The 56,549-nt window shown below is 72.4% G+C and carries 52 protein-coding genes (2 of these 52 running past the window's edge); 29 read left to right on the top strand and 23 right to left on the bottom strand.

What is annotated here, in order from left to right; genetic code table 11:
* Together HHX35_RS30525 and HHX35_RS30520 are read right to left on the bottom strand one after the other, a co-directional pair.
* Window positions 1–489 carry the 5' portion of a response regulator transcription factor gene (locus HHX35_RS30525; RefSeq protein WP_182902105.1) on the bottom strand. Its footprint begins 153 nt before the window's first position, so the window shows 489 of its 642 coding nt (coding positions 1–489); it begins with the start codon at window positions 487–489; the stop codon falls past the left edge of the window.
* Window positions 486–2,426, bottom strand: a complete 1,941-nt coding sequence (locus HHX35_RS30520) for a histidine kinase (protein WP_182902104.1) — start codon at window positions 2,424–2,426, stop codon at window positions 486–488. The genes HHX35_RS30525 and HHX35_RS30520 overlap by 4 nt, the downstream gene beginning before the upstream one ends.
* A 167-nt stretch (window positions 2,427–2,593) precedes the next feature.
* On the opposite strand from HHX35_RS30520, the gene HHX35_RS30515 reads away from it, so the two are divergent.
* Entirely contained in the window at window positions 2,594–3,196 is a 603-nt protein-coding gene (locus HHX35_RS30515) for a hypothetical protein (protein WP_182902103.1), read from the top strand.
* Between the two features lie 13 nt (window positions 3,197–3,209).
* Here the strand turns inward: HHX35_RS30515 and HHX35_RS30510 are convergent, their stop codons facing one another.
* Together HHX35_RS30510 and HHX35_RS30505 are read right to left on the bottom strand one after the other, a co-directional pair.
* Window positions 3,210–4,814, bottom strand: coding sequence for an amidohydrolase (locus HHX35_RS30510; protein WP_182902102.1), 1,605 nt, complete (start codon window positions 4,812–4,814; stop codon window positions 3,210–3,212).
* Between the two features lie 10 nt (window positions 4,815–4,824).
* A complete protein-coding gene (locus HHX35_RS30505; protein ID WP_182902101.1) occupies window positions 4,825–6,240 on the bottom strand; it encodes an FAD-binding oxidoreductase in 1,416 nt (471 codons plus the stop codon).
* 196 nt (window positions 6,241–6,436) lie between these two features.
* Between HHX35_RS30505 and HHX35_RS30500 the strand changes: the two genes are divergently transcribed.
* Window positions 6,437–7,513 carry a GNAT family N-acetyltransferase gene (locus HHX35_RS30500; RefSeq protein ID WP_182902100.1) on the top strand — a complete coding sequence of 359 codons (1,077 nt, stop codon included), beginning with the start codon at window positions 6,437–6,439 and terminating at the stop codon, window positions 7,511–7,513.
* Window positions 7,514–7,584: 71 nt separating this feature from the next.
* Here the strand turns inward: HHX35_RS30500 and HHX35_RS30495 are convergent, their stop codons facing one another.
* A complete protein-coding gene (locus HHX35_RS30495; protein WP_259405523.1) occupies window positions 7,585–8,151 on the bottom strand; it encodes a YciI family protein in 567 nt (188 codons plus the stop codon).
* Here HHX35_RS30495 and HHX35_RS30490 point away from each other — a divergent pair.
* The gene (locus tag HHX35_RS30490; protein ID WP_182902099.1) at window positions 8,150–9,115 is read left to right on the top strand and encodes a hypothetical protein; all 966 of its coding nucleotides are present in this window, start codon (window positions 8,150–8,152) and stop codon (window positions 9,113–9,115) included. The two genes, HHX35_RS30495 and HHX35_RS30490, sit on opposite strands and share 2 nt — an antisense overlap.
* A gap of 180 nt (window positions 9,116–9,295) precedes the next feature.
* Here the strand turns inward: HHX35_RS30490 and pgl are convergent, their stop codons facing one another.
* From pgl to tkt, 6 genes are all read right to left on the bottom strand, one after another.
* Window positions 9,296–10,075 carry a 6-phosphogluconolactonase gene (pgl, locus tag HHX35_RS30485; RefSeq protein ID WP_182902098.1) on the bottom strand — a complete coding sequence of 260 codons (780 nt, stop codon included), beginning with the start codon at window positions 10,073–10,075 and terminating at the stop codon, window positions 9,296–9,298.
* Window positions 10,072–10,995: a glucose-6-phosphate dehydrogenase assembly protein OpcA gene (locus HHX35_RS30480; protein ID WP_139573139.1), complete on the bottom strand. Its 924-nt coding sequence runs from the start codon at window positions 10,993–10,995 to the stop codon at window positions 10,072–10,074. Before HHX35_RS30480 ends, pgl begins: the two co-directional genes overlap by 4 nt.
* A 49-nt stretch (window positions 10,996–11,044) precedes the next feature.
* On the bottom strand, window positions 11,045–12,565 hold the full coding sequence (gene zwf / locus HHX35_RS30475; protein ID WP_182902166.1) for a glucose-6-phosphate dehydrogenase: 1,521 nt from the start codon (window positions 12,563–12,565) through the stop codon (window positions 11,045–11,047).
* A 205-nt stretch (window positions 12,566–12,770) separates the two neighbouring features.
* Window positions 12,771–14,396, bottom strand: coding sequence for a glucose-6-phosphate isomerase (locus HHX35_RS30470; RefSeq protein ID WP_182902097.1), 1,626 nt, complete (start codon window positions 14,394–14,396; stop codon window positions 12,771–12,773).
* Window positions 14,397–14,403: 7 nt separating this feature from the next.
* The gene (gene tal, locus HHX35_RS30465; protein ID WP_182902096.1) at window positions 14,404–15,507 is read right to left on the bottom strand and encodes a transaldolase; all 1,104 of its coding nucleotides are present in this window, start codon (window positions 15,505–15,507) and stop codon (window positions 14,404–14,406) included.
* Between the two features lie 10 nt (window positions 15,508–15,517).
* Window positions 15,518–17,659 carry a transketolase gene (gene tkt, locus HHX35_RS30460; protein ID WP_182902095.1) on the bottom strand — a complete coding sequence of 714 codons (2,142 nt, stop codon included), beginning with the start codon at window positions 17,657–17,659 and terminating at the stop codon, window positions 15,518–15,520.
* Between the two features lie 213 nt (window positions 17,660–17,872).
* Here tkt and HHX35_RS30455 point away from each other — a divergent pair, with 213 nt between their 5' ends.
* From HHX35_RS30455 to HHX35_RS30445, 3 genes are all read left to right on the top strand, one after another.
* Entirely contained in the window at window positions 17,873–18,826 is a 954-nt protein-coding gene (locus HHX35_RS30455; RefSeq protein WP_182902094.1) for a heme o synthase, read from the top strand.
* 93 nt (window positions 18,827–18,919) lie between these two features.
* Entirely contained in the window at window positions 18,920–20,131 is a 1,212-nt protein-coding gene (locus tag HHX35_RS30450) for a sensor histidine kinase (protein WP_220506046.1), read from the top strand.
* Between the two features lie 8 nt (window positions 20,132–20,139).
* Entirely contained in the window at window positions 20,140–20,814 is a 675-nt protein-coding gene (locus HHX35_RS30445; RefSeq protein WP_310739404.1) for a response regulator transcription factor, read from the top strand.
* Here the strand turns inward: HHX35_RS30445 and HHX35_RS30440 are convergent.
* The 4 genes from HHX35_RS30440 to HHX35_RS30425 all read right to left on the bottom strand — a co-directional run bounded on the left by HHX35_RS30440 (window position 20,781) and on the right by HHX35_RS30425 (window position 26,149).
* Window positions 20,781–22,883, bottom strand: coding sequence for an MMPL family transporter (locus HHX35_RS30440; RefSeq protein WP_182902092.1), 2,103 nt, complete (start codon window positions 22,881–22,883; stop codon window positions 20,781–20,783). The two genes, HHX35_RS30445 and HHX35_RS30440, sit on opposite strands and share 34 nt — an antisense overlap.
* A gap of 203 nt (window positions 22,884–23,086) precedes the next feature.
* Window positions 23,087–24,088 (bottom strand): NAD(P)-dependent alcohol dehydrogenase, encoded by a 1,002-nt coding sequence (locus tag HHX35_RS30435; RefSeq protein ID WP_182902091.1) that lies wholly within the window; start codon window positions 24,086–24,088, stop codon window positions 23,087–23,089.
* Window positions 24,089–24,090: 2 nt separating this feature from the next.
* The gene (locus HHX35_RS30430) at window positions 24,091–24,489 is read right to left on the bottom strand and encodes a nuclear transport factor 2 family protein (RefSeq protein ID WP_182902090.1); all 399 of its coding nucleotides are present in this window, start codon (window positions 24,487–24,489) and stop codon (window positions 24,091–24,093) included.
* Between the two features lie 106 nt (window positions 24,490–24,595).
* Entirely contained in the window at window positions 24,596–26,149 is a 1,554-nt protein-coding gene (locus HHX35_RS30425; RefSeq protein ID WP_182902089.1) for a N,N-dimethylformamidase beta subunit family domain-containing protein, read from the bottom strand.
* 140 nt (window positions 26,150–26,289) lie between these two features.
* Between HHX35_RS30425 and HHX35_RS30420 the strand changes: the two genes are divergently transcribed.
* Together HHX35_RS30420 and HHX35_RS30415 are read left to right on the top strand one after the other, a co-directional pair.
* A complete protein-coding gene (locus tag HHX35_RS30420; RefSeq protein WP_182902088.1) occupies window positions 26,290–27,681 on the top strand; it encodes a PrsW family intramembrane metalloprotease in 1,392 nt (463 codons plus the stop codon).
* Between the two features lie 201 nt (window positions 27,682–27,882).
* A complete protein-coding gene (locus HHX35_RS30415) occupies window positions 27,883–28,962 on the top strand; it encodes a lytic polysaccharide monooxygenase (RefSeq protein ID WP_182902087.1) in 1,080 nt (359 codons plus the stop codon).
* Between the two features lie 367 nt (window positions 28,963–29,329).
* Here the strand turns inward: HHX35_RS30415 and HHX35_RS30410 are convergent, their stop codons facing one another.
* Window positions 29,330–30,070, bottom strand: coding sequence for an ElyC/SanA/YdcF family protein (locus HHX35_RS30410; protein ID WP_310739403.1), 741 nt, complete (start codon window positions 30,068–30,070; stop codon window positions 29,330–29,332).
* 6 nt (window positions 30,071–30,076) lie between these two features.
* Window positions 30,077–31,084, bottom strand: coding sequence for a heme A synthase (locus HHX35_RS30405; protein WP_182902086.1), 1,008 nt, complete (start codon window positions 31,082–31,084; stop codon window positions 30,077–30,079).
* A gap of 163 nt (window positions 31,085–31,247) precedes the next feature.
* Here HHX35_RS30405 and HHX35_RS30400 point away from each other — a divergent pair, with 163 nt between their 5' ends.
* Together HHX35_RS30400 and HHX35_RS30395 are read left to right on the top strand one after the other, a co-directional pair.
* Entirely contained in the window at window positions 31,248–31,973 is a 726-nt protein-coding gene (locus HHX35_RS30400) for a GntR family transcriptional regulator (RefSeq protein ID WP_182902085.1), read from the top strand.
* A gap of 71 nt (window positions 31,974–32,044) precedes the next feature.
* Window positions 32,045–32,992 carry a GNAT family N-acetyltransferase gene (locus tag HHX35_RS30395; RefSeq protein WP_182902084.1) on the top strand — a complete coding sequence of 316 codons (948 nt, stop codon included), beginning with the start codon at window positions 32,045–32,047 and terminating at the stop codon, window positions 32,990–32,992.
* A gap of 23 nt (window positions 32,993–33,015) precedes the next feature.
* Here HHX35_RS30395 and HHX35_RS30390 read toward each other — a convergent pair whose 3' ends face one another.
* The 3 genes from HHX35_RS30390 to HHX35_RS30380 all read right to left on the bottom strand — a co-directional run bounded on the left by HHX35_RS30390 (window position 33,016) and on the right by HHX35_RS30380 (window position 35,748).
* On the bottom strand, window positions 33,016–33,927 hold the full coding sequence (locus tag HHX35_RS30390; protein WP_182902083.1) for a DMT family transporter: 912 nt from the start codon (window positions 33,925–33,927) through the stop codon (window positions 33,016–33,018).
* Window positions 33,928–34,018: 91 nt separating this feature from the next.
* Complete coding sequence (locus HHX35_RS30385) at window positions 34,019–34,735, bottom strand: ABC transporter permease (RefSeq protein ID WP_182902163.1); 717 nt, start codon at window positions 34,733–34,735, stop codon at window positions 34,019–34,021.
* Between the two features lie 56 nt (window positions 34,736–34,791).
* Complete coding sequence (locus HHX35_RS30380) at window positions 34,792–35,748, bottom strand: ABC transporter ATP-binding protein (RefSeq protein WP_182902082.1); 957 nt, start codon at window positions 35,746–35,748, stop codon at window positions 34,792–34,794.
* Between the two features lie 337 nt (window positions 35,749–36,085).
* Here HHX35_RS30380 and HHX35_RS30375 point away from each other — a divergent pair, with 337 nt between their 5' ends.
* The 11 genes from HHX35_RS30375 (at window position 36,086) to HHX35_RS30325 (ending at window position 47,037) form a co-directional block, all read left to right on the top strand.
* Window positions 36,086–36,838 carry a metalloregulator ArsR/SmtB family transcription factor gene (locus tag HHX35_RS30375; RefSeq protein ID WP_139573246.1) on the top strand — a complete coding sequence of 251 codons (753 nt, stop codon included), beginning with the start codon at window positions 36,086–36,088 and terminating at the stop codon, window positions 36,836–36,838.
* Window positions 36,835–38,247: a Fe-S cluster assembly protein SufB gene (gene sufB, locus HHX35_RS30370; protein ID WP_030507291.1), complete on the top strand. Its 1,413-nt coding sequence runs from the start codon at window positions 36,835–36,837 to the stop codon at window positions 38,245–38,247. The genes HHX35_RS30375 and sufB overlap by 4 nt, the downstream gene beginning before the upstream one ends.
* Complete coding sequence (gene sufD / locus HHX35_RS30365) at window positions 38,247–39,371, top strand: Fe-S cluster assembly protein SufD (RefSeq protein ID WP_139573123.1); 1,125 nt, start codon at window positions 38,247–38,249, stop codon at window positions 39,369–39,371. Before sufB ends, sufD begins: the two co-directional genes overlap by 1 nt.
* Window positions 39,368–39,697 (top strand): non-heme iron oxygenase ferredoxin subunit, encoded by a 330-nt coding sequence (locus HHX35_RS30360; protein WP_182902081.1) that lies wholly within the window; start codon window positions 39,368–39,370, stop codon window positions 39,695–39,697. Before sufD ends, HHX35_RS30360 begins: the two co-directional genes overlap by 4 nt.
* A gap of 6 nt (window positions 39,698–39,703) precedes the next feature.
* Window positions 39,704–40,480, top strand: coding sequence for a Fe-S cluster assembly ATPase SufC (gene sufC / locus HHX35_RS30355; RefSeq protein ID WP_182902080.1), 777 nt, complete (start codon window positions 39,704–39,706; stop codon window positions 40,478–40,480).
* On the top strand, window positions 40,480–41,742 hold the full coding sequence (locus HHX35_RS30350; RefSeq protein ID WP_182902079.1) for a cysteine desulfurase: 1,263 nt from the start codon (window positions 40,480–40,482) through the stop codon (window positions 41,740–41,742). The genes sufC and HHX35_RS30350 overlap by 1 nt, the downstream gene beginning before the upstream one ends.
* Before the next feature lie 3 nt (window positions 41,743–41,745).
* Window positions 41,746–42,183 (top strand): Fe-S cluster assembly sulfur transfer protein SufU, encoded by a 438-nt coding sequence (gene sufU, locus HHX35_RS30345; RefSeq protein WP_139573119.1) that lies wholly within the window; start codon window positions 41,746–41,748, stop codon window positions 42,181–42,183.
* 67 nt (window positions 42,184–42,250) lie between these two features.
* Window positions 42,251–42,640 carry a metal-sulfur cluster assembly factor gene (locus HHX35_RS30340; RefSeq protein ID WP_139573118.1) on the top strand — a complete coding sequence of 130 codons (390 nt, stop codon included), beginning with the start codon at window positions 42,251–42,253 and terminating at the stop codon, window positions 42,638–42,640.
* A gap of 433 nt (window positions 42,641–43,073) precedes the next feature.
* Window positions 43,074–44,642 (top strand): DEAD/DEAH box helicase, encoded by a 1,569-nt coding sequence (locus HHX35_RS30335; RefSeq protein ID WP_182902162.1) that lies wholly within the window; start codon window positions 43,074–43,076, stop codon window positions 44,640–44,642.
* Window positions 44,643–44,971: 329 nt separating this feature from the next.
* Window positions 44,972–45,187 (top strand): hypothetical protein, encoded by a 216-nt coding sequence (locus HHX35_RS30330; protein WP_182902078.1) that lies wholly within the window; start codon window positions 44,972–44,974, stop codon window positions 45,185–45,187.
* A complete protein-coding gene (locus HHX35_RS30325; protein WP_182902077.1) occupies window positions 45,184–47,037 on the top strand; it encodes an alpha/beta fold hydrolase in 1,854 nt (617 codons plus the stop codon). The genes HHX35_RS30330 and HHX35_RS30325 overlap by 4 nt, the downstream gene beginning before the upstream one ends.
* Here HHX35_RS30325 and HHX35_RS30320 read toward each other — a convergent pair.
* The 3 genes from HHX35_RS30320 to HHX35_RS30310 all read right to left on the bottom strand — a co-directional run bounded on the left by HHX35_RS30320 (window position 47,000) and on the right by HHX35_RS30310 (window position 50,271).
* On the bottom strand, window positions 47,000–47,959 hold the full coding sequence (locus tag HHX35_RS30320; RefSeq protein WP_182902076.1) for a carbohydrate ABC transporter permease: 960 nt from the start codon (window positions 47,957–47,959) through the stop codon (window positions 47,000–47,002). The genes HHX35_RS30325 and HHX35_RS30320 overlap by 38 nt on opposite strands.
* On the bottom strand, window positions 47,959–48,873 hold the full coding sequence (locus tag HHX35_RS30315) for a carbohydrate ABC transporter permease (protein WP_182902075.1): 915 nt from the start codon (window positions 48,871–48,873) through the stop codon (window positions 47,959–47,961). The genes HHX35_RS30320 and HHX35_RS30315 overlap by 1 nt, the downstream gene beginning before the upstream one ends.
* A 141-nt stretch (window positions 48,874–49,014) precedes the next feature.
* Window positions 49,015–50,271, bottom strand: coding sequence for an extracellular solute-binding protein (locus tag HHX35_RS30310; protein ID WP_182902074.1), 1,257 nt, complete (start codon window positions 50,269–50,271; stop codon window positions 49,015–49,017).
* A gap of 331 nt (window positions 50,272–50,602) precedes the next feature.
* On the opposite strand from HHX35_RS30310, the gene HHX35_RS30305 reads away from it, so the two are divergent.
* The 8 genes from HHX35_RS30305 to HHX35_RS30270 all read left to right on the top strand — a co-directional run.
* Window positions 50,603–51,568 (top strand): acetylxylan esterase, encoded by a 966-nt coding sequence (locus tag HHX35_RS30305; protein ID WP_182902073.1) that lies wholly within the window; start codon window positions 50,603–50,605, stop codon window positions 51,566–51,568.
* A gap of 127 nt (window positions 51,569–51,695) precedes the next feature.
* A complete protein-coding gene (locus tag HHX35_RS30300) occupies window positions 51,696–51,959 on the top strand; it encodes a phosphoribosyl-ATP diphosphatase (protein ID WP_030507281.1) in 264 nt (87 codons plus the stop codon).
* Between the two features lie 61 nt (window positions 51,960–52,020).
* Complete coding sequence (gene hisG / locus HHX35_RS30295) at window positions 52,021–52,866, top strand: ATP phosphoribosyltransferase (RefSeq protein ID WP_182902072.1); 846 nt, start codon at window positions 52,021–52,023, stop codon at window positions 52,864–52,866.
* A 55-nt stretch (window positions 52,867–52,921) separates the two neighbouring features.
* Window positions 52,922–53,488: a hypothetical protein gene (locus tag HHX35_RS30290; RefSeq protein ID WP_182902071.1), complete on the top strand. Its 567-nt coding sequence runs from the start codon at window positions 52,922–52,924 to the stop codon at window positions 53,486–53,488.
* Window positions 53,489–53,608: 120 nt separating this feature from the next.
* Complete coding sequence (locus HHX35_RS30285) at window positions 53,609–54,493, top strand: ABC transporter ATP-binding protein (RefSeq protein ID WP_182902070.1); 885 nt, start codon at window positions 53,609–53,611, stop codon at window positions 54,491–54,493.
* A 2-nt stretch (window positions 54,494–54,495) separates the two neighbouring features.
* A complete protein-coding gene (locus HHX35_RS30280; RefSeq protein WP_182902069.1) occupies window positions 54,496–55,233 on the top strand; it encodes an ABC transporter permease in 738 nt (245 codons plus the stop codon).
* 113 nt (window positions 55,234–55,346) lie between these two features.
* Entirely contained in the window at window positions 55,347–56,519 is a 1,173-nt protein-coding gene (locus HHX35_RS30275) for a sensor histidine kinase (protein WP_182902068.1), read from the top strand.
* Window positions 56,516–56,549, top strand: partial view of a response regulator transcription factor gene (locus HHX35_RS30270; protein ID WP_182902067.1) — the 5' end (the start) only. 572 nt of this gene lie beyond the right edge of the window; 34 of the gene's 606 nt are visible here — the first part of the coding sequence; it begins with the start codon at window positions 56,516–56,518; the stop codon falls past the right edge of the window. The genes HHX35_RS30275 and HHX35_RS30270 overlap by 4 nt, the downstream gene beginning before the upstream one ends.

Raw genomic sequence — 56,549 nt, 5'->3', positions numbered from 1 at the left:
CCTCCAGACCTCGGCCTCTCGCGGTGTCAGCCTGTCGGCGCCCGGAGGCAGGGCGGCCTGAGCCGGAGGACGCCGCGTGTACGCCTCGATCAACCGGCGCGTGACCGACGGAGCGAGCAGGGTGTCCCCGCGGACCACCGTGCGCACGCCCGCCACGAGTTGCTCGTCCGGAAGGTCTTTGACGAGGAAGCCGCCGGCTCCCGCGCGCAGCGCCTCGTAGACGTACTCGTCCAGGTCGAACGTGGTCAGCATGATCACGTGGACGTTCGGCATGGTGGCGAGGATCTGGCGTGCGGCGGCGAGCCCGTCGAGCCCCGGCATGCGGATGTCCATCAGCACGACGTCCGGTCGCAGGTCGCGGGCGAGCGCGACGGCCTCGTGACCGTCCCGCGCCTGGCCGGCGACGTCGATGTCAGGTTCTGCCGACAGAATGGTGCGCAGCCCGGTCAGCACCAAGGGCTGGTCGTCGGCGAGCAGGACGCGGATCACGCTACTTCCTCCAGGGGGAACACGGCACGAACGCCGAAGCCGCCGCCGGGCCGGAGGCCGGCCGCGAACGTGCCGCCGCAGGCGGCGCTCCGTTCGGCCATGCCGCTGAGGCCGTGCCCGGCGGAGGTGGACAGCGCCGGCCGGTCGGCGGGCGGGGTGTTGCTCACGTCGATCGCCAGGGTCTGCTTCGTGCGCGTGATCCTGACGCGCACGAACGCGCCGGGAGCGTGCCGGGCCGCGTTGGTCAGCGCTTCCTGGACGATCCGGTAGGCGGCCGTGTCCACCGCACGCGGCAGCGGCGCTCGACCGAGGTCCGCGAAGGTCTCCACCCCCGCGCTCGCGCCCGGGTTCACATCCAGGGCCACCCGCAGGCCGCAGGCGCGCGCTCTGTCCGCGAGCGTGGACAGGCCGGCGAGCCCGATCGCGGCGGGGACGTCGGCGAGTGAGAGTGAGAGCAGGAGCGGGCGCAACTCGCCGAGCGCCTCCGCGAGCGTCCGGCGCAACACGGCCACGTGCTCGCCGGCCAGACCGGGCCGGCTTTCCCAGACCCGCCGCGCGGCGGCCGCCTGCAGGACGATGACGGTCATCATGTGCCCTGCGGCGTCGTGGAGGTCCCGGGCGAGGCGGGCGCGCTGTTCGTCCAGCGCGGCGGCCGCCCTGCTCCGGTTCTCCTCGGCGGCGGCGATGGTGGCCCGCGCCCGCGCGGCCAGCGCCTCGGCGCCGCCGCGCAGCACGCGACCCGCCGCCCAGCACCCCACGATCACCGCGACGGCTCCGGTCGCCTCCGGCGCCGTGATCATCGCGGCGGGATTGGCCAGGCCTACGGCCGCGCAGCCGAGCAGGCAGAGCGCGAGCCCGGCCAGCGCCCGGCGGATCGGGCAGGCCACACCGAGTATGAACGGCGACACGACGAGGACCCCGCAGGGCACGAGACCGTCGAAGGGATCGGGGCTCGCGGTCGCCGCCGTGTACGCCGGCGTGACGGCCAGGCAGATCACGGCACAGGTCAAGGGATGCCGCCCGGCCCACGCCAGTGGGGCCGCGACGCCCGCCGGCGCCGCGTCCCGCCATCCCGAGACGGCCAGGGTCCACCTGCCGGCGGGGCGCAGCCCGCTCCAGTTCGTGTCGGGCAGGTTCGCGGCGGCGAGCGCCTCCCGCACCTGCGTCCGCAGCTCCGCGACCTCGCGGACCGGCCGCCTGTCGCCGGGGCTCGGCGCCCGCAGCTCCCCGACCAGGGTACGCATCCGGGTCAGCAGGTCGCGGGCGATCCGTTCCAGAGCGGTGACGTCCGCCAGCCCGGCGACCGCCGCATGCCGCCTGGTCTCGTCCAGGCCGCCGAGCAGAACCTCCAGGGCGGCGAAGACCCGCCGCCGTTCGCGTGCGAGCTCCTCCGCGATCCGCTCGTGTCGCGCTGCCCGCAGCCGTTCTGTCCCCGCGTCCAGCCGCCGCCCGAGCCGGTCGCGCGCGCCCACGACGCCGCCGACGACCCCCGGAGCCAGCACCAGCGACGCCACCAGGAACAGGTCGGCGGAGGCGCGCGAATACCCCTGCGAGGGCCCCAGACACTGGGCGGTCGCCACCCCGGCCGTGGCCAGCGCCAGGCCCGCGACGAGCGGCCAGGTCGACGCGAACGCGCCGAGCGAGTACGTGGCGACCATGATGGCGAGAAAGGCCGGAGCCGTGCTGGCCTGCGGGGAGGCGACGACCTCGGTCACGGTGACCACGATCACGACGGCGACCGCCGTCGCGGGACGGCGGCGCCGGTGAGCGAGGACCAGCAGCCCGCCCGCGGCGATCACCGCGCCGACCCGGCCGCTGAGGGTCGCCGGCCCGTCCAGGGCGGCCGCCGCGGCCATGACCAGCGCGAGCGCGGCCGCGAGCAGCAGATCGCCGCCGACGGCCGTACCCCATCGGGATAACGGGAAGAGCCGGTCCATCGCCCGAAGATTAGGCCCTTGTCCGTGCCGTGTCGTCCCACCACGGGCGGACTCCCGGCTCACACGGCGGGCGGACCGGATTTCCCCGCACGGCCGGACGACCGGCGGCCACCCGGTTTCTAGTGTCATCGCCGACCGTCGAACGACCACATCGAGGGAGGACACCGATGACGACATCGGCCACCCAGGCTCACACCGGACCCGCTCGCCTGCCGTACGGGCTGGCCCAGGCCGGCCTCATGACGAGCGCGGCGTCGGCCGCCGCGCTCGCCCTGCTCGACCTGTTCACCTCCGTGCCGCAGCACGACCGGCTGATCGACCTCGCCGACTACGCCTTCACCGCGGACGGGTTCCCCCTCGCCCTGGGCATGCTGGTGTCGGTCGCGGCGATCCACGCGCTGCACGGCGGCCGGGGCGGCCGGCTCGGCTCGGTGGCGCTCGTCCTCACGACCGTCGGCATGCTCGGCTTCCTGCCTCCGCTCGTGGTGTCGCTCGCCAGCGGCGACGCGGAGTCGCTGGGCCCGGTCTACCTCCTGTCCATGCTCGTCTCGCTGATCGGGCTGGTGCTCTTCGCCGTCGGCCTGCTTCGCGCCGGGGTGCTGCCCTGGTGGGCAGGTCCGTCCCTGGCCGTCGGCTGGGTGGTGGGCGGCCCCGTCGGGGAGGACGGTCCGCTCGGCTTCTGCGGCTCGGCGCTGCTGCTCGCCGCGGCCTGCCTCGCCGTGGCGTTCGCCGTGTCCCGGCACCGCTCCGCCCTGGCCGGGGACCGCTGAAGCGCCGTCCTGGTCAGCCGTGCACCTGTTCGCCGTCGAGGAACGTCATGACGACCTCGGTCGTCCAGATGTCCTTCGGGTCGAGGGCGAAGGGGTCGCGGTCGAGCACGACGAGGTCGGCCGGGCGGCCCTCCTCGATCACCCCGGCGGGGGAGCGGTTGATCCAGGCCGAGCCCTTGGTGTAGGCCGTCATGATGGTCCGCAGGTCGAGGCTCTGCTCCGGCAGGAACGGGGTCTGGGCCGTGGGGTAGGTCGCGTGGACGGAACCGCCCGGCTCGGTGCGGTTGACCGCCACGTGCATGGCCTCCAGGGGCTTGGCCGAGGAGACCGGCCAGTCCGAGCCCCCGGCGAAGCGGGTGCCGTGCCGCACGAGGTCGGCGAAGGGGTACTGCCAGGAGGCGCGCTCCTCGCCGAGGTAGGGGATGCACAGCTCGTCCATCTGCAGGTGGTGGGTGGCCCACAGCGCCTGCAGGTTGGCCGTCACACCGAGCTCGGCGAAGCGCGGCACGTCCTGCGGCGTGATGATCTGCACGTGCGCGATGTGGTGCCGGTTGGCGGGGTCGGTGCCGGTCAGCGCGTCGAGCGCCTCGCGCACGGCCCGCTCGCCGATGGCGTGGAAGTGCACCTGGAAGCCCAGGGCGTCGAGCTCCTTGACATACCCGCCGAGCAGCGCGGGGTCGATGTACGACAGGCCGGTGCCGCCGCAGCGGCAGTAGGGCTCGATGACGGCGGCGGTGAAGTTCTCCGGGATGCCGTCCTGCATGATCTTGACCGAGGTCGCCCGGAACCGGTCCAGGCCCTCGGCCGACGCGCGCCGCTCGACCAGGCTCGGGATCTGCTCCGCGCCCCGCGCGCGGTCCCACCACAGGGCGCCGACCACGCGGGCCTTCAGCCGCCCGGAGGAGGCCGCGGAGATGTAGGCGGGCAGTTGGTCGTCCGACCCGGCGTACGACCCGACGATGGCGTCCTGCCAGCCGGTGATGCCCAGCGAGAACAGATGGGCCTGCGCGTCCATCAGGGCGGCGTCGACGTCGGCCGGGGTCGGGCGCGGGGTGAGCAGGCCGACGAGGTCCATGGCGCCCTCGTGCAGCACGCCGCTCGGCGTGCCGTCCGGGTCGCGCTCGATGCGGCCGTCCGCGGGGTCGGGGGTGTCCTTCGTGATGCCGGCGAGCTCCAGGGCCCGCGTGTTGACCCAGGCGGCGTGGTGGTCGCGCTGCACGAAGTACGCCGGGCGGTCGAGGAAGTCGAGCTGGGACCGGTGGGGGAGCCCACCGGGGAAGGCCGACATGTCCCAGCCGCCGCCGTCGATCCACGTCTTGTCCGGATTTCTCACGGCATAGCCGCCGATCTCCGCCGTGTAGGCGTCGAGTCCGTACACCTCGGACAGGTCGCACTTGGCCCGCTCCAGCCCGGCCTGCACCGGGTGGATGTGGGCGTCGGTGAACCCCGGCGTCAGCAGGCCGCCGCCGAGGTCCACCGGCTCGGCGTCCGGCGCCAGCCGTACCAGGTCGGACTCGGCGCCGACGGCGGCGATGACGCCGTCGCGCACGAGGACCGCCTCGGCGAACCCGCCGGGGACGAAGACGCGGCCGCCGCGGAACAGGAGGGAGGAACTCACGTGAAGCCTTTCAGTGCCCGGTGATCTTGTCGGCGATCCTGGCCAGTACGGACGTCCTGGTCATACCCCTGCTCTCGCGGGCGTCGGCCAGGCGGTAGAGACGGTACATCGAGTGGACGCCGAGCCAGCGCAGCGGCTCGGGCTCCCACGCGCGCACCCGCCGGTCCACCCACGGCATCCGGGTCAGGTCGGTGTCGCGGCGCAGCACCAGGTCGCACAGCGTGCGCCCGGCCAGGTTGGTGGTGGTCACGCCGTGACCCGTGTAGCCGCCCGCCCAGCCGAGGCCGGTCGCGGGGTCCACGTGGACGGCCGAGCACCAGTCGCGCGGCACGCCGAGCACGCCCGACCAGGCGTGCTCCACCCGCGACCCGGCGACGGCGGGGAAGAACGCGACCAGCAGGTCCCACAGGGCGTCCACGGTCCAGCCGTGCGTGTGCCCCCGCTCGTCGACCCTCGACCCGTAGAGGTAGGGCCTGCCGCGCCCGCCGAAGGCGATGCGGTCGTCGGCCGTCCGCTGGGCGTACATGTAGTAGTGCGCCATGTCGCCGAGCAGCTCGCGGCCCTGCCAGCCGATCTCCGCCCAGACCCGCTCGGGCAGCGGCTCGGTGACGATCATGGAGCTGTTCATGGGCAGCCAGTCGCGATGGTGACCGGTGATGGTGGCGGTGAACCCCTCGGTGCAGCGCAGCACGTGGTCCGCCCGCACGGTCCCGTACGGCGTGACCGCCGCTGCCGGGTGTGTCGTTCGGCCCGGCGTGATCGCGGTCACCGGGGTCCGCTCGTAGATCTCGACGCCCAGGTCCCGTACGGCCCGCGCCAGGCCGCGGACGAGCTTGGCCGGCTGGATCCTGGCGCAGTGCGGGCTCCAGGTGGCCCCGGTGGCGTCCGCGACGCGCAGCCGGTCGTTCATCTCGTCGGTGGTCAGCAGCCGGACGTCGTCGGCGTCCCAGCCCCAGGCGCGCTGGCCCGTCAGCTCCTCGCGCAGCCGCAGGTCCTGCGCCGGGCCGCGGGCGACGGTGAGCAGGCCGCCCTTGACGATGTCCGCGTCGATGCCCTCCTCGCGGGCGACGCGGATGACCTCGTCGACGGCCTCGAACATCGCGCGCTGCAGCCGCCGGGCCCCGTCCCGTCCGTGGGTCTTGGCGTACCGCTCGGGTGAACCGGCCAGCGCGCCGGTCAGCCAGCCGCCGTTGCGTCCCGACGCGCCGAACCCGGCGAACTCCTTCTCCAGCACGACGACCCGCAGCGACGGGTCGGCCTTCTTCAGGTAGTAGGCGGTCCACAGCCCGGTGTAACCCGCGCCGACCACGGCCACGTCGGCCTGCAGGTCGCCGCCGAGCGGCTCTCCGGGCGCGGGCACCCCCACTGACCGGTACCAGAAGGACACCTCGCCGTTGACGAAACCGGGGGACAGGGGAGCGGTCATGGGGCACATCCTGCTATATCCGTGTTCATCTCGCTATTCGGCGACGGATGTCGTGGAGATCCGAGGAGACACATGCGGATAACCGTAGTCGTAACGTCCTCCATCGAAAGGAAACGATCGGCTCACCGCCGTGTAGCAAACGTGTAACAGCGCTCCGGCACTCTGAAGACCAGCGCAACGGAGGGAGCGGGTAGCGATGGGATTCTTCCGGATCCGTACGACCGTGGACGAGCGGCCCGGGCGGCTGGCGTCGCTGGCGACCGCCCTGGCCGACAAGGGCGGCAACATCCTCGGCCTCTCGGTGCAGCCCGACACGGACGGCACGGTCGACGAGTTCGTCACGGACATCCCCGCCTCCCCCGAGGCCGTACGCGAGGCGCTGGAGGCCGCGGGCGGGAGGCGGGTGCGGATCGTGCCCGCCACCGCGCACGAACTCACCGACGAGCCGACGCGCGCGCTGCTGCTCGCCGCCCGGCTGCGCTCGGCTCCCTGGCGCCTGCCGGAGATCCTGGGCGAGCTGCTGCGCGCCGACGACGCCCGCTGGGTGTACGGCGCGACCGCCGCACGCTCGCGGCCCGAGGACGGCGAGCGGGACGAGGGGGAGGCTCTGGAGCTGCCCGACCCGACCCTGCTCGTGGTGCCCGTGGCGCCGCGGCGGTCGATCCGGCTGCGCCGCTCCGGGCTCCCGTTCACCCTGACCGAGGCGGCCCGCGCCGCCGCGATGGTGAGGTTGGCGCAGCCGCCGGCGGAACCGTCCGCGGCCGAGGGGCCGGTGCGGCTCGCCGACGGCGCGGAGGTGCAGGTCAAGCCGCTGACCTCGCTCTACCGCGAGGCGCTGCGCGACCTGCACGAGCGCTGCTCACCCGAGACGCGCAGGTTCCGCTACTTCACCGCCAACCCCACCCTGCCGCCGCACATGTTCGACCGGCTGTGCGACCGGGCCCGCGGCCAGTCGCTCGTCGCGGGGCGCGACGGCCAGGTGGTCGCGCTCGCGTCGCTGATGTTCTCCGCGGACCCCGGCATCGCGGAGATCGCCTTTCTCGTGGAGGACCGCTGGCAGGGCCGGGGCCTCGGCGGCCGGCTGGCCCGGATGCTCCTCGCCCAGGCCAGGGACCTCGGCTTCGCCGAGGTGCGGGCGACCCTTCTGTACGACAACACGCGCATGCGCAGGCTGCTCGGCTCCCTCGGCGCGACGCTCACCCACACCGAGGATCCCGGTGTGATGGAGGCGCGGATCGCCGTGGGCGTGATGGCGACGGCATCCCCGAGCTGACGTCCTCACGGGTGATCCTCCTGGTCCGGTGTAGCTCAGGGCACCGGACCAGGACGGGTCGCCGCGGTGCGTCACCGCCGCCCGCCGAACTCCCAGTCGTGCACCTCGATGCCGGCGTACCGGTCCCGGGTCAGGACGGCCCGTGCCGCGTCCGGGTCCGGCGCCCGGACCAGCACCGCCGTACCCAGCCAGGTGGCGCCGTCGTCGGACAGCAGCGGCCCATACGCGATCAGCTCGTCCCGTTGGGGCGGCGGGACGAGGTCGGCGGCCTCCCCGGAGCCCAGGCCCAGCACCAGATATCGGTTGCCGCCGTCCCTGCCACCGGGGAAGTCCCACATGGTGCGCCCCAGCACGTTGCGCCATCGCCGTACCATCACGTCCCGATACACGCCGGCCTGGTAGTTGGGCTCGTCGAAGGCGAACGCACGCGCCGTGGCGGGATCCGGCACGTCGACGATGTGCACGCTGCCCGTGGCGATGTCGGTGACGCGGTCGAAGGTCGGGCCACGGGCGATCATCTCCGCGTCGTACCGGTCCATGTAGGACCAGTGCTCTTCCAGCAGCTCGTCGCGCAGCGCCCCCGAGCCGGGCCGGTCGCGGTGATAACAGAAGAACTCCATGCGGAGACTACCTACCATGCTGGAACGCCAGGAGGAACTCGGGTACACGTGGTCTGTGGACTTCGACGAGGCGGCCGACCGGCTCTACGGCATGGTGCCCGGAGAGTTCACCTCGGCCCGCGACGCGCTGGCAAAGGAGGCGAAGGCGGCCGGCGACGCCGCGCTGGCCAAGCGGATCAAGGCGCTGCGCAAGCCCACCGCCGTGGCCTGGGCCGTCAACCGGACGGCCCGCGAACGGAGCCAGGAGCTCGGCCGGCTGCTCGGCCTCGGCCGGCGGCTGCGGGACGCCTGGCGGGCCCAGGACGCCGACGCCCTGGCCGAGGCGGGCCGCGAACGGACCCCGCTCATCGCCCGTGTCGTCCGGTCCGTACGTGAGGAGGCGGAGGCGGCCGGGCATCCGCTGGCCTCCACCGCCGATCTGGAGATCGAGCAGACCCTCGACGCCGCCGTGGTGGACGAGGACGCGGCCGAGCAGGTGCGCCTGGGCCGGCTGACCCGGCCCCTGAGCTACAGCGGCTTCACTCCGGCCCCCGTCGTACGGCCCGCACCCGAACCGGCAGCACGCGCGAAGCCCACGCCGAAGGCCGAACCCGAGGCCGAGCGCCGCGCCGGCGACGAGGAGCGGCGGGAGCGCGAACGGCGCGACACCGAGCGCCGGGAAGCCGAACGCCGTCGCCGGATCGAGAACCTCGAAAACGCCCTCGCCGAGGCGGAGCAGGCCGTGCAGGAGGCGGAGCGTGGCCGCGCCGACTGGGAGGCCGAGCGGGCCGAGGCCGTACTCGAGCAGGAGCGGCGCGCGGCCAAGGTCGAGACGATCACAGCCAAGCTGGTCAAGGCCAAGGACAAGCTGAACGCGGCCGAACACCGGCTGGAGGTCGCCCGCCGGGAGGAGACGAACGCCGAACGCGCCGTCCGCTCCGCCCGCCGGCGTGCCGAGCAGGCCCGCGCCACCCTCGACGAGGCACGATCCGCCGACGAATGATGGCGCGGCACTCAAGGAGCGGAGCTTCCGCCCGGCGCAGTGACGTCTCTCCGCAGTGACGTCTCTCCGCCTGCGGCCTCCGACTGTGACAGATATCTGCCGGCGTGCTCGGTCGGCGGGAAGTGGAACGGCCGGGCGGGGGTGTGTGCCCCGGCCCGGCCGTTCCGTTGTGATCTCCTGTCAGGGGGAGGCGATCCGCCCCAACGACGGTGGGATCTTGTGCGCGGCGGCGCGGTCGAGCAGGAACAGCGTGCGCTGCCGCCCGCGCGCCCCGGCGGCCGGCACCTGGAACGGTCCGGCGTCGGACAGTGCCATCCTGACCGCCTGAGCCTTCTCCTCGCCCGCCGCGACGACCCAGACCTCCCTGGCGGCCCGCAGCGCGGGGAACGTCAGCGACAGCCGGGTCGGCGGCGGCTTGGGGGAGCCGTGCACGGACACGACCGGCCGCTCCTCCTCATAGACGGCCGGCTGGCCGGGGAACAGCGAGGCCACGTGGCCGTCGGGGCCCATGCCGAGCAGCAGCACGTCGAACGACGGCACCGGCCCGTGGTCCTCCGGCCTGGCCGCCTTGGCCAGCTCCGCCGCGTACGCGTCGGCGGCCTCCTCGGCGGTCATCCCCGAGTCGGGGCCGGGCATCGGGTGCACCCGCGCCGGGTCCACGTCGACGTGGTCGAGCAGGGCCTGGCGTGCCCCGGTCTCGTTGCGCTCGGGATGGCCGGTCGGCAGGAACCGCTCGTCGCCCCACCAGATGTCGAGCGCCCGCCAGTCGATGGCGTCGTGCGCCGCCGTCCCCGCGAGGGCGGCCAGCGTCGAGATGCCCACGGTGCCGCCGGTCAGCACCAGGTGCGCCGAACCGCGGGCCGCCTGCGTGTCCACCAGCCGCGTGATGAGGCGGGCGGCCACGGCCTGGGCCAGCAGTTCGGCGTCGCGGTGGACGATGACGGTGGGAACGCCGGTCACGCCCGTCCCCGCCCCTTCATCTCCGCCAGCCTGCGGATCGAGGCGGCGTAGATGTCGTCGGGGTCGAGCCTGCGCAGCTCCTCGGCCAGCAGCTCCGAGGTCGGCCTGCGGGCCAGGGCGACCCGCCGGTCGGGGTTGCCGGGCCGCGACAGCGTGGCGAGCCTGGCGTCGGTCCTGCTCACCGTCAGCTCGCCACCGCCCTCGATGGACAGCCGCACGCCCGTCAGGCCGGGGCCGCCGGAGTCGGCGATCTCGATCGGCGCCTCCAGCCGGTCGCACAGCCAGGCGGCCAGCAGCGGCGCGCTGGGGTTGCCCGCCGCGGCCTCCACCACGCCCCCGGTGATCTTCCCCATGGGCTGGTCGAAGGCGGCGGCCAGCAGGCTGCGCCACGGCGTGAGCCGGGTCCAGGCCAGGTCGGTGTCGCCGGGGACGTAGCTGCCGGCCCGCGAGGAGATGGCGGCGACCGCGTCTCCGGCCGACCTGGCGTCCATGATCCGGCGGCTGCCCAGGTGCCCGATCGGGTGCTTGGCGGGGATCTCCGGGCACTCGCCCGGCCACCACACCACCACCGGCGTGTCGGTGAGCAGCAACGGCGTGATCACCGAGTCGGCGTGCTCGGTCAGCTCGCCGTACAGGCGCAGCAGCACGACCTCGCCCGGCGCCGACTCGCCCACGCGGATCTCCGCGTCCAGCCGGTTGGACTCGGCAGGATCGCGGATGATCACCATGAGGATGCGCGAGGGGTGCTCGCGCGCCGCGTCGGTGGCCGCGCGCAGGGCGTCGTACTGCCCCGCCTCGTCCACCACCACGACGAGGGTCAGCACCATGCCGACGGCGGGCGCGCCCATCTGGTGCCGCAGGCGGGTGAGCGTCGAGGAGATCTTCGACGCGGTCGTCTCGGTCAGGTTGAAGGTCGTCACACCGCTCTCCGCTCGCTCCACCCCAGATGCGCCGCGCTGACAGCCACGCTCACAGCCGCCTCCAGGCGCGTCCGTCCCTGGCCAGCATCGCGTCGGCCGAGGCGGGACCCCAGGAGCCGGACGCGTACCCCTCGGGCTGGCCCTGGGAGGCCCAGAACTCCTCGATCGGGTCGAGGATGTTCCACGACAGCTCCACCTCCCGCTGGTGCGGGAACAGCGGCGGGTCGCCGATGAGCACGTCGAGCAGCAGCCGCTCGTACGCCTCGGGGGAGGACTCCATGAACGACTCGCCGTAGGCGAAGTCCATGTTGACGTCCCTGACCTCCATGGCCGTGCCCGGCACCTTGGAGCCGAAGCGCACCGTGATGCCCTCGTCCGGCTGGACGCGGATGACCAGCGCGTTGTGCCCGAGGATCTCGGTGTCGTCCTTGCTGAACGGCAGGTGCGGCGCCCGCTGGAAGACGACGGCCACCTCGGTCATGCGGCGGCTGAGCCGCTTGCCCGTGCGCAGGTAGAACGGCACCCCGGCCCACCGGCGGTTGGCCACCTCCAGCTTGACCGCGGCGTACGTCTCGGTGGCGGAGTCGGGGGAGATGCCCTGCTCCTCCAAGTAGCCGACGACGGGCTCGCCGCCCTGCCAGCCCCGCACGTACTGGCCGCGGGCGGTGCCGGTGGCCAGGTCGGCGGGCAGCTTGACGGCCCGCAGCACCTTCTCCTTCTCCCGGCGCAGCGCGTCGGCGTCGAAGGACGTGGGGTCCTCCATCGCGACCAGCGCGAGGAGCTGGAGCAGGTGGTTCTGGATCACGTCACGGGCCGCGCCGATGCCGTCGTAGTAACCGGCCCGGCCGCCGATGCCGATGTCCTCGGCCATCGTGATCTGGACGTGGTCGACGTAGCCGCGGTTCCAGATCGGCTCGTACAGCGTGTTGGCGAAGCGGAGCGCCAGGATGTTCTGGACGGTCTCCTTGCCGAGGTAGTGGTCGATCCGGAAGACCGAGCTCTCCGGGAACACCGCGCTGGTGATCGCGTTGAGCTCCTGAGCGCTCTTCAGGTCGTGCCCGAACGGCTTCTCGATGACGACCCGGCGCCAGGAGCCCTCGGGGCCCTTGGCCAGGTTCGTCCGCTTGAGCTGCTCGATCACGAGCGGGAAGAACTTCGGCGGCACCGACAGGTAGAACGCGTAGTTGCCGCCGGTGCCCCGGGTCTCGTCGATCTCCTTGAGCATCATGGCGAGCACGTCGAAGGCGCCGTCGTCGCCGAACTCGCCCGGGCAGAAGTGGATGCCCTCGCTGAGCTGCTTCCAGACCTCCTCGCGGAACGGCGTCCGCGCGTGCTCCTTGACCGCCTCGTACGTGACCTGGGCGAAGTCCTCGTGCGCCCAGTCGCGGCGGGCGAAGCCGACCAGGGAGAAGCCCGGGGGCAGCAGCCCCCGGTTCCCCAGGTCGTAGATCGCCGGCAGCAGCTTGCGCTTGGCGAGGTCGCCGGTGACGCCGAACAGCACGAGCACGCACGGCCCGGCGACCCTGGGCAGGCGCCGGTCGCGCGGGTCGCGCAGCGGGTTGGCGGCCATGGTCAGCTCGGTGGTCGCGGTGGTGGCGGCCTGAGCGGCGGCCAGGACCGCCCGCTCCGCGCTCGTCAGGTCGTCCCCCGCCTCCTGCGCGGCGCTGCGCGACTCCTGCGCCTGCAGGGCGTCGCCGGCGGGGGCCTGCGGCTCCTGTTGCTCCGTCATGTGTCCTCCCCGCGGACGGGCCCTTCGCCAGTAACGCATCGCATGGTCAGAGCTCCTCCGCCACGGAGAGCAGGTGCCTGACCCCGGCGACGCGGTCGGTGAGGTGCAGGCGCACGGCCGGCCTGCCGCGGGAGGTCAGTGCTCCCAGGTCGCCCAGCGCCTGCGCGAGCTGCAGCCTGCCCAGCGTGTAGGGCTTGCCCGGGACCTCGACGTCGTCGGTCACCGCCCCGGTGATCTGCAGGAACACACCCGACGCCGGCCCGCCCTTGTGGTACTGGCCGGTGGAGTGCAGGAAGCGCGGGCCCCAGCCGAACGTGACCGCGTGGTCGGTGCGGTAGTCGAGCAGCGCCCGCAGGGTGGCGACGTCGGCGCTCGCCCAGGTCTCGGTCATCTCCTCGAAGGACGCCTCGCCGACGACCGCCGCGTCGAACGCGGCCTCGCGGTCGAGGTACGCCATGATCGCCAGGTAGCCGCGCTCGGGGATCGCGCGCAGCAGCCAGGTGAGGACGTCGGCCAGGTTCTTGAGGTCGCCGGGCAGGTCGCCGTACACCTCGACCGGGCCGTCGGTGAGCACCGGAGTGCCGGTCGGCAGCGGGCCGTCCCCGGCCTCCTGCAGGATCCGGGTGGTGTTCTCCTTCGACTCGGCGACGTTGGGCTGGTCGAACGGGTTGATCCCGAGCACCCGCCCCGCGACGGCCGTGGCGTACTCCCAGACGAGGAACTGCGCGCCGAGCGGGCCGTCGACGGTCGTGCCGCTGTCGGACCCGATGGTGACGAGGAACTGGTCGTCCGCCTCGGCGGCCTCGGCGCCGACGACGGGCAGGACGCCCTTGCCCTCCTTGCCCGTCGACTCGGCGATGAGCTGCTCGATCCAGTCGGGCAGGCCCGTGATGTCGGACGGCGCGTCGCGCAGGATCAGCTTGTCGCGCCCGTGCAGCGCCCGCGCGCCGAGCAGCGCGCCGAGCTCCAGGCCCGGGTTGCCCTCGTCCTGCGCGAGCAGCGGCGCCACCGCGGCGGCGTCGTCGAGCAGCCTGGTCACGTCGGCGCCCGCCAGGGCGCTCGGGACCAGGCCGAACGCGGTGAGCGCGCTGTAGCGGCCGCCCACGTTCGGGTCGGCGAGCACGACCGGATATCCGGCCTCGATGGCCGTCCGCTCCAGCGGGGAGCCGGGGTCGGTGACGACCACGATCCGCTCGGCCGGGTCGATCCCCGCGTCGCGGAACGCCTGCTCGTAGACGCGCCGGTGGCTGTCGGTCTCGATCGTGCCGCCGCTCTTGCTCGCCACCACGACGATCGTGCGGTCGAGCCGGTCGGCGAGCGCGCGCCGCACCTGGTGCGGGTCGGTCGTGTCGAGGACGGTCAGCGGCGCGTCCTCGGTGGCGCAGATCACCTCGGGTGCGAGGGAGGAGCCGCCCATGCCGGCGAGCACCACGTGGTCAAGGCCCTCGGCGCGGGCCCGCTCCACCAGCTTGGCGATCTCCGGGAGCAGCTCCCGGCTGCTGCGGGGCAGGTCGAGCCAGCCCAGCCGGATCGCGGCCTCGGACTGCGCCTGCGGGCCCCACAGCGTGGAGTCGCCCGCGGCGAGGGCCGCGGGCACCCCCTCGGCCACGAGCTTGTCCTTGACCGCCGTGACGGCGTCCGCCTCGTCGCCGAGGGTTACCTCGATTGTCATATGCAGCTCAGGCCTTCCGCAGCTCGCCGTCGACGGTTTCGAGAAGCTCGGTCCAGGACGTCTCGAACTTCTCGACGCCCTCCTCCTCCAGCGCGCGGACGACGTCGTCGTAGTCGATGCCGGCCTGCTTCAACGAGGCCATGACGTCCCACGCGTGCTGATAGAAGGGGCGGATCGTGTCGCCCGAGATCCGGCCGTGGTCGGCCGAGGAGTCCAGCGTCTTCTCCGGCATGGTGTTGACGATCCCGGCCGTGACCAGCTGCTCCACGTACAGGGTGTCGGGGTAGTCGGGGTTCTTCACACCGGTGGAGGCCCACAGCGGGCGCTGCGGGTGCGCGCCGGCCGCGCGCAGCGTCTGCCAGCGCGGCGAGTTCATGACCTCCTCGTACGCGGCGTACGCCAGGCGGGCGTTGGCCACGGCGGCCTTGCCCTTCAGCTCGGCGGCCTCCGGCGTGCCGATCTTGTCGAGGCGCTTGTCGATCTCGGTGTCGACGCGGCTGACGAAGAACGACGCGACCGACTCGATCGTGGCCAGGTTGAGGCCGTTGGCCTTCGCCTTCTCCAGGCCGCTCAGCCAGGCGTCCAACACCTGGCGGTACCGCTCCAGCGAGAAGATCAGCGTGACGTTGACGCTGATGCCCTCGGCGATGGCCTGGGTGATCGCAGGCAGGCCCTCGACGGTCGCCGGGATCTTGATGTGCACGTTGGGCCGGTCGACCAGCCACCACAGCGCGCGGGCCTCGGCGATCGTCGCCTCGGTCTTGCGGGCCAGGCGCGGGTCCACCTCGATCGACACGCGCCCGTCGACGCCGCGGGTGGCGTCGAAGACCGGCCGCAGCACGTCGGCCGCCCAGCGGATGTCGAACGTGGTGATCGCGCGTACGGCCTCCTCGACCGTCACCCCGCGGGCGGCGAGGTCGCGCAGCTGCGCGTCGTATGCGTCGCCCTTGCTCAGCGCGGAGGCGAAGATCGTGGGGTTGGAGGTGACACCCGTCACGTTCTTGTCGCGGATCAGGGCGGCGAGGTTGCCGGAGCGCAGCCGCTCCCGGCTGATGTCGTCCAGCCAGATGGAGACTCCGGCGTCGGACAGCCGCTTCAGATTCTCATTCATCCTTCGTCCCTCAGTTTCCGGTCGTCTCGCCCTTGTCGGCGCCCGTCTTGGCCAGGCTGGCCTTGGCGGCGGCGACGACGCGGTCGGCGGTGAGGCCGAACTGCTCGTAGATCGTCTTGTACGGCGCGGAGGCGCCGAAGTGCTCGAGCCCCAGGACCTCGCCCGCATCTCCAACGAACTCGCGCCAGCCGAGCGTGATTCCCGCCTCGACCGCGACCCGGGCCTTGACGGCGGGGGGCAGCACGGTCTGCTTGTAGGCGGCGTCCTGCTCCCGGAACCACTCCACGCACGGCATGGAGACCACGCGGGTCGGGATGCCCTGCGACTCCAGGATCGTGCGGGCCTCGACGGCGAGCTGGACCTCGCTGCCGGTGCCGATGATCACGACCTCGGGCTGGCCGTTGGACGCGTCCTGCAGGACGTAGCCGCCCCGCGCGACGGCGTCGGGGTCGCCCGCGCCCTCCAGGGTGGGGACGTTCTGCCGGGTCAGGGCGAGGCCCGCCGGGCGGTCGTCGTGCTCGAGGACGGCCTTCCACGCGGCCGCCGTCTCGTTGGCGTCGGCCGGGCGGACGACGTCCAGGCCGGGGATCGCGCGCAGCGCCCACAGGTGCTCGATCGGCTGGTGGGTCGGGCCGTCCTCGCCGAGGCCGATCGAGTCGTGCGTCCAGACGTAGGTCACCGGCAGCTTCATCAGCGCGGCGAGCCGCACCGACGGCCGCATGTAGTCGCTGAACACCAGGAACGTGCCGCCGTACGGGCGGGTGCCGTTGTGCAGCGCGATGCCGTTCAGGATCGCGCCCATGCCGTGCTCGCGGATGCCGAAGTGCAGCGTCCGGCCGTACCGGTTCCCGGGGAACTCCTTGGTCTGGTACTCGTCCGGGATGAAGGACGGCTCGCCCTTCATCGTGGTGTTGTTGGACTCCGCGAGGTCGGCCGAGCCGCCCCACAGCTCCGGCAGCACCGGCGCGAGCGCGCTCAGCACCTCGCCGGACGCCTTTCTGGTGGCGACCTGCGAGCCGATCTCGAACGACGGCAGCGCCTTGTCCCAGCCCTCCGGCAGCTTGCGCTTGGAGATCCGGTCGAACAGCTCCGCCCGCTCGGGGTTGGCCTCGCGCCAGCTCTGGTAGCCCTTGTCCCATTCGGCGCGCAGGGCCCGGCCGCGCTCGACGACCTCACGCGCGTGGTCGAGCACCTCGGCGGGCACCGCGAAGCTCTTGTCGGGGTCCATGCCGAGGACGCGCTTGGTCGCCGCGACCTCGTCGGCGCCCAGGGCCGAGCCGTGGATCTTGCCGGTGTTCTGCTTGTTCGGCGCCGGCCAGCCGATGATCGTGCGGAGCTTGATGAACGTCGGCCGCTCGGTCTCCGCGCGGGCCGCCTCAAGCGCGTCGTACAGCGCCTGGACGTCCTCCTTGTACTCGCCCGTCGCGGTCCAGTCGACCTCCAGGACGTGCCAGCCGTACGCCTCGTAGCGCTTGGTGATGTCCTCGGACAGGGCGATCTGGGTGTCGTCCTCGATCGAGATGTGGTTGGAGTCGAAGACCACGGCCAGGTTGCCGAGCTTCTGGTGGCCGGCCAGGGCGCTGACCTCGTGGCTGATGCCCTCCTCGAGGTCGCCCTCGGAGGCGAAGCACCAGATCATGTGGTCGAACGGCGAGGCGCCGGGGGCGGCGTCCGCGTCGAACAGGCCGCGCTCGCGGCGGGCCGCCATGGCCATGCCGACCGCGTTGCCGATGCCCTGGCCGAGCGGGCCGGTCGTGGTCTCCACGCCGGCCGTGTGGCCGTACTCGGGGTGGCCCGGGGTGAGGCTGCCCCACTGCCGGAGCGCCTTGAGGTCGTCCAGGGTCAGGCCGTAGCCGGACAGGTAGAGCTGAATGTAAAGCGTCAGGCTCGAATGCCCGCAGGAAAGGACGAACCTGTCTCGTCCCGCCCACTTGGGATCCGAGGGGTCATGACGCAGGACCCGCTGGAACAGAAGGTAGGCGGCGGGCGCGAGGCTCATCGCGGTGCCGGGGTGACCCGATCCCGCCTTCTCCACGGCGTCCATCGCCAGGGCCCGCACGACGTCGACCGCCTGCCGGTCAAGGTCACTCCACTCAAGGCTTCCGCTGCTCAACTGCTCGATCCCCTCTTGTTTTCGCGCCGGTTCTGGCATTTCCCGCCCACAGGGGACCCTAACGGGTTCCTCGTAATACCGTTTGGTAGCCACCTCGGTAACGGTGCCTGCGGCTTCGGCCCCGGTTCGGGGACCACCTGCGGTGGCGACTACAGTGATTTCGCAAGTGCCGGCTGCCGCCCGGAGACAGGCTGCCCGGAGATCCGCCCTAATCAGAGGTTACGCGTTGACCCCGCACGTGTTGGAAGCGCCTTGACGGTCTTGACGAACAAGCAGACGGTGGCCCCCCTCGGGTCCGCCGCGACGGCCACGGCTCCCCGCTCCATCGGGGCGCTCGTGAAGGCCTACGTGGCGCTCACCAAGCCCCGGATCATCGAGCTGCTGCTGATCACGACCCTGCCGGTCATGTTCCTCGCGGCGCATGGCCTGCCCGACCTGTGGACCGCGACCGCCACCATGGTGTTCGGCACCCTGTCGGCGGGCAGCGCGAACGTCCTGAACTGCTACATCGACCGGGACATCGACCGGACGATGCGGCGCACCCGCAGGCGGCCGCTCGCCAAGCACGACGTGTCGCCGATGGGCGCGCTGATTTTCGGTGTGATTCTCGGCACTCTTTCCACGCTCGGGCTCGCGCTCACGGTCAACGGACTGGCCGCCGTGCTGGCGCTCGGCGCGATCCTGTTCTACGTCTTCGTGTACTCGCTGGTGCTCAAGCGGCGCACGTCGCAGAACATCGTGTGGGGCGGCATCGCCGGCTGCATGCCGGTGCTGATCGGCTGGGCCGGCATCACCGGCGGGCTGTCGTGGGCCCCGGTCGTGCTGTTCGGCGTCGTGTTCTTCTGGACGCCGCCGCACACCTGGACGCTCGCCATGCGCTACCGGGAGGACTACGCGGCGGCCGACGTGCCCATGCTCCCGGTGGTCACCACCGAGCGCCGGGTCGTCCAGCAGGTCGTCGCCTATACCTGGGCCACCGTGCTGTGCTCGCTGCTGCTGTGGCCGATCGCCGGCACCTCCCTGCTCTACCCGGCCGCCGCGCTCGTGCTCGGCGCGGTCTGCCTGGTGGAGGTCTACCGCCTGCTCGGCCGGGTGAACGCCGGCAAGACCGGCGTCGACCTGCGCCCGATGCGGTTCTTCCACTGGTCGAACATCTACCTGGCGCTGCTGTTCCTCGCCGTCGCGCTCGACTCCCTGGTCGCCTGATCCTTTTCCGCCCGGCCCGCCTACGTCGGGCCTGCCGACGGAATACGTCACAGCGCTGATGCCGCCGGCCGCGTCCTTGCGTACGTTCGAGCCATGGAACGGATGGCGGTGTGGCGTGCCGCATGGGCGGGGCCCGGCGGCGAACCCCGCCGGGTGGGACCGCTCGACGCCCTGTTCGCGGCCGTCCTCGGCGTCCTCGCCGCGCTGGGCTCGGCGTCCGCCCTGTCCGAGCGCGGCCTGCGGCTCGACGCCGCCGGGTACGCGCTGGTCGCGGTGGCGGCGGCCGGGCTCGTGGCGCGGCGGGCGTGGCCGCTCGCGGCCCTCGCGACGACCTTCACGGCGACGATCGCCTTCCTGGCCCGCGGCCATCCGTACGCCCCGGTGCTCGAACTGACGTCGGTGGCGGTCTACTCGGTCGCCGCCTGGCGCCCGGAACGGGTGTCGGCGGCGGCGCTGGCGGCGGTGGCCGTCGCCTACCTGTCGTTCTCGTCCTGGACGGCGGCGCCGGCCGCGCCGGAGATGGGCGTGCCCGCGCTGGCCGCCCTGTGGCTCCTCGTGCCGTGGGCGGCCGGGGTGGCCGTGCGTGCGTACCGCCGGGTCAGGGCGCGGGCCGCCGAGGCCGAGCGCCTGGGCCACGTCCAAGAGGAGCGTCTGCGGATGGCCCGGGAGGTGCACGACATCGTGGGTCACAGCCTCGCGGTCATCAACATGCAGGCGGGGGTGGCCCTGCACGTGCTGCACAGGCGGCCGGAGAGGGCGGAGGAGTCGCTGCGGGCCGTGCGGGAGGTCAGCGCCCAGGCGCTGGAGGAACTGCGGGTGGCGCTGCGGACGCTGCCCGGGACCCTGGACCAGGGCCTGGCCCCGGCGCCGGGACTGGAGCGGGTGCCGGAGATCGTCGAGGCGGTGCGGCGGGGAGGCCTGCCGGTGAACCTGGTCGTCGAGGGAGCGCGACGCCGGGTGCCCGTCGCGGTGGATCTGGCCGGATATCGGATCGTGCAGGAGTCGCTGACCAACGTGGTGCGTCACGCCGGTGCGTCCCGGGCGGACGTGCGGGTGACGTACGGGCCGGACACGGTGTCGGTGAAGGTGACCGACGACGGGACCGGCCGCCTGGGGCATGACGGTGACGGCCGGGGCGGCGGGCATGGCGCAGGACAGGGCGGCGGGCACGGCCTGCCCGGAATGCGGGAGCGCGCGGCGTCGGTGGGCGGCGCTCTGGAGGCGGGTCCGTGCCCGGGAGGCGGCTTCCGGGTCCTGGCCGTCCTGCCCTGCGAACCGCGCGCCGGCGGCGGGACCCCCGGATGAGGCCGGCGGTGGACGGACCCGGGCCCGTCATCCGGCTGGCGGTGGTGGACGATCAGGCGCTGGTACGCATGGGCGTGCGCATGCTGGTGGAGGACGAGCCGGACATCGACCTGGTGGCCGAGGCGGCGGACGGGGCGGCAGCGGTGGCCGCCGTCCGCCGGTGGCGCCCCGATGTGGTTCTCATGGACATCCGGATGCCGGTGCTCGACGGGATCGAGGCGTTGCGGCGGATCGTCGCCGAGGCCCCCGCGACCCGGGTGGTCATGCTGACGTCGTTCGATCTGGACGACCATGTGTTCGACGCGCTGCGGGCGGGCGCCTCGGGCTTCCTGCTGAAGAGCGCGGAGCCCGACGAGATGCTGCGGGCGGTGCGGGTGGTGGCCGAGGGCGAGTCTCTGCTGTCGCCCGCGGTCACCCGGCGGGTGATCGCGCGGTTCGCCGGGCGGCCTGGGCCGCCCGGCGAGGCCAGGGCGCGGCTGTCCGCGCTCACCGAGCGCGAACGCGAGGTGGTCGGGTGGGTGGCCGCGGGACTGTCCAACGACGAGATCGCGCTCAGGCTCGTGGTCAGCGCCGCCACCGTGCGCACGCACGTGGGCCGTGCGATGACGAAACTGGGCGCGCGCGACCGCGCCCAGCTCGTCGTGTTCGCCTACCAGGGCGGGCTGCCGATCCCCGAGGGCTGACTACGCGGGCGCGGCGCGGGCACCGGCCGGGCGGGCCACCAGGTCGCGGGGCCGATGTCGAGGGCCAGGGCGGGGACCAGGACCGTGCGCACCACGAACGCGTCGACGAGCACGCCGAGCGCGACCAGCAGGCCGAGCTGGATGTTGAGGACCACCGGGGTGATGGTCAGGACCAGGAACGTCGCGGCGAGCACGACGCCGGCACCGGTGATGACGCCCCCGGTCGCGACGAGCGCGGTCATCGTTCCCTCCCGGTGACCACGCCGCGCGACCTCCTCACGCGCCCGGGCCATGAGGAAGATCGTGTAGTCCACGCCCAGCGCGACCAGGAACAGGAAGCCGAGCGTGAGCGCGGTTTGGTCGGTGCGGGGGAATCCGAGGGCGTGGAACAGCAGCGTGGACAGACCGGCGGCGGCGCCGGACGAGAGCAGGGCGCAGCCGAGCAGCAGCAGGGGCGCGACGACCGCGCGGAGCAGGACGCCGAGGACGAGGGTGACGATGCCGATGACGAGAGGGGCGATCACCGCGAGGTCGCGGTCCATCGCGGCGTCGCGGTCGACCAGCGCCGCGGTCTGGCCCCCGATCAGCGCGCCGGGCGCCGCCCGGGCGAGCCGGGCGCGCAACCCCGCCACCGATCGCCTGGCCGGCTCGCTCGCCGGGGCGTCGGCGAGCACGGCGGTGATCCGCACCCAGCGGCCCGAAGCGGAGGTCTCGGCGGGGCCGGTCGAGGCGATCCCGGGCGCCGTCGTGGCCAGGGCGGCGACGGGCGCGGCGGCCCGCACCGGGGCGTAGACGAGGGCGGGAGCGGTGGTGCCGCCGGGGAAGTGCGCGTGGATGATCTCCTGCCCGGCCGCCGACTCGGGCTTGCGCGTGAAGTTGTCGCCGCCGTCGAGAACGCCCACCCGCAGGAAGGCCGTGCCGCAGGCCAGCGCGGCGAGCGCGAGCCCGGCCAGGGCCCAGGCGCGGCGCGGCCGCCGGGAGACGAGCGCCCCGATCCGCTGCCAGATCCGCGTGCTGCGGGCGCCGGGAGCCCGCCGACGGGGGATCGCGGGCCAGAAGACGCCCCGGCCCAGCGCCGTCAGGAGCGCCGGCAGCAGGGTGGTCATCGCCAGCAGCGCCGCCACGACGGCGATCGCGGCGAGCGGGCCGAGCCCCTTGGTGGAGTTCATGTCCGCCGCGAGCAGCGCCAGCGCGGCGAGGGCCATCGTCGCGGCGGAGGCCGCCACGGACGGCACGGTGCGCCGCAGCGCGAGCGCCATCGCGTGGTGCCGGTCGGCGTGCTCCGCCAGCTCCTCCCGATAGCGGGAGATCAGCAGGAGCGCGTAGTCGGTGCCGAGCCCGAAGACCAGGACGATCATCAGGATCGAACCGGAGCCGCTGACCTCGGCGCCCGCCCTGCCGGCCAGCACGGCCCCGGCCTGCGCGGCCACCACACCCGCCGCCACGCAGGCGAGGGGGACGAGCGGCAGGACCGGGCTGCGGTAGGTGACGAACAGGAGCAGCGCGACCACCCCCACGGTGACCAGGGTCAGCGTCCCGTCGATCCGCCCGTTGGCGTCCGTCGCGTCCGCGCGAAAGGCGGCGGGCCCCGTGGCGGCCCCCGCGAGCCCGGCGGGCAGTCCGGCCCGCATGATCTCCCGGGCCCGGGCCACGATCTCCCCGGCCTCGCCGGTCTCCATGGCGCGGCCCGGCACCGGGACGGTCAGCGTGAGCGCCTCCCCGTCGGCCGAGGGCGCCGGGCCGGTCACGCTCCCGCCCGCGAGGGCCCGGAGCCGGTCCCGGTCGTCCAGCACGGTCTCGCGGTCGGCGGCGCTCAGGCCGCCCTCCCGTGCGTACACGAGGACCAGCGTGCTGTCGCGCCCGGCGGGGAACTCCCGCCTGGCCAGCTCCACGGCCCGGGTCGACTGGGCGCTCGCGGGCATCCAGTTGGTCTCGTCGTTGTCCTGCACCCGGCCGATGCCCCCGGCCAGCGCGCCGAGGGGAACGAGCATCACCAGCCAGGCGGCGATCACCGCCCACTTGCCGATCCGCCCCGCCGGCAGACCGGCCAGGCGCCGCAACGTCTCCATTCCGCACCTCTCGTCGTCCTCGATGGGAGATCAACGGTGGTGCGCGGGGGGCGTCGCGCGCGTCCCCCGTGGAACGTCACGTGCCGCTACGGCGCGGCGCGTACGCCGTCGGGCCGTCCGCCGTACGGATCAGGCGCGGTAGGTGCGGCCGCGCTGGTCCGGTGCGGTCGCGACCGGGTCGCCCGGTGACGTACGCACCGAGGTCAGATGGTGATGAGGACCTTGCCGAACGCCTTGCCTGAGGCGTAATAGCGGTAGGCGTCGTGAGCCTGATCGAAGGGGAACACGCGGTCGATGACCGGGTGCAGGTCGTTGACCTCGACGGCTCGGTTCATGGCGAGGAACTGGGCTCGGCTGCCGACCGCGACGGCGCGCACGGTGGCGCCGGAGGCGAAGAGCGTGCGCGCGTCGAGTGGAGGCGCGGTGTCGGAGACGAAGCCCACGCAGGCGACGTGCCCTGCCACCGCCACCGCCTTGAGGGACTGTTCCAGCAGGCCGGCGACGTCGATGACGCGGTCGGCGCCCCGCCCGCCGGTGAGTTCGCGGACTCTCGCGGGCCAGTCGGGGACGGCCCGGTAGTCGATGACCTCGTCCGCGCCGAGGCCGAGCAGGCGGGCTGCCTTCTCGGGGCTGCTGGTGGTGGCGATCACCCGGGCGCCGAGCGTCTTGGCGAACTGCAGGGCGAACAGCGACACCCCGCCCGATCCCTGCGTCACCACGGTCTGGCCAGGACGCAGGCCGTCCGCGCCGGTCACGGCGTTCCAGGCGGTGACCGCGGCGCAGGGGAGCGTCGCCGCCTCCTCGTAGGACAAACGGCCGGGGACCGGCACCAACGCGTCCTCGTCGACCACGGCGCGTTCGGTGAGCATGCCGTCCAGCGAGCCGCCGCGCTGCGGCAGGTGCTCGATGCCGAACGGGCCGTCCTGCCAGCTCGGGAAGAGGGTGGCGGTGACCCGTTCGCCGATCCGCCGGGGGTCGACCCCGGGCCCGACCGACACGATGTCGCCGGCCCCGTCGGATACCGGGACCACGTCCGGCTTCACCGGCAGGACGTAGTCGCCGCGGGCGATCATCAGTTCCCGGAAGCTCAGCGACACCGCGCGTACGGCGACGACGACCTGACCGGCGCGGGGGACCGGATCGGGGTGGTCTCTGATCGTCAGACCCGCGAGCCCGGCGCCGCTGTCCAGGTGGTAGCTGCGCATCGTCAGGCCCGGGCCTCGGAGTCGGTGGCGAGCGGGACGGAGGCGCCGGTCTTGCTGTAGCCGAGGGCCTCGACGATTCTCCCGTCCCGGACCCGCATGAGGTTGACTCCGCGCACCGAGTCCTCGGGGCCGTCGCCGAAGCGGTAGCGCCACAGAATCGTCGCGCGATCGCCGTCGACCCAGACGTCCTCGGGCCCGAACTGGGTGGTGCGGTCGTCGGCGAGCGCCCGCCAGAACGCCAGGCACTCCTGGCGTCCCTCGACGCGCTCCCCGTCAGGGGCCGGCTGGATCGCCTCCATCACGCAGTCCTCGGCGATCAGGTCGTCGAGGACCTCGGGGGCATGGTGGACGAACGCGTGGTTGAAACGGTCGATGACCTCGGCTGTGGTCCGTTGCGGCACTTCGGCTCCTTGGTATGGATAGAACGTTCGGTCTATGAATTTATATCGACCGGTTGATCTACTCGTCAACAAGACCGGGACGCACGGTCAGGCCGGGTTCTTGACGTCAGGCGCGGTAGGTGCGGCGGACGTTGTCCTCGGGCGTGGGAAGGCGCTCGGCGGCGGGGCCTTCGGCGAAGCCCTTCAGCAGGTTGGTCGTCGCGGTGGTGACGAAGGCCCGTGTACGCGCGTCGATCCCGTGGGCCCGCGGCAGGTCGCGGGTGCGTGCCATGAGCGTCTCGGCCCACCGCATGGTCCCCGACGCGAACACCCCGGCCCCGCTCGGGACCGTGTAGTAGGCCGCGTCGGCGAAGCTGGGCCGCCCCACGCAGGTCACCGGCGAGTGGGCGAGGATCTGCAGCGGCCTGGGCGTCGGCACGTCGGTGTTCACCCGGTCGTACTCCACGCCCACGAGGTGCGGGAACGCGTCGCCACGGCGCACGCCGGTGCCCGCGAAGATCCAGTGACGGGGCTCGTGCACCACGAACGGCGCGTCCACGGGATAGCCGTCGTAGTAGACCCCGATGAGCGACGACTCGGGATCGGCCTTCGGCGCCGCCCGGAAGTCGGTCGTCGCCAGCGACGGGCGCGTGCGGAGCAGCGGGTCGCGGTCCACCGCGGTCTTGTAGCAGACCACCAGCTTGCCGTCCTCCTCCATCCGGACGCGGCGGTAGCAGGTGTTGGCGCCCAGGAAGGCCAGGTTGGCCCCGGCGTCGCGGGCCTCGGTCACCGTGCGGCGCACCCCGGGCGTCCAGTACTCGTCGTGCCCGAGGAAGATCACCGAGGAGGCGCCGGTGAGCACGTCGTCGCCGGCCTCCAGGTCGCCGCCCGTCGTGTACGCCAGGGGCAGGCCGAGCCGTTCGGCGAGCGCCACCACCGGCCGCTCGTGGATGAGGAACTTCTCCATGCCGGTGCTGTCGTAGGGCCGGTCGAAGCTGACCGCGAGCGAGCGGCTCTCGTAGCGGCCGTCCTCGCCGTAGTAGAGGCTGTAGCCGCCCCACCGGTTGTACGCCTGCCAGGTGGGGGTGGCGTGGACCAGGACCGTGCGGCCGGCTCCGGAGGCCGAGCGCACGACCAGCGGCACGTACCGCTGGTGGCCGCGCTCGGTGTCCAGGCGCAGCAGGTAGGCCCCCTCCGGCCAGCCTTCCGTGGACACGGTCAGGGAGCGCCGCCACCCGGCGCGTACGGTGCGGGTGTCGCCGACGAGCCGTCCGCGGCCCTGGTCGCGTCCCCTCATCCACCCCGAACGCCACACCCGGCGGGCGAGCGTCCCGCCGTACCAGCCCATCCGGTAGGCCGTCACCCGGTAGCGGTCGTCGGCGGTGGAGACGTGCAGCCCGAACGACTCCCCGGGCAGCACGCTCGCGCGGTCGCCGTAGCCCTCGATCGCCTCGTCGGGTCCCCGCCTGCGCACCCGCCAGTCAGGGTCGCCGGGCAGCAGCCGTTCCGCCACCGGCCTCCTGCCCGGCGACGTGGAGGCGGAGGAGGGCGACGGGGAGGCGGGAGTGGAGCCTTCCCGGGACCCGGGCGCGCATGCGGCGGCGACCGAGCCGACGGCGGCGGCGCACGCGACACGGAGGAAACCGCGTCGTCCGAGCCCGTCACGTGGTGCGACATCCATGATCGCCCATTGTGCCCGCAACGGGGACGTGCCGGGGACGGCCGGCACGCCTGCGAGATACTTGCCTCGGCACGGAATGCATGGGGATCTTTTGAGGCCGGAGGAGGACCGCGGCGGGCGTGGTCGGTTACAGTCGCACAGTGGCAGGCCTCGACCCCCGCGCCGTTCTCAGGGAGCGTCCGTCCATCGGCCTCATCGTGGGTCTGGTCGTCGCCGGAATCTGCGCCCTGGTGTCGTTCTCCTTCGACATCATCAACGGCGAGCCGGTCCAGTTCTTCATCGCGCTCGGGCTCGCCGTGGCCCCCGTGCCGCTGCTGCTCGCGGGAGTGCTCGCCCTCGACCGGATGGAACCGGAACCGCGCAGCAACCTGATCTTCGCGTTCGCCTGGGGCGCCGGCATCGCCGTCCTGCTCGCCGGCGTGCTCAACTCGCTCAACCTCGTCTACGTGGCCCATCAGCTCGGGGACACGACCAGCGCGCGCAACCTCGTCGCCACGTTCGGCGCCCCGCCCGTGGAGGAGACGGCCAAGGGGCTGGTCCTGCTCGGGCTGCTGTGGTTCCGGCGGCAGGAGCTGGACGGGCCCACCGACGGGATCATCTACGCCAGCATGGTCGGGCTCGGCTTCGCCATGTCGGAGAACGTCAGCTACTACCTCGCCGCCCTCGAGGAGAACGGCGCGCAGGGGCTGGCCGCCACGCTCGTGCTGCGGGCCGTGCTGTCGCCGTTCGCCCATCCGCTGTTCACCTCCCTGATCGGCATCGCTGTCGCGTACGCCGCCCAGCGCGGCGGCGCGGTGGGGGTCGTCGTCATCGTCATCGGGTGGATCGGCGCCATGCTGCTGCACGGCCTCTGGAACGGCTTCGCCTCCTTCGGCGGCCTCGGCGGGCTCGCCATCGCCTACCTGCTGCTGATGATCCTGCTCATCGTCGAGCTCATCGTGATCTTCCGGGACAGACGGCGGATCGTCGGCCTGATCCAGCACTACCTGCCGCCGTACGAGCGCAACGGGCTGATCAACCAGGCCGACATCTTCATGCTGTCGTCCCTGCGCCGCCGGCGGCAGGCCAGGGCGTGGGCCAAGGCCCACGGCGGCAGGGCCGGGGCACGGGCGATGATCGACTACCAGGTCGCCTCCACCGAGCTCGGGCTGCTGCACGCCCGAGCGGCCCGGGGCGGGGTGGACGAGGAGACCTTCCGCGTCCAGCAGCGGTCGCTCGCGGACCTCATGGCCTACGCCAGGCTGTCGTTCCCGCTGCCGGAACGCCACCAGGCGAACGCCGCGCGGGGGGTGCCTCCGCCGGGGTACGCGCCGGGCGCCCCGCCCCCGGGCCGGTGGCCAGGCGGTGGCCCCGCGGTGCCGCCCTGGTATGGACAGCAACCGGGCGGGCCGGGCTACGGTCCGCCGCCGGGCGGGCCGCCGCCCGGATACGGGCACCCGCTGGGCGGTCCCGGACAGCCGCCGGGCCCGCCACAGGGCCCGCCACAGGGCGGTCCTGGGCCCGGTGCCGGGCCCGGCGACCCGCGGCGCTGATTCCGCGCCGCGGCACGATCGCGGTGCCGCTTGGCCCGGACGGCCGGTGCGTGTTTCAATCACTGTGCGCGGTGGCCACTTGATGGGTGGGCTCCAGGAGGGCGTGCGGCGATGCCGCACGCGTTCTTCTCGTACGACAGCCCAAGACGGCGCGACCTTCCCCGAAGGCGTGCCCGCCCACCATGAGGAGAACCCCCCACCATGAGCACCACAGCGCAATCCCCGCGTTGGAGATCGCTGCCCCTGAGATCGGGGCGAAAGCTCGCCGTACTCGCCGCGGTGGCGGCCGTGCTCGCCGGTCTCGTCGCGGTCCTGACGCAGACCGCGGCCGAGGCGCACGGCGCGCTGCAGGCGCCCGCGAGCCGCACGTACGCGTGCTACACCGACGGTCTCACCGGCGGCCAGATCATCCCGAACAACCCCGCCTGCAAGGACGCCGTGGCGGCCGGCGGCACCCAGCCTCTCTACGACTGGTATGGCGTGCTCCGCTCCGACGGAGGCGGCCGAACCCGGGGCTTCATCCCCGACGGCCAGCTGTGCAGCGGCGGTTTCAGCAAGTACGCCGCCTACGACGCGCCCAGGACCGACTGGCCGACCACCACGCTGAAGGCGAACAGCACCTATGACTTCGTCTACGGCGCGTGGGTGCCGCACCCCGGCGGCTTCAAGCTCTATGTCACCAAAGACGGATGGGACCCGACCAAGCCGCTGACGTGGGCCGACATGGAGGAGCAGCCGTTCCTCACGGTCGACCCCGAGCCCGCGGTCACCAACGGCGCCTACCGCTTCTCCGGCAAGCTGCCCGACAAGAGCGGCCGGCACATCATCTACGCCGTCTGGTACCGGTCCGACAGCCAGGAGACCTTCTACGGCTGCTCGGACGTGAACTTCCTCAACGACGGCGTCTCGCCCAGCCCTTCGCCGAGCGCCTCGCCCACCAGGAGCCCGTCGCCGAGCCCCTCGCCCTCCCCGACGTCCGGGAACCCGGCGTGCACGGCCACGGTGAAGCTGACCAACACCTGGCAGGGCGGCTTCCAGGGCGAGGTCACGATCAAGAACACCGGCACGGGCCCGCTCAACGGCTGGTACGTCCAGTGGCAGATGTCGAACGGCGCGACGATCACGCAGGCGTGGAACGGGACGTCCATGCAGAGCGGGCCGTTCGCGATGATCCACGCCCCGGAGTGGAACTCCTCGCTGGCCCCGGGGGCCTCGGCCACGGCCGGGTTCCTCGGCAGCGGGTCGGCCACGCCGTCGATCAGCGACATCAGCTGCGGCTGAGCGGGGCCTGATCTCGCCGGGCAACGGCCCGGCGCCGGGTGAGTCCGCGGGAGACGCCCGGGGATGCCGTCACGGCGGCCCCCCGGGCGTTGCGCGATGGGTGGGCGGAGGAGGATCCGCCTCGTACCCGCGGTGCGATAGCCACTGTGGGTGTGGCCTCACCTCCCTCTGGGGATGGTGGGAGCGCTCCCACGTGGCCCGGACCCTAACGTGCCGCGCCGTCACCGGCCAGTGGACGGGCCTCCGGGGGTCCTGTCCGCCCAGCTCAGGGCGGGCCGCCCGATGAAAGTTTCGTCGCGCCGCCGGTCGTGCCGCCCGTCGTGCCGCCCGCCGTGCCGCTCGTGGAGGTCGTCCGGCGAGGCGCGATTCAGCCGGCCAGCGCGCGGTCGAGCGCGGTCTCGCGACGGCCGAGGAAGCGCGGCGAGGAGTGCAGGACCATGCTGTCCAGCAGGCCCTTGGCGGAGGCGGGGAACTCCCTGACGGCGTAGACCACCGTCTCCATCGGCCAGTCGCGGCTGGAGTCGTCGCCGACGCCGAACGCGTCCAGCCCGGCCGCGCGGCACAGCGCGACGGCCCGGGGGAGGTGGAACACCTGGGTGACGACGACGAGACGGGACGCGCCGAAGATCTCCTTGGCCCGTACGCAGGAGTCCCACGTGTCGAACCCGGCGTAGTCGAGCACGATCCTTCCGGCCGGGACGCCGTGCGCGATCAGGTAGTCACGCATGATCGAAGGCTCGTCGTAGTCCCTGCGGCTGTTGTCGCCGGACAGCAGCAGGGCCCGCACCCTGCCCGTGCGGTACAGCTCGGCGGCGATGTCGAGCCGGGCGCCCAGCATCGCACTGGGCTGCCCGTTCCAGACGCCCGCGCCCAGCACGAGCGCGGCCGGCATCGCGGGCACCTCGGCGGTCCAGCGCGTGCCCGGCTCCGCCGTCACCCGGTAGGCGGCGCTCGTCAGCCAGGCCCAGGTCATCGGCGCCAGCGGTAGCACGCTCAGGGCGACCAGCCCCTGGAAACCCCGGCGCAGGGCCGTACGCGACCAGGTCCAGGGGCGGATGACCTGGGACAGGACGCCCTTGCGGGACGAGGAGCCCGGTAAGCCGGCCACCTCGGGTCACACGCCCGCGTGGTGGAGCTCCGGCTGCTCGGGAGCGGGGGCGGGCGCGGGGCCCCGGGTCCGCATCAGGAAGACGACGCGCAGCGCGCAGACCCACACGAGCGTCGCTCCCAGCACGTGCAGGAGCACCAGCGCCGCGGGGACGGCGAGGAAGTACTGCACGTACCCGACCACGCCCTGGGACAGCTCCACCCCGAGCAGCACGAGCGCGGCGCGCCGGACGCGGCCGGGGGAGTCGGTGACGTGCAGGGCGAACAGCAGGGCGAACGTCAGCCCGACGACGACGTAGGCGATGTCGGTGTGCAGCCGCACCACGCTCTGGATGTCGAAGCCGAAGCGGGAGGCCGCCTCGTCTCCCGAGTGCGGCCCGGTGCCGGTCACCACCATCCCGGCCAGCAGCAGCGCGAGGGCGGCCGCGGTCAGCACGTATCCGAGCGTGCGGATGTCCCTGTGGACCACCCGCTCGGGAGGGGCGTCGCCCTCGTCCGCCCGGGCGAACAGCACGACGGCGGCGGCGATCATGCCGATGGACAGCAGGAAGTGGACGCTGACGGTCACCGGGTTGAGCATCGTGTGGACCACGACGCCGCCCCACAGGGCCTGGACGAGGACGCCGGCCGGCTGCAGCAGCGCGAGCCGTAGCAGAACCGGGCGGCCGCGCTCGCCCCGCGACAGCCGCCACGCGGCGATCACGCAGGGGACCGCGACCGCGAGCACGAGGAACGCCAGCAGCCGGTTGCCGAACTCGATCGCCATGTTGAGGGGCGCGTGGGTGTCGATCCTCGCCGGCACGAAGCTGTCCGGCGTGCAGCGCGGCCACGTCGGGCAGCCGAGGCCGGAGCCGGTGACGCGGACGGCGGCGCCGGTGACGGTGATGCCGACGTTGACCACGATCGCCGCCAGGGCCCACCGCCGCATCGACTCGTTCGTCGGGAACATGAACGAGCGATAGAAGGCGAGCAGCGTGCCGCGGATCCGGTCAGTCGTGGGATTCACGGAATTCATCGTAGGCGGCCGTGTGGGTGGTCCCTTCTCCGGGCCGCGCGCCGTCCGGCGAGTTCAGCGCCGCCCCCGCTCCTTCGGGTCCGCCCGGGTACGCGCTGATCGTTTCCCTGGCGGGGGCCGGTACGATCGGCCGTACGGGACCGAGGAGGGCGGTGGCCGGTCGATGGGCGGGGCGTGGGACGGACCGGCGGGCCGCGAGCGTGACGGCCTTCGCGCGCCGGGCGCCGGAGCGCGGCAGAACCTGCGCGAGCAGGTGGCGCAGGCGCTGCGCGACGCGCTGGTGGCCGGGGAGATGCGGCCCGGCGTCGTCTATTCGGCCCCCGCGCTGGCGGTCAGGTTCGGGGTCTCGGCCACACCCGTGCGGGAGGCGATGCTCGACCTCGCCAAGGAGGGCCTGTTCGAGGCCCTGCGCAACAAGGGATTCCGGGTCGCGGAGGTGTCCGAGCGCGACCTCGACGAGATCATCGAGATCAGGCGGCTGATCGAGGTGCCCACGGTGGCCCGGCTCGCCGGAGAGTCCCGGAGCGCGGAGGCCGAGGCCCTGCGCCCGCTCGCCGAGGAGATCGTCTCGGCCGCCGGGAGGGGCGACCTGCTCGCCTACGTGGCCGCCGACCAGCGGTTCCACCTCGCGCTGCTGGCCCTGTCGGGCAACGCCCGGCTGGTCGAGACGGTCAGGGACCTGCGCGCCCGGGCCCGGCTCTACGGGCTGCGCGGGCTGCCCGACGCGCGGATGATGGCGGCCTCGGCGCGTGAGCACCTCGACCTTCTCGACGCCCTCGTACGCGGCGACGTCCAGGCGGCGGAGCGCCTGATGAACCACCATCTCCAGCATGTGCGCGCGATCTGGTCGGCCGACCCGGCGCAGCCGGAGGCCGGGCCGCACGGGTAGGCGAAACGCGGCCGGCGTGGCCTCCGGAAAACCGGAGGCGCCGGCGGGTGCGCGGTTCCTAGGATCACCGCGTGGAGACGCCGAGCCCGGTCGACCTCGCCGCCGACCGCGATCTGCTGCCGGAGATCTACCGCCTGCGCGCGGAGTGCCACCGCCTCGACGCGCCGGAGGAGCCGTTCGCGACCGAGCAGGTGTGGCGGGGCGTCGTGCTGCACCCGCCGGCGCTCGTGACCCGCCTGCATTGGGTTGTCGAGGGGGGAGCCGTCGAGGGCGGGTACGCCGGGCTGTCGTGGATCCGCGGGGCCGCGGGCGCCTCGGTGGAGGTCTGTGTGGCGCCGTCCCGCCGACGGCGCGGTCTCGGCCGGGCGTTGCTGGAGACCGTCGCCGTGTACGCGCGGACGCTCGGGTGCGCCCGTCTGGTGGGCCGCCACGCGGGCCCGAGCGGCGCCGCCTTCGCCGCCGCCGTGGGCGCGACGCCGGGAAACAGCCAGATCGTCTCCGTGCTGACCCTTCCGCCGGAGGGCGACGCGCGTCCGGTGCCCGGATACCGGTTGTGCTCGTGGATCACCCGGGCCCCGGACGACCTCGTCGAATCGTACGCCCGGGCCCGCAACGCGATCTCGGACGCACCGCACACGGAGGGGGCCGACGAGCCCCGGTGGACCGTCGAGACGGTGCGCGACTTCGAGGAGGCGCTGGTGCTGCGGGGCCGCCGGCAGCGCGTCACGGTCGCCCTGGACGGCGCGGGAGAGGTCGCGGGCTATACCGAGCTGCGCGTGTCGCCCGACACCGGAGCCGTCGCGGGCGTCGACGACACGGCGGTCGTCGCCGCGCACCGGGGGAGGGGCCTGGCCACCTGGATCAAGCGGGAGTCGTTGCGGCTGCTGGCCGCGGACCGGCCCGACGTCGCCCTGGTGACCACCGCGAACGACGCGTCGAACGCCGCGATCCTCGCGGTCAACCGGGCGCTCGGGTTCCGGCCCGTGTCCACCTGGACCGACGCCGTCCTCCGGCTGTAGTCCACCGGCCTGACCCGTACGGCTCAGCCGTCGCCGGCGCGGGTGGCGCCGATGGAGGCGACGACCACGCAGCCGATCGCCGCCCACTCGCGGACCTGGAGCACCTCGTGCAGGACGAACAGGCCGACGAGCGCGGCGGCGGCGGGCTCCAGGCTCATCAGGATGCCGAAGACCCGCTTGGGCATCCGGCGCAGGGCCTCCAGTTCCAGCGAGTAGGGGATGACCGAGGACAGCAGGCCGACGCCGGCACCGATCAGCAGGATCTCGGGCCGCAGCAGGTCGCTCCCGCCCGCGGTGACCCCGATGGGCGCGACGACGATCGTGGACACGATCATGGCGAACGACAGCCCGCTCGCTCCGGGGAAGCGGGCGCCGGTGGCCGCGGAGAAGACGATGTAGGCGGCCCAGCACGTCCCCGCCAGCGCCGCGCACCCGATGCCGACCCAGCTCGCGGTGCCCGCCCCTCCCCAGGGGGCGAGCAGGATCACGCCCGCGGCGGCCAGCGCCACCCACAGCAGGTCGAGCCGGCGGCGGGAGGACACCACGGCCAGGGTGAGCGGCCCGATGAACTCGATGGCCACCGTGATCCCGATCGGCAGCCGGGCGAGGGCCTCGTAGAACGACAGGTTCATCAGGCCGAGGCTGAGCCCGAACGCGACGCCGACGGCGAGGTCGCGCCGCGACAGCCCGCGCACCCTGGGCCGGACGACCGCCAGCAGCATGACGGCGCTGGTGGCGATGCGCAGGAAGACCACGGCCGAAGGGGGCAGCTGCGTGAACAGGTTCTTGGCCAGTCCGGCGCCCACCTGGACCGACAGGATGCCCAGCAGCACCAGCCCCGACGGCGGTATCGCGTCCGAGGCGGCCCGCAGGGCCCTGCCCGGCGACGGCCTCATGCGATACGGCTCGGCTCCCGGAAGGGATTCAGCGGTCATGCCGGCGACCCCACAAAATCGCATTGATCACGGACAAACCCCGCAATCATATGCGCCGGCCGTCAGACCGCAGGTAGGGCCCCCGGCGTCGTCACTCCCAGCGGAACGTGCGGGCGGCCAGGGCGAGCGCGGCCACCGTCCAGCACAGCAGCACGAGCAGCGCGCCGCCGGGGAAGCCGCCGCCGTCGCTCAGGACGGTCCGCAGGCCGGAGGTGAGCGCGCTGATCGGCAGCAATCCGAGCACGTGCTGCACCCCGGCCGGGAACCGGTCCAGCGGGAACAGCACGCCGCCGAGCCCGAGCAGCACCAGGTAGACGAGGTTGGCCCCGGCCAGCGTGGCCTCCGCCCGCAGTGTGCCGGCCATGAGCAGGCCGAGGCCGCTGAAGGCCGCCGTGCCCAGCAACAGGAGCGGCACGGCCCACAGCGGGTCGCCGTGCGGCGACCAGCCGAGCGCGAGCGCCACCGCGACGATCACCACGACCTGCAGCGCCTCCACGGCGACGACCGCGACGGTCTTGGCCAGCAGCAGCCCGGTCCGTGAGAGCGGGGTCGCGCCCAGGCGCTTGAGCACGCCGTACCTGCGCTCGAAGCCGGTCGCGATCGCCTGCCCGGTGAACGCGGTCGACATGACCGCGAGCGCGAGGATGCCGGGGGCGACGAAGTCGACACGCGCGCCGCCGCCGAAGTCCACCAGCGGAGCGGTGGAGAAGCCGACAAGCAGCAGGATCGGGATGATCATCGTGAGCAGGAGCTGCTCGCCGTTGCGCAGCATGGCCCGGATCTCCGCGCCCGCCTGGGCGAGGACCATCCGGTGCAGCGGCGCGGCTCCCGGCCGCGGCGTGAGGTTCAGCGTGGCGATCGTGCTCACCGCAGCTCCCTGCCGGTCAGTTCGAGGAAGACGTCCTCCAGTGTGCGCCGCTCGATGCGCAGGTCCTCGGTGGTGACGCCCTCGGTGGCGCACCAGGCGGTGACGGTGGCGAGCAGCTGCGGGCCGACCTGCCCCTCGATGATGTAGTGCCCCGAGGGCGACTCCTTGGCGGCGCTGCCCGGCGGCAGCGCGGCCAGCAGTTCCTCCAGGTCGAGTCCCGGGCGCGCGCGGAACCTGAGCTGGCGCTCGGCGCCGGTCAGCGACGCGGGCGTGCCCTCGGCCACCACCCGGCCGTGGTCGATGACCACCACGTGGTCGGAGAGCTTCTCGGCCTCGTCCATCTGGTGGGTCGTCAGCACCACCGACACCCCGGCGGCGCGCAGCGCGGCGACCAGGTCCCAGCAGGCGTGCCGTGCCTGCGGGTCGAGCCCGGCGGTCGGCTCGTCCAGGAAGACCAGTTCAGGCCGCCCGATCACCGCCGCCGCGAGCGACAGACGCTGCTGCTGGCCGCCCGACAGCCGCCGGTACGGCGTGCGCGTGTGGCCGGTCAGGCCGAGCACGCCGAGCAGGGCGTCGGGGTCGAGCGGGTGGGCGTAGAACCGGGAGACCGTCCGCAGCCACTCGCCTGCGCGGGCGGCGGGAGGCACGCCTCCCGTCTGCGGCATGATCCCCAGGCGCGGCCTGAGGGCGGGGTCGGCCGGGTCCAGGCCGAGCACGCGCACGGTGCCGCCGTCCGGCCGCCGGAAGCCCTCACAGATCTCGATCGTGGAGGTCTTGCCCGCGCCGTTCGGCCCGAGGATCGCCGTGACCGCGCCCCGCGCGCAGGTGAGGGTCAGCCCGTCGACGGCCGTGGTGCTTCCGTAGCGCTTGACCAGCCCGTCGATCTCGACCGCCGGCGCGCCGTCGCCCGCGCTGCCGAGCGTGCTCTCGAACGTGCTGTCAACCCCCGGCACTCCCACCGGCCTCCCCTCACAGGACCGACCGCCGGAGCGGGCCGGATGCGGGCCGCCCTGTCAGTCGTCGACGGCATCGAGTCTAGGGAGCGGGAGCCGCGCTCTCGTCGGCGAGTGCCGCCATTCCAGCCCAGGGAGGTAAAGGATGCGGAAAAGTCCCATCGTCGCAGGTTAGGTAAGGCTTACCTGCGTGAGAAATTGCATCTCCGCCGACCCCGCCTTGGGTTTGTCGCCGGGGAAGGAATTACGGCACACTGATGTTGTGAAAAACGTGCAGGGGAAGCAGAACGCCGAGAAGGCCGTGGTGACGCGGCCCGTTCCGGCATCCCCTGTGCACATGGACATCAGTGCCGAGCGCGGCACCCGGGCCAGGGTGGCGCGTCTCATCCTGGAGCACGGCCCGGTGACCGCGGCGGCGCTCGGTGAGCGGCTCGGGCTGACCCCGGCCGCGGTGCGCCGCCATCTCGACGCGCTGCTGGCCGAGGGCATGATAGAGCCGCGTACGGCCCGCCCGCGCGCCCAGCGGGGGCGCGGCAGGCCGGCGAAGATGTTCGCGATCACCGACGCGGGGCGCAGCGCCTTCGTCCACGCCTACGACGACCTCGCCGGCAGCGCGTTGCGCTTCCTGGCCGAGCGCCTGGGCGGCGAGGCGGTGTCGGAGTTCGCGCGGGCGCAGGTGTCCGGGCTGGTCGGCCGGCTCGAGGCGCTGATGCGCGAGGTCCCCGCCGACCAGCGGGTCCGCGTGCTGGCCGAGGCGCTGTCCACCGAGGGCTACGCGGCGTCGGCGTCCGCGACGGGCAAGGGCGGCGAGCAGCTGTGCCAGCATCACTGCCCGGTCGCGCACGTCGCGGCGCAGTTCCCGCAGCTGTGCGAGGCGGAGACCGAGGCCTTCGCCCGGCTGCTGGGCACGCCGGTGCAGCGGCTCGCCACGATCGCCAACGGCGACGGGGTCTGCACCACCCACGTGAGTTCACACGCGCTCGCCGCACGGCACGCGCGTCCCGATCTATCGACCGCCGATTCATCGATCGCCGATCTATCGGCCGCACATCTATCGAGCACATCGACGAGCAAGGAGTCCGGAAGGTGACTGTCACCGACCGCCCGGAGCTGGAAGGCCTCGGGAATTACAAGTTCGGCTGGGCCGACACGGACGTGGCCGGGGCCACCGCCCGGCGTGGGCTGTCCGAAGAGGTCGTCCGCAACATCTCCGCGCTCAAGAACGAGCCGGAGTGGATGCTCGACCTGCGCCTCAAGGGCCTTCGGCTGTTCGGGAAGAAGCCGCTGCCGACCTGGGGCTCCGACCTCACGGGCATCGACTTCGACAACATCAAGTACTTCGTCCGCTCGACGGAGAAGCAGGCCGCGTCCTGGGACGAGCTGCCCCCCGACATCAAGAACACCTACGACAAGCTCGGCATCCCGGAGGCGGAGAAGCAGCGCCTCATCGCCGGCGTCGCCGCCCAGTACGAGTCCGAGGTCGTTTACCACAAGATCCGTGAGGACCTCGAGGAGAAGGGCGTCATCTTCGTCGACACCGACACCGGCCTGCGTGAGCACGAGGAGCTCTTCAAGGAGTACTTCGGCACGGTGATCCCGGTGGGCGACAACAAGTTCGCCGCGCTGAACACCGCCGTGTGGTCGGGCGGCTCGTTCATCTACGTGCCGCCGAACGTGAACGTCGAGATCCCGCTGCAGGCCTACTTCCGGATCAACACCGAGAACATGGGCCAGTTCGAGCGGACCCTGATCGTCGTGGACGAGAACTCCTACGTCCACTACGTCGAGGGCTGCACCGCGCCGATCTACTCGTCCGACTCGCTCCACTCGGCGGTCGTCGAGATCGTCGTGAAGAAGGGCGCCCGCTGCCGCTACACGACGATCCAGAACTGGTCGAACAACGTCTACAACCTGGTCACCAAGCGCGCGGTGGCGTACGAGGGCGCGACCATGGAGTGGATCGACGGCAACATCGGCTCCAAGGTCACGATGAAGTACCCGGCCGTCTACCTGATGGGCGAGCACGCCAAGGGCGAGACGCTGTCGGTCGCCTTCGCCGGCGAGGGCCAGCACCAGGACGCGGGCGCCAAGATGGTGCACCTCGCGCCCAAGACGTCCTCGACGATCATCTCCAAGTCCGTGGCGCGCGGCGGCGGCCGCACGTCCTACCGGGGCCTGGTGCAGATCGAGGAGGGCGCGGCCGGCTCGGCCTCGACCGTCAAGTGCGACGCGCTGCTGGTCGACCAGATCAGCCGCTCCGACACCTACCCCTACGTGGACGTCCGCGAGGACGACGTGTCGATGGGCCACGAGGCCACGGTCTCCAAGGTGTCGGAGGACCAGCTCTTCTACCTGATGAGCCGCGGCCTCGGCGAGGACGAGGCGATGGCCATGATCGTGCGCGGCTTCGTCGAGCCGATCGCCCGCGAGCTGCCCATGGAGTACGCCCTGGAGCTCAACCGCCTGATCGAGCTGCAGATGGAAGGAGCGGTCGGCTGATGGGCCTGGAGACCAAGCCGCTGTCGACGCTGCACGAGAAGTCGTCGTACGACGTGGCCGACTTCCCGGTGCCGACGGGCCGCGAGGAGGAGTGGCGCTTCACGCCGCTGTCGCGGCTGAAGGGGCTGCACAACGGCACGGCCGCCGTCACCGGCGGCGTCGTGGTGGACGTCGAGGCGGCGCCCGAGGTGCGCGTCGAGACCGTCGGCCGTGACGACGCCCGGCTCGGCAAGGCCTACACGCCGGCCGACCGGGTGAGCGCGCAGGCCTACTCGTCGTTCGAGAAGGCCACCGTCGTCACGGTGCCGAAGATGACGGCCGCCTCCCGGCCCACCGTGATCACGCTGCGGGGGTCCGGGGCGGGCGCCGCCGCCTACGGGCACATCCTCGTGTCGGTGGAGCCGATGGCCGAGGCCGTGCTGGTCCTGGACCACCGCGGCAGCGCCGTCTACGCCGACAACGTCGAGTTCGACGTGGCCGAGGGAGGGACGCTCAAGGTCGTCAGCCTGCAGGACTGGGACGACGACGCCGTGCACGTCTCCCACCACCACGCGCGGCTCGGCAAGGACGCGACGTTCCGCTCGTTCGTGGTCACCCTCGGCGGCGACCTCGTACGGCTGTCGCCCTCGGTGTCGTACACCGCTCCGGGCGGCGACGCCGACCTGACCGGCCTGTACTTCGTGGACGAGGGCCAGCACCTGGAGCACCGCCTGCTGGTGGACCACAGCGTGCCCAACTGCCGCAGCAACGTGACCTACAAGGGCGCGCTGCAGGGCGACGGCGCCCACGCGGTCTGGATCGGCGACGTGATCATCCGGGCTGAGGCCGAGGGCACCGACACCTACGAGCTGAACCGCAATCTCATCCTCACCGACGGCGCCCGCGCCGACTCGGTGCCGAACCTGGAGATCCTCACCGGCGAGGTCGCGGGAGCGGGCCACGCGTCCGCCTCCGGCCGCCTCGACGACGAGCACATCTTCTACCTGCAGGCCCGCGGCATCCCGTTCGACGAGGCCCGCCGCCTGGTCATCCACGGCTTCTTCGCCCAGCTGCTGGAGAAGATCGAGGTGCCGGAGATCCGCGAGCGCGTCCTGTCCGCGGTCGAGGCGGAGCTGGCTCGATGAGCGCCGAGACCGCCCACTGGGAGAAGGTCTGCCAGGTCGGCGACATCCCCGACGGCGGCGTCATCGGCCTGGAGGTCGGGGAGACGCCCGTCGCGGTGGTGCGGACCGGCGGCGAGGTCTTCGCCCTGCACGACGTGTGCTCCCACGCCGAGGTCCGCCTCAGCGAGGGCGAGGTCTACGACCACACGCTGGAGTGCTGGCTGCACGGCTCCTGCTTCGACCTGCGCAGCGGCAAGCCCACCGGGCCGCCCGCGACCAGGCCCGTCAACGTCTACCGAGTCAAGATCGAAGGCGACGACGTGTACGTCTCGCTCTCGAAGGAGTAAATACAAGTGTCCACCCTTGAGATTCGTGACCTGCACGTCGCCGTGGGCGACAAGGAGATCCTGCGCGGCGTCGACCTGACGGTCCGCAGCGGCGAGACGCACGCCATCATGGGCCCCAACGGCTCGGGCAAGTCCACGCTGGCGTACGCCGTCGCGGGGCACCCCAAGTACACCGTCACCTCCGGCACCGTGCTGCTCGACGGCGAGGACCTGCTGGAGATGTCGGTGGACGAGCGCGCCCGCGCCGGCCTGTTCCTCGCCATGCAGTACCCGGTCGAGGTGCCCGGCGTCAGCGTGTCGAACTTCCTGCGCTCGGCGATCACCGCGGTCCGCGGCGAGGCGCCCAAGCTGCGCGAGTTCGCCAAGGAGCTGAAGGGGGGCATGGACGCGCTGTCCATCGACCCGGCCTTCGCCCAGCGCAACACCAACGAGGGCTTCTCCGGTGGCGAGAAGAAGCGCCACGAGATCCTCCAGCTGGAGCTGCTCAAGCCCAAGATCGCGGTGCTGGACGAGACCGACTCCGGCCTCGACGTCGACGCCCTGCGCGTCGTGTCCGAGGGCATCAACCGGTTCCGCGCCTCCGGCGACACCGGCGTGCTGCTGATCACCCACTACACCCGCATCCTGCGCTACGTGAAGCCGGACTTCGTCCACGTCTTCGCCGGCGGGCGCGTGGTCGAGGAGGGCGGCCCCGAGCTGGCCGACAAGCTGGAGGCCGAGGGCTACGAGGCATACGTGCGGGACGCGCGAAAGGCTGACTCGGCGAAGGCGGCGTCCGCCTGATGAGTGCGCCCGGCTTCGACGTGGAGAGGATCAGGAAGGACTTCCCGGTCCTCGGCCGCGAACTCCCCGGAGGCAGGTCGCTGGTCTACCTCGACTCCGGCAACTCCTCCCAGAAGCCGACCCAGGTGATCGAGACCATGCGCGATCACCTGACCTGGCACTACGGCAACGTCGGCCGGGCGCTGCACGTGCTGGGCAGCGAGTCGACCGAGGCGTACGAGGCGGCGCGCGACAAGATCGCCGCGTTCGTGAAGGCCCCGTCGCGTGACGAGGTCGTCTTCACCAAGAACGCCTCCGAGGCCCTCAACCTCGTGGCGTACGCCTTCGGCAACCCCGTCGGCGAGGACGAGCGGTTCCGGATCGGCCCCGGCGACGAGATCGTCATCTCGGAGATGGAGCACCACTCCAACATCGTGCCGTGGCAGCTGCTCGCGCAGCGGACCGGCGCGACGTTGCGCTGGTTCCCCGTGACCGACGAGGGCCGCCTCGACATCGGGGGCCTGGAGGAGCTGGTCAACGAGCGCACGAAGATCGTGTCGATCGCGCACCAGTCGAACGTGCTCGGCACGGTCAACTCGGTCTCGCCGATCCTGGCCCGCGTGCGCGAGGTCGGCGCGCTGCTGATGCTCGACGCGTCGCAGTCGGTGCCCCACCAGCCCGTGGACGTGACCGAGCTGGGCGTCGACTTCGTCGCGTTCACCGGCCACAAGATGGTCGGGCCGTCCGGCATCGGCGTCCTGTGGGGCCGCCGCGAGCTGCTCGACGCCATGCCGCCGTTCCTCGGCGGCGGCGAGATGATCGAGGCGGTCTGGATGGACCGCTCGACGTACGCGCCGGTGCCGCACAAGTTCGAGGCGGGAACGCCGCCCATCGTCGAGGCGATCGGCCTCGGCGCGGCGGCCGACTACCTGACCGCCGTCGGCATGGACCAGATCAAGGCGCACGAGAAGGAACTGGTCGCGTACGCGCTGGAGGCGCTGCCGGAGGTCCCCGGGCTCAGGATCATCGGCCCGCGCACGCCCATCGCCCGCGGCGGCACGATCTCGTTCACGCTGGAGGGGATCCACCCGCACGACGTGGGGCAGATCCTCGACGACGTGTACGGGATCGCGGTGCGGGTAGGTCATCACTGCGCCCGGCCGCTCCACCTCAGGTTCGGAATTCCGGCGACCACGCGGGCGTCTTTCTACCTGTACAACACGACGGCCGAGATCGACGCACTGGTCCGCGGCCTCCACCACGTGCAGAAGGTGTTCGGCTGAGCCATGATCGGTGAATCCATGTACCAGGAGCTGATCCTGGAGCATTACAAGCATCCCCAGGGCCGGGGCCTGCGTGATCCGTACGACGCGGAGGTGCACCACGTCAACCCCACCTGCGGCGACGAGGTGACGCTGCGGGTGAAGGTGGCCGACGGCGGCAAGGTGCTCGACGTGTCCTACGACGGCCAGGGCTGCTCCATCAGCCAGGCCGCCGCCTCGGTGCTGCACGAGCTCGCCACCGGCTCCACGGTGGAGGAGTCGCTGTCGGTGGTGGAGGAGTTCACCCGGCTCATGCAGGGCAGGGGCCAGGTGGAGCCCGACGAGGACGTGCTGGGCGACGCGGTGGCGTTCGCCGGTGTGGCGAAGTTCCCCGCCCGCGTCAAGTGCGCGCTGCTGGCCTGGATGGCCTACAAGGACGCGCTGATGAGGAGCCAGGGATGACCGGCCGCCCCGGCCGCGTTGGGAAGTACGGCGCCGTCCCGCGGGCGCCGCGAGGTGAGGAGACGACGTGAGCAAGCCGACCGAGACCCCGACGGGAACCGCGACCGAGGCGGCGACCGGGACCTACGACGGGGAGAGCTCCCTTGACGACGTGCTCGAGGCGCTGAAGGACGTCGTCGACCCCGAGCTGGGGATCAACGTGGTGGACCTCGGCCTCGTTTACGGCGTCAACCTCGATCCGGCCGGCGAGGGCGAGCGCCCGATCGCCACCATCGACATGACGCTGACCAGCGCCGCCTGCCCGCTGACCGACGTGATCGAGGACCAGGCCAACTCGGCGCTCGCCGACCTGGTCTCCAATGTGGTCATCAACTGGGTCTGGCTGCCGCCGTGGGGTCCCGACAAGATCACCGACGAGGGCCGCGACCAGCTTCGCATGCTCGGTTTCAACGTCTGACCGGCCGGACCGGGGCCGGTTCTGCCACCCGTGTGTCCGGGGCCTCGCGCCCCGGACACACGCGTTCCGGCGATCGTTTCCCGGAGCGTTCACGACGCGGTGCTCGCGACGCGGGTGCTCACGACACGGCGCTCCCGCCGCCGTCCGCCCGGCAAATCGCCGTCGCGGCGCGGGAATGCCGTACAGTTGTTCTTTGCTTTGCTTTGTGCGACGTGAGTTACGGGCGTCCGTGGGATGCCGCCACCCGGCGGTCTCCACTTCTGCGGGACGCGCTCACGGCATCACCCGGGCGCAGGCCGCTTCATTCTCCGGCCCGCGGCGCCCCGATCGGTACGGCTCGCCTGCCGTACCTGTACAGGCTCGTCCTTTCGCAGAAGTGACGCGCCCACGTGTTCCGGCACGTTCTTTCTACGAAAGGCACGATTTCGTGACCATGCTTGACCTCGGTGAGGGCACCGAGACCCGCGCCGAGTTCGCACTGCTGGGTCTGCCCAAGCCGCTCGTGGCGGGGCTGGCCCGGCAGGGCATCACCGCGCCGTTCCCGATCCAGCGGGCGGCCATCCCCGACATCCTCGCCGGGTACGACGTCCTCGGCCGGGGCCAGACCGGCTCCGGCAAGACGCTCGCCTTCGGCCTGCCCACGCTGACCAGGATCGCGGGGGAGAAGGCGCGCCCCGGCCGACCCCGGGCCCTCGTCCTGGTGCCCACCCGCGAACTGGCCCTGCAGGTGGCCGACGCCCTCGAACCGCTCGGCCGCGGGCTGTCGCTGCGCACCCGCACGGTCGTCGGCGGCATGTCCATGGGCCGCCAGATCGAAGACCTGCGCCGGGGGGTCGACGTCGTCGTCGCCACGCCCGGCCGCCTCACCGACCTCATCGAGCAGGGCGAGTGCGCGCTGGACGACGTCCAGGTCACCGTCCTCGACGAGGCCGACCACATGTGCGACCTCGGGTTCCTGCCCGTGGTCAGCGCGCTGCTCGCGCGCACGCCCGCCGACGGGCAGCGCCTGCTGTTCTCCGCGACGCTCGACGGTGACGTGGACACGCTGGTCAAGCGCTTCCTGACCGACCCGGTGATCCACTCCCTGGACCCGGCCACCTCCTCGGTGGAGACGATGGAGCACCACCTGCTCCAGGTGCACCGCGACGACAAGGCGGACGTGACGGCGGAGATCGCCAACCGGGACGGCCGTACGATCCTGTTCGTCCGCACCCAGCACGGCGTCGACCGCGTCGTGAAGCAACTCGCCCGGTCGGGGGTCCGCGCGGGCGGTCTGCACGGCGGCAAGCGGCAGAACCAGCGCACCCGCATCCTCGACGGGTTCCGCGAGGGCACCATCGGGGTGCTCGTCTGCACCGACGTCGCCGCCCGCGGCATCCACGTGGACGACGTGAGCCTCGTGCTGCACGTGGACCCGCCGGCCGACCACAAGAGCTACCTGCACCGGGGCGGCCGTACGGCCCGTGCGGGCGAGCGCGGCGTGGTGCTGACGCTGGTCCTGCCGAGCGAGCGCCGCGCCACCGAGTCGATGACCCGCAAGGCGGGGGTGGCCCCGTCCCGTCACCGGGTGGCGCCGGGCGATCCGATCCTGGCCGAGATCGCCGGGGCCCGGCGGCCGAACGGCGCGGCCGTTCCCGTGTGGGAGCCCGACGTGCGCAGGCCGCTGCGGCCCGCGCGGGACGACCGGGCGCCCGGCCGCCGACGGCACGGCGGAGACCGTCATCGCGGCGCCGACCGTCCGGGTGACGGCGACGGCCGGCGCAGGCGGTCCGAGCAGGGCGAGCGGCCTCGCGGTCCCTGGACCGGCGACGGCCGGGCCGACGGCCGCGCCGAGACCGGCGGCGGCCACCGCCGTGGCCGCACGGGCGGACACGGCGGCCAGGCCGGGCACGGTCAGGCCGGGTACGGGAGCCAGGCCGGATACAGCGGCCAGGGCGGTCAGGGCGGGTACGGCGGCCAGGGCGGACGCCGCGGCCGCGGAAGCCGCTTCACCGGCCGCTGAGTCCTCCTCACCGCGCTGCCTTGAGCACCACCTCCACCGGGCCGTCCGTACGGGCGGCCCGGTGGCATGTGCGGGCCGTTCCTCAAGCGGGGCCCGGGGCGGCTACCCCGGCGCTCCTGCCGAACCCGCGAACTCCGCCAGATCCGGTCGAGCCACGTTCCAGGAAGAACTCCCGCAGCAGCCGGACCTGATCAGCCAGCACGCCCCCGCCATCCCGGCGGGCGCCCTCAAGCAGAGTCCATAACTCATCCTCTGTCACAGCCGGACGCTACAGCCCGCCCAAGGCTCTCGCTTGCACAAAATATGTAGACCGGTCTACTATCCTGCGCATGGTCGGAACCGAAGGAGCCGAGACCAGTGCTCGGCTGGTGGAGTCGATGCCCGAGCTGATCCGGCGGCAGGGCTGTCGCTTGGTCCGCGGTGCTCCGGCGTTCACGCCGGGGGTGACGCCGCACTGCGCGGCCCGGGCGCTCGCCGTACCGCGCGACGGCGCTTTCCACGACAACGGGGCGTCCCTGGGTGAGCGTGCGGAGGTGTCGTCGTGAGCACCGGGGACCGGCACGCGCTGGTCCTGGGCGCGACCGGCTTCGTCGGACGCCACCTGGTGCTCGCGCTGGGTCATGCCGGCGTCCGGGTGAGCACGGCCGGCCGGAGCCCTGAGTCCTACCGGAGGCTCGCCCGCTGGCTGGCCGAGCACGGGCATGACGAGGCCCCGGCCGACCTCCGGGCCGACTTCACGACGCCGTCGCTGATCGAGGGGGCGCTGATCGAGGGGGAGCTGATCGAGGGGGAGCTCGACGACGTCACGGAGGTCTACAACTGCGCCGGCGCTTATCGGTTCGGCATGTCGGCGGACGAGGCCCGCCGTGCCAACGTCGGCAGCGTCCGCGCGGTCGTCGCCTTCGCGGCGCGACTGCCGCGGCTGCGCCGCCTCGTCCACGTCTCCGGCTATCGCGTGGGCCGGCAGGACCCCCGTCCCTGGAGCGAGGAGCAGCGGCGGGAGACCTACCGGGCCCTGGGCGCGTACGAGGCGTCCAAGGTGGAGGCGGACGCCGTCTTCCAGTCAGAGGCGGAGCGGCTGGGCGTTCCCTGGTCGGTCGTCAATCCGGCCAGCGTGATCGGCGACAGCGTCACCGGTGAGTCCGGCCAGTACCTTGGGCTCGCGTCGACCCTGCGCGACCTCTGGCGGGGCGGCCTCGCGGCGGTTCCGGGGAACGCGCGGACGTTCGTCCCCGTGGTCGCGGTCGACTACCTCGCCCGGTTCATGACCCTGCTGCCGGTGGACGAGACGGCCGTGCGCGCCTCCTACTGGCTGCTGGACGACGACACGCCCGCCCTGCCCGGCCTGCTCGCGCTCGTCGCGGAGCACTACCGGGTCAAGGCGCCCCGGGCGCGGGTTCCGGTAGCCGTGCTGAAGCGCCTGCCCCGCCGGCTCACGAAGGCCGACCCGGAGACGCTGACGTTCCTGTCGAGCGACCGCTATCCCACCGGCTCGGCGCGGGCCTTCGCCGCCCGTCACGGGCTGACCATGCCGGACACCGCCACGACGATCCGCCGCTGGGCCGACCACCTGGCGGCGAGCCGGTTCGGGGACGCCCCCGCCGGCGGCAGACGGTTCACCGGCCCGGGTGGGGTGCGGACGTTCGAGCTCGGCGAGCCGGGCGCGCCCACGGTGGTGCTGCCGGGCCTGCCGGTCAACGCCGACACCTGGGCGCCGGTCGTCGCCGCGCTGGGCCAGGCCCGCGCCGCCGACCTGCCGGGGCTGGGGATGAGCGCGGGAGGCCGCGACGACTGGCCGTCATGGCTGACCGCCCTCGTCACCGAGACCGGCGCACGCCACCTGGTCGGTCACTCCATCGGCGCCGCGGCCGCCGTCGAGGCCGCGGCCGCCCATCCGGACGCGGTGGACCGGCTCACGCTCGTGGCGCCGTTCTTCCTCCAGACGCCCCCCGCTCGCGCCGCCCGGCTCCTGGCCCGCCGGTACCTCGACCGGGTCTCACCCCGGGCGCTGGCCGAGCGGCTCACCGGAGACCCGGCGCACGCGGCCGCCCTCCACACGAGCGTGGCGGATCTGCGCCGCGGCGCCGCCGCCACCGCCGCCCGGCTCCTGGCCGCCACGGCGTCGCCCCGGTGGAGGGCGGACCTGCGGGCCGAGCTGACGCGCTACCCGGGACACGTGCACATCGTCGTAGGCTCCCGCGACCCTCTCAGCACGGAAGGGCGGGCCCTTCTGGACACGCTCCCGCCGGCCACCGTGACGGTGATCGCGGGCGCCGGCCATCACCCCCAGCTGACGCACCCCGTGGAGGTCGCCCGAGCCGTCGCGCTCGTAACCCGTCCCCGGGGGCGCGAGCCGTTCAGCCCTTCAGGCCGCTCAGCACGATCCCGCGGGTGAAGTAGCGCTGGAAGGCGAGGAAGAAGGCGATCGACGGCAGGGAGGCGAGCAGGCCGCCCGCCATGATCGCGCCCTGGTTCTGCGCGCCCGTGAAGTAGGAGTTGAGGCGGGCGAGCGCGACCGGGATGTTCGCCATCTCGTCGCTCTGCACGATGATCAGCGGCCAGAGGAAGTTGTTCCACTCCGCGAGCACGACGAAGATCGACATTGCGGCGAGGGCCGGGCGCAGCAGCGGCAGCACGATCTGCCACCAGATGCGCCACTCCCCGGCGCCGTCGACCCGGGCGGCCTGGATGAGCTCGTCCGGGACCGAGTGGAGGAACTGCACCAGGAAGAACAGCACGAACGCCTTGGCCAGCGCCGGGACGATGTAGCCCTGGTAGGTGTCCAGCCAGCCCAGGTTCCGCATGATGACGTAGTTCGGCACCAGGGTGGTCTGCCAGGGCACCATCATCGAGGCGACGATCAGCAGGAAGATCAGCCGCCGCCCCGGCACTCGATGCTTGGTGATCACGTACGCCGCCAGCGAGGCGATCAGCAACGACCCGACCGTGATCGCGACCGTGATCACCAGGCTGTTGAACATGAAGCGGCCGAACCCGAAGTCCACCTGGAACCGCTGGAAGATGCCCTGGAGATGGCCGGGGTTGACCTGGGTGGGGGAGTAGCCGGGGTCGTAGAAGTTGTTCAGCGTGGGATGCTCGGGCACGAACGACGGCGGCTGCCGGTTCAGCTCCGTCACCGGCTTGAACACCGTGATCAGCATCCAGTAGAACGGCGCGATCATGGTGAGCGACAGCAGGTAGAACGGCAGGCGCAGCAGGTGGCCGCGCCAGGTGGTGCCCGCCCCGGCGGCGGGCGCCTGCCGGGGCGCGGCGGCCGGGTCGGCGACGATCGGTGTGGTCGTGGGAGCGACGGCCATCACAGCTCCTTCAGGGCGCGGCCGATGCGGAGGTTGACCATGCTGAGGGCGAAGATGATCAGGAAGAGCACCCAGGCGACGGCCGAGGCGTAGCCGAGCTTGAAGTGCGTGAAGCCCTGGTCGTAGAGGTAGGGCACGATCATCAGGCCCGAGTCGAGCACGCCGCCGATGTTGTTGGTGCCCCGGAACACGATGTAGACGGCTTCGAAGACCTGGAAGGCTCCGATCAGGCCGGTCACGACCACGTATGTGGTGACCGGGCGCAGCAGCGGCAGCGTCACCCGGCGGAACTGCTGCCAGGTGCCGGCGCCGTCGATGCGGGCCGCCTCGTAGTACTCCTGCGGGATCGTGTTGAGCCCGGCGACGTACAGGACCATCCCGTAGCCCATCCCGCCCCACACCGACATGAGCACGAGGATGGGGATCGTGAGCCCGGGGGTGGCGAGCCATTCGACGGCCCTGCCGCCGAACCAGGTCACGGCGGTGTTGGCCAGACCGAAGTCGCCGGGGTTGAAGATCCACTTCCAGAGCAGCATGAGCGCGATCGACGAGGTCACCGAGGGCAGGAAGAAGATCGTCCGCATGATGCGGTGCGGCCAGCTCGACCCGCTGAAGGCCAGCGCCAGGCCGAGCGACAGCAGCGTGCCGATCCCGACGGACGCCACGACGTAGACGAACGTGTTGCCGAGGGCGTGCCGGAACCGGTCGTCGTCGAACAGCAGGCGCCGGAAGTTCTCCAGGCCCTGGAACTCGGGGGCGTTCACCCCGTCGAACTTCGTGAAGCTGAGGTAGAGCGAGTTGGCCAAAGGCCAGACCAGGAACCCGGCGAACAGGCCGAGGAACGGCAGCAGCATCAGATAGGAGGTGCCGTAGCGGCGCCATCGTTGCCGGGGCGCGGCGGCGTGGGTTGCCATGTCGTTCTCCATCCGGAGGGAAAACCGTGGGCGGACCCGGGCCGGTGCGGGGTCGGGCGGCACCGGCCCGGGCAGGTGCGGAGGACGGAGGCCGCGGCCGGTGAGGGGTCAGGCGTCACCGGCGAGCCACGGCCGTCCCGGCTATCCGGCGTTGCGCTCCATGACCTTGGCGGCCTCGGCCAGGGCCGTCTTCACGTCGGCCTTGCCGAGGATCGCGGCCTGGAACTGCTTGGCGACGTCGGACGCGCTCTCGTCCCAGCCGGGGCATCCGGGCGCCGCGGCGCCGGTCTTGATGATCTCCGCGAACACCGCCGAGTGCTCCGGCGTGAACGGGGAGTCGGCGATCTTGTCCGGGCGGGGCGGGATGTAGGCGACGTTGCGGGCCTTCGACTCCGCCGTCACCGCGTCGACGGCCTCGTCGGTGTAGAGGAACTTGACGAAGTCCGCCGCCTGCTGGATGTGCTTGCTGTACGACGTGACCCCGACGGCCCGCCCGCCGATGAAGGTCGTGGGCGCCGCCGGGCCGGCCGGCAGCGGGGCGATCGCCCACTTGCCCTTCATCTTGGGCTTGCTGGTGTCGATGCCCAGGGCGTTCCAGTTGCCGCCGTAGACCATCGCGATGCCCTGGTCGAGCGCGTCCGAGGTCGTCACCGTGTCGGTCGGCGCGCCGTACTTGCGGTGCAGGTCGATCCAGTACGACAGCGCCTGCTCGGCCTGCGGGGTGTCGAGCGAGGGCTTGCAGTCCGGCGTGTAGAAGCTGCCGCCGGCCTGGTAGAGGAAGTTGAAGTAGCCGATCCAGTCGAGGTTGCCCCAGTCGATGCTGAACGGCGTCTTCACCCCGGACTTCTTGAGTTTCTCGATGTCGGCGGTCAGTTCCTCCCAGGTCTTGGGCGGCTCCTTGAGCCCGGCCTTGTCGAACAGGTCGGTCCGGTAATAGAGCGCTTCGGTGGACATGTCGAGCGGGATGCCGTAGACGGTGCCGTCGGGGGAGACGGCCGACTTCCATTGGGCGGGCTGCGCCTGGGCCTGGAGCTGCTCGATGCCGTACTTGCGCAGGTCGACCATGCCGCCGCGCAGGCCGAACTGGATGGTCCAGGTCATGCCGCCGGAGATGATGTCGGGCCCGCTGCGGCTGGTCGAGGCCGCCAGCAGCTTGGCGTACGCGTCGTCCCAGGCCAGCGTCTGCACCTTGATCGTCACGTTGGGGTGCGACTTCGTGTACAGGTCGGCCGCCTTCTGGAAGGCCGCGCTCTCGTCGTCGCCCCCCGTGGACCACCACGTGATCCCGGCGGGGGCGTTCGCGTCGGCCTGCTTGGTGTCCGAGGTGCCGCTGGTCGCGCAGCCCGCGCCGAAGGCGGCGATCAGGGCGGCGCAGGTGGCCGCCGTCGTTCGTCGCATGGACGTCTCCGATCTCTACGGAAAGTGATCGACTGACATGTCGTGCCCCCCGAGAGGCGGCCGGCCGCGAGGCCCTGCCCGCGCGGCGCACCTCCCACGCTTCGAATTCGTGCAGAGTCCAGCACTAAACCGGATTAGTTTCAAGAGGGTGTTTCATCCCGTCAATCCGGACGTCACGCCGTTCACGGCGCGATTTCCCAGTTCAAATGGGTGAACGGCGGTGAGGTGGATTCCTGCGGGCGACTCTTAACCGGGTCAGAAGTCTGAAACAGGGCACTTGTGTAACCTTGCGGCGTACACGAGCCAGGCCGACCACCCCACGGGAGCCCCCATGTTCGTCGACATGCCCCTTGACCAGTTGCGCGCGTACCTGCCCGAGCGCCGGGAGCCCGCCGACTTCGACGCCTTCTGGGACCGCACGCTCGCCGAAGCCCGCGTGCACGACCTGAACCCCGTCTTCGAGCCGTACGAGGCCGACCTCGCGCTGGTCGACGTGGCCGATGTGACGTTCGCGGGATTCGGCGGGCATCCGATCAAGGGGTGGTTCATCGCGCCCGCGGGCGCGTCGGGACCGTTGCCGTGCGTGGTGGAGTTCATCGGGTACGGCGGCGGCCGCGGCCGGCCGCACGACTGGCTGCTGTGGCCGGCCGCCGGATACGCGACGTTCGTGATGGACACCCGTGGGCAGGGCGGCACCTGGCGCTCGGGCGACACCCCCGACCCGGTGGGCGGCAACGGCGCGCAGATCCCCGGCAAGCTCACCCAGGGTGTGTTCGACCGGGACGACTACTACTACCGGCGCCTCTACACCGATGTCGTGCGCGCGGTCGAGGCGGCCAGGTCGCATCCCCTCGTGGACGCCGGGCGGGTCGTCGTGACCGGCGGCAGCCAGGGTGGCGGCATGGCGCTGGCCGCCGCCGCGCTCGTGCCGGACCTCGCCTACGCGTTCGTCAACGTGCCGTTCATGTGCGACATCCGGCGCGCCGTCGAGATCACCGACGAGGACCCGTACGGCGAGCTGGGCCGGTTCTGCGGGATCCACAGGACGCGGGTCGAGGACATCTTCGCGACCCTCGGCTACTTCGACGGACTGCACTTCGCGGCGCGGGCCCGCACGCCCGCCCGGTTCTCCGTCGCCCTGCGCGACGGGGTCACCCCGGCCTCGACCGTCTTCGGGGCCTACAACCACTACGCCGGCCCCAAGGACATCACGGTCTGGCCGTTCAACGGCCACGAGGGCGGGGAGTCGCAGCAGGCGCTCGAGCAGCTCAGGCTGGCCAGGAAGATCCTCGGCTGAACCCGGTCCCGCAGGGGCCCGAGCAGGGGCCGATCTCGCAGGGTGGACGCGGGGCGCGGTGGCCCGCCCCCGCGACTACCCTGGGGCCGATACCCTGAACGCGCAGGCACACGACCCGAGAGAGACCATGAAGACCTTCGAAGAGCTGTACGCCGAGCTGGCAGAGAAGGCGCGCACCCGGCCCGCGGGGTCCGGCACCGTGGCCGCCCTGGACGCCGGCGTCCATGCCATCGGCAAGAAGGTCGTCGAGGAGGCCGCGGAGAGCTGGATGGCGGCCGAGCACGAGTCGGCGGACCGGGCGGCCGAGGAGATCTCGCAGCTGCTCTACCACGTCCAGGTCCTGATGCTTGCGCGCGGAATCGGGCTGGACGAGGTCTACAAGCATCTGTAGCCGCCGCGGCGGCCACAGATCGTCCATCGACCTCGTTCTTGCCCGAAAGGATCTCCCACTCATGCTGCGCATCGCCGTACCGAACAAGGGCGCGCTCTCCGAGGCCGCCCAGACCATGCTGAAGGAGGCGGGCTACCGCCAGCGCAGGGACAGCAAGGAGCTCGTGGTCGTCGACTCCGAGAACTCCTGCGAGCTGTTCTTCCTCCGCCCGCGCGACATCGCCGTCTACGTCGGCGAGGGCACTCTCGACGCCGGCATCACCGGGCGCGACATGCTGTTCGACTCCGGCGCCCCGGCCGAGGAGGTCATGCCGCTCGGGTTCGGCCGGTCGACGTTCCGCTTCGCCTCCACGGCGGGCGCCTACTCCGGCGTCGCCGACCTGTCCGGCCTGCGCATCGCCACCTCGTACGCCGGGCTGCTCGGCAAGCACCTCGCCGACCAGGGCGTGGACGCCCGGGTCATCAAGCTCGACGGCGCGGTCGAGACGGCGATCAGGCTCGGCGTCGCCGACGCGGTCGCCGACGTGGTGGAGACCGGCACGACGCTGCGCAACGTCGGCCTGGAGGTGTTCGGCGAGCCGATCGCGCACTCCGAGGCCATCTTGATCAAGCGGGCCGGCGCCTCCGAGGCCAACGGCTTCCAGCAGCTCATCCGCCGCCTGCAGGGCGTGATCGTGGCCCGCGACTTCGTGATGATCGACTACGACATCCGGGCCGAGCGCATCGACGAGGCCATCGCCATCACCCCCGGCATGGAGGGGCCGACCGTCTCCCCGCTCCACCGCGAGGGCTGGGTGGCCGTGCGGGCGATGGTCCCGCGCAAGGGCCACCAGCAGGTGATGGACCAGCTCTGGGAGATCGGCGCCAAGGCGATCCTCGTGACCGCCATCTTCGCCTGCCGCCTCTGAATCAGGCTTTTTCGACCCGCTGTCACCGTGGCGCGCCGTGTGCCAAGATCGCGTCATGATGCGATTACATCGTCTGCTGGTGCCGTTGATCTGCGCGCTCACCCTCGCGGCGGGCGCGCCCGCCGTCGCGGCGGAGCACTCGGCGACCAGCGCGGGGGCGGCGGACGTCCCCGCGACGCAACTCGACGCGATCCGCAGGCTCGATTTCATGGTCGGGCGATGGGCCGGTTCGGGATGGGTCGACACCGCCTCCGGCCGGCAGGAGTTCCTCCAGACCGAAAAGGTGGCCTACAAGGCGGGCGGCCAGGTGCTCACGGTGGAGGGCCAGGGGCGGGACAAGAACGATCCGCGCAGGATCGTGGACACCGCGCTCGCGGTGGTCGGCTACAGCGACGTGACCGGGCAGTACCGGTGGGAGGCGTTCTCCCAGGGGCACGTCACCGAGTCCGTGCCCGTGGTCGACGACCACTTCTTCCAGTGGAGCCTGCACACCGGGGGGCCCACCATCCGGTACACCCTGAGCTTCACCGGCAGAACGTGGCACGAGGTCGGTGAGTACACCCTCGACGGCGGCGTCACCTGGCGGCAGAACTTCCAGATGGACCTGAGACGAGTGGCCTGACGACCCCTGTGTCTCCTCCCTCCCCTCTCGTACGGGGAGGGAGGCGGATGACAAATGTCACCGCGAAGGCCGGAGACGCGGCACTGATGATCGGACCCGCCCGATCCCTACCGTGAGGGCATGAACGCCATCGCCTTCACCGACGTCACCAAGAGGTACGGGGACGTGCTCGCGGTCGACGGCCTCGACCTGGAGGTCCCGGCCGGCGCCACGGTCGCCCTCCTCGGGCCGAACGGGGCCGGCAAGTCCACCTCGATCAACATGCTGCTGGGCCTGCTGCGGCCCAGCTCCGGCGAGATCCGGGTCTTCGGCGAGCCGCCGGAGACGGCGGTCGCCAACGGGGAGATCGGCGCGATGCTCCAGGAGGGCGCGCTGATCCCCGAGCTGACCGTCGCCGAGACCGTGGACTTCGTCCGGCGGCTCTACCCGCGTCCGCTGCCGCTGGAGGAGATCCTCCGGCTCGCCGACCTGACCGAGCTCGCCCGGCGGCGGGCCGACCGGCTGTCCGGCGGCCAGACCCAGCGGGTCCGGTTCGCGCTGGCGATCGCCGGCGGGCCGAGGCTGCTGCTGCTCGACGAGCCGACCGCGGCCATGGACGTCGAGTCCCGCCGTACGTTCTGGGACAACATGCGGGCGTACGCCGCGCGGGGCCGGACGATCCTGTTCGCCACCCACTATCTGGAGGAGGCCGACGAGAACGCCGACCGGGTCGTCGTGATCGCCCGCGGCCGGGTCGTCGCCGACGGCACCGCCGCCGAGATCAAGGCCGGGGTCGCCGGTCAGGCGGTGAGCTTCCTGCTGGGCGAGCAGCCGGTCGCAGGGCTCGACGCCCTGCCGGGGACGACCGGCGTGGAACTCCAGGGCGGCCGGGTAACGCTGCGCACCACCGACCTCGACGCCACCGTCGCCGCGTTGTACCGCAAGACCACCCTCGACATCCGCGACCTCCAGCTCCACGGGGCCGACCTGGAGGACGCCTTCCTCGCCCTCACCAAGGAGGCCTGACGATGCGGCACTACATCAAGGTCGAACTGCTGCGGATGCTGCGCAACAAGCGCTACGTCATCTTCGTGGTCGCCTTCCCCGTCGGCTTCTACCTCCTCTACTCCAACCTCTGGGGGTCGGAGTCCGACCAGGCGACCGGGCTGCGCGGCAGCGTCCTGCTGATGGTCTCGATGGCCGCGTACGGCGCGCTGGCCGCCGCGATGATGTCGACGGCCGTGCCCTGGTCGCAGGAGCGGCACAGTGGCTGGCTGCGGCAGCTCCAGATCACCCCGCTACCGGGCCGGGCGATCATCCTGACGAAGCTGATCTCCTCGCTGCTGCTGGTGCTGCCGTCACTGCTGCTGGTCGGCCTGGCCGCGGTGCTGACTCAGCACGTGTCGCTGTCGCCGGTGCGGTGGGTGGAACTGATCCTGGCGATGTGGGCCGGCACGATCCCCTTCGCGGCGCTGGGCCTGGCGATCGGATCCCTGCTGCCGCCCGACACCGCGCAGCCCGTCGCGATGATCGGCATGTTCGGGCTGGCCCTGCTCGGCGGGCTCTGGTTCCCCGAGAGCATCATGCCCGCGGCCATGAAGAGCATCGCCCACGTGACCCCGTCGTACGACTACGCGCGCATCGGATGGCGGATCGCGGCGGGCGAGACCCCGCACGCGGCCGACGCGGCCGGCATCCTCGCCTGGGGAGTGGCCCTGGTGGCACTGGCGCTCGTCGCCTACCGTCGTGCAACGGTGCGCGCCTGATCGACACAGTGCAACGGTGCGCGCCTGATCGACACAGTGCGACGGTGCGCGCCTGATCGGAGACAGCGCGACGGTGCGCGCCTGATATTCACCACGTTCGGAGGGACAGCGGGATGAGCCGGCTGGCCAGAGTGTTCACCTTCGGCGGGATTGACGACCGTCCCTCCCGCCTGAGGCGCCTGATGGGCATGTCGCTGGGCCTGATCTACCTCTTCTACCCGGTGTCCGAGGTGGTCGAAGGCACGGTGCGCGGCGCGCGGGCGGCCTGGTGGATGGCCGCGCTCGCGGTCTTCATAGCCGTCTACCTGACGATCGTGCTGGGCCCGCGCGACCTCGACGCTCATCCCCGGTGGATGTTCCCCCTGCTCGGCGTCGCGACGGTGATGGGGGCCGTCTTCCCGTTGATCTTCCAGAGCCCTTCCTGGCTGACCCTCCCGGTCTACCTGATGGTCGTCTACGCGATGGGCCTGCCGCCCCGCCGCGCCCTGCTGGGTCTCGCGGCCATGGCCGCGCTCGTCGTCGCAGAGGGCAAGGTCATGGGCGCCGACGACGGCACGGTGTGGGCGCTCGTGCTGCAGATCGTCACACTCGGCGTGCTGTTCATGAGCGTCCGCAACACCCGCGTCCTCGTCGTCCAGCTCAAGCAGGCGCAGAGCGATGTCGCCAGGCTGGCCGCGACCGAGGAGCGGCTGCGGATCGCCCGCGACCTGCACGACCTGCTGGGGCACAGCCTCTCGCTCATCGTGCTCAAGAGCGAGCTGGCCCGCCGCCTGGGCGAGCAGGGCTCGCCGAAGGCCGCCGGGGAGGTGGCCGACATCGAGTCGGTGGCGCGGCAGGCGCTGGCCCAGGTGCGCGAGGCCGTCGGCGGATACCGCCGGCGCCGCCTGTCGGAGGAGATCGACGGCGCCAGGTCGGCGCTGGGCGCGGCCGACGTCGCCCTCACCGTGCGCACCCGCGGCACCCCGCTGCCCGAGGATCTCGACGGCCTGTTCGCCTGGGCCGTACGCGAGGCCACCACCAACGTCGTACGGCACTCCGGGGCCACCCGCTGCGAGATCGACGTGTCGTACGGGGAGGAGGGCGCGGTCCTGGGGATCGCCGACAACGGCGGCGGCGGCGGGGCGTACGAGCAGGGCAACGGCCTCACCGGGCTCGGCGAGCGGGTGCGCGCGGCGGGCGGCAACCTGGAGGTCGAGGCCGGCAAGCGGGGGTTCAGGGTGCGGGTCGCGGTTCCGCCGCCCCTGGACCGTGCGGCGGAGATGATCGCGGATAGGTTGGGCGAGTGATCAGGGTCGTGCTGGCGGAGGACCAGAGCA

Source organism: Microbispora sp. H10830 (genome assembly GCF_014161375.1).
Classification (GTDB): domain Bacteria; phylum Actinomycetota; class Actinomycetes; order Streptosporangiales; family Streptosporangiaceae; genus Microbispora; species Microbispora catharanthi.
This window is presented reverse-complemented; position numbering and strand designations above follow the sequence as displayed.

Excerpts from the sequence above, each read along its gene's own strand:
- zwf (WP_182902166.1), bottom strand. The coding sequence starts at position 12,565 with ATGGCCGCCAACCCGCTGCGCGACCCGCGCGACCGGCGCCTGCCCAGG.
- HHX35_RS30335 (WP_182902162.1), top strand. The coding sequence starts at position 43,074 with ATGCTTGACCTCGGTGAGGGCACCGAGACCCGCGCCGAGTTCGCACTG.
- HHX35_RS30520 (WP_182902104.1), bottom strand. The coding sequence starts at position 2,426 with ATGGACCGGCTCTTCCCGTTATCCCGATGGGGTACGGCCGTCGGCGGC.
- HHX35_RS30495 (WP_259405523.1), bottom strand. The coding sequence starts at position 8,151 with ATGGTAGGTAGTCTCCGCATGGAGTTCTTCTGTTATCACCGCGACCGG.
- HHX35_RS30490 (WP_182902099.1), top strand. The coding sequence starts at position 8,150 with ATGCTGGAACGCCAGGAGGAACTCGGGTACACGTGGTCTGTGGACTTC.
- HHX35_RS30290 (WP_182902071.1), top strand. The coding sequence starts at position 52,922 with ATGATGCGATTACATCGTCTGCTGGTGCCGTTGATCTGCGCGCTCACC.
- HHX35_RS30315 (WP_182902075.1), bottom strand. The coding sequence starts at position 48,873 with ATGGCAACCCACGCCGCCGCGCCCCGGCAACGATGGCGCCGCTACGGC.
- HHX35_RS30400 (WP_182902085.1), top strand. The coding sequence starts at position 31,248 with ATGGGCGGGGCGTGGGACGGACCGGCGGGCCGCGAGCGTGACGGCCTT.
- tkt (WP_182902095.1), bottom strand. The coding sequence starts at position 17,659 with ATGCCAGAACCGGCGCGAAAACAAGAGGGGATCGAGCAGTTGAGCAGC.
- HHX35_RS30275 (WP_182902068.1), top strand. The coding sequence starts at position 55,347 with ATGAGCCGGCTGGCCAGAGTGTTCACCTTCGGCGGGATTGACGACCGT.
- HHX35_RS30310 (WP_182902074.1), bottom strand. The coding sequence starts at position 50,271 with ATGCGACGAACGACGGCGGCCACCTGCGCCGCCCTGATCGCCGCCTTC.
- HHX35_RS30450 (WP_220506046.1), top strand. The coding sequence starts at position 18,920 with ATGGAACGGATGGCGGTGTGGCGTGCCGCATGGGCGGGGCCCGGCGGC.
- HHX35_RS30390 (WP_182902083.1), bottom strand. The coding sequence starts at position 33,927 with ATGACCGCTGAATCCCTTCCGGGAGCCGAGCCGTATCGCATGAGGCCG.
- sufD (WP_139573123.1), top strand. The coding sequence starts at position 38,247 with ATGGGCCTGGAGACCAAGCCGCTGTCGACGCTGCACGAGAAGTCGTCG.
- HHX35_RS30435 (WP_182902091.1), bottom strand. The coding sequence starts at position 24,088 with ATGCGCAGCTACCACCTGGACAGCGGCGCCGGGCTCGCGGGTCTGACG.
- HHX35_RS30320 (WP_182902076.1), bottom strand. The coding sequence starts at position 47,959 with ATGGCCGTCGCTCCCACGACCACACCGATCGTCGCCGACCCGGCCGCC.
- HHX35_RS30300 (WP_030507281.1), top strand. The coding sequence starts at position 51,696 with ATGAAGACCTTCGAAGAGCTGTACGCCGAGCTGGCAGAGAAGGCGCGC.
- HHX35_RS30385 (WP_182902163.1), bottom strand. The coding sequence starts at position 34,735 with ATGGTCCTCGCCCAGGCGGGCGCGGAGATCCGGGCCATGCTGCGCAAC.
- HHX35_RS30440 (WP_182902092.1), bottom strand. The coding sequence starts at position 22,883 with ATGGAGACGTTGCGGCGCCTGGCCGGTCTGCCGGCGGGGCGGATCGGC.
- HHX35_RS30415 (WP_182902087.1), top strand. The coding sequence starts at position 27,883 with ATGAGCACCACAGCGCAATCCCCGCGTTGGAGATCGCTGCCCCTGAGA.
- HHX35_RS30280 (WP_182902069.1), top strand. The coding sequence starts at position 54,496 with ATGCGGCACTACATCAAGGTCGAACTGCTGCGGATGCTGCGCAACAAG.
- HHX35_RS30305 (WP_182902073.1), top strand. The coding sequence starts at position 50,603 with ATGTTCGTCGACATGCCCCTTGACCAGTTGCGCGCGTACCTGCCCGAG.
- HHX35_RS30375 (WP_139573246.1), top strand. The coding sequence starts at position 36,086 with ATGGACATCAGTGCCGAGCGCGGCACCCGGGCCAGGGTGGCGCGTCTC.
- HHX35_RS30360 (WP_182902081.1), top strand. The coding sequence starts at position 39,368 with ATGAGCGCCGAGACCGCCCACTGGGAGAAGGTCTGCCAGGTCGGCGAC.
- HHX35_RS30285 (WP_182902070.1), top strand. The coding sequence starts at position 53,609 with ATGAACGCCATCGCCTTCACCGACGTCACCAAGAGGTACGGGGACGTG.
- HHX35_RS30425 (WP_182902089.1), bottom strand. The coding sequence starts at position 26,149 with ATGGATGTCGCACCACGTGACGGGCTCGGACGACGCGGTTTCCTCCGT.
- HHX35_RS30515 (WP_182902103.1), top strand. The coding sequence starts at position 2,594 with ATGACGACATCGGCCACCCAGGCTCACACCGGACCCGCTCGCCTGCCG.
- sufU (WP_139573119.1), top strand. The coding sequence starts at position 41,746 with ATGATCGGTGAATCCATGTACCAGGAGCTGATCCTGGAGCATTACAAG.
- HHX35_RS30405 (WP_182902086.1), bottom strand. The coding sequence starts at position 31,084 with ATGAATTCCGTGAATCCCACGACTGACCGGATCCGCGGCACGCTGCTC.
- HHX35_RS30505 (WP_182902101.1), bottom strand. The coding sequence starts at position 6,240 with ATGACCGCTCCCCTGTCCCCCGGTTTCGTCAACGGCGAGGTGTCCTTC.
- HHX35_RS30500 (WP_182902100.1), top strand. The coding sequence starts at position 6,437 with ATGGGATTCTTCCGGATCCGTACGACCGTGGACGAGCGGCCCGGGCGG.
- HHX35_RS30470 (WP_182902097.1), bottom strand. The coding sequence starts at position 14,396 with ATGACAATCGAGGTAACCCTCGGCGACGAGGCGGACGCCGTCACGGCG.
- HHX35_RS30350 (WP_182902079.1), top strand. The coding sequence starts at position 40,480 with ATGAGTGCGCCCGGCTTCGACGTGGAGAGGATCAGGAAGGACTTCCCG.
- hisG (WP_182902072.1), top strand. The coding sequence starts at position 52,021 with ATGCTGCGCATCGCCGTACCGAACAAGGGCGCGCTCTCCGAGGCCGCC.
- HHX35_RS30330 (WP_182902078.1), top strand. The coding sequence starts at position 44,972 with ATGGTCGGAACCGAAGGAGCCGAGACCAGTGCTCGGCTGGTGGAGTCG.
- tal (WP_182902096.1), bottom strand. The coding sequence starts at position 15,507 with ATGAATGAGAATCTGAAGCGGCTGTCCGACGCCGGAGTCTCCATCTGG.